This is a genomic window from Streptomyces sp. NPDC047017 (assembly GCF_040644175.1).
GTDB lineage: Bacteria > Actinomycetota > Actinomycetes > Streptomycetales > Streptomycetaceae > Streptomyces.
In genome coordinates this window covers 170,330-228,000 of record NZ_JBEYVW010000012.1, presented here as the reverse complement: position 1 = coordinate 228,000, position 57,671 = coordinate 170,330, and the positions used below count along the sequence as shown (strand labels likewise).

Genomic DNA, 57,671 nt, shown 5'->3' with positions numbered 1-57,671 from the left:
GGCATGGGCGAGCCGTGGCGGGACACCGATGCCTGGTCGCTGGTGCCCGAGCTGTCCGAGGCGACCGGCACCGACGTCGAGGAGCTGCTGCTGAAGGCCGGCGACGAGACGCTGCGCCGCACCGACCTGGCGCAGATCAGCGTCTTCGCGGTCTCCCTCATGGCCTACGAGGAGGCCCTACGGCTCGGCGTGGCCGGCCGGGACGCCGTGTGCGCCGGACACAGCCTGGGCGAGTACACCGCCCTGGTCGCCGCGGGCGCGCTGGCCTACCGCGACGCCGCCCGCCTCGTCGCCGCCCGGGGACGCGCGATGCGCGGTGCGGCGGCCGAACGGCGGGGCGGCATGGCGGTCCTGCTCGGCGCCGAGGAGGAGGCCGTCGTACGGGCCACCGAGACGGCCCGGGCGGCGGGCGACAGGGTGTGGGTCGCCAATCTCAACTGTCCCGGCCAGGTGGTGGTCTCCGGCACCGAGGCGGGTCTCGACCACGCGGCCCGGCTGGTCGCGGCCCCCGGAGTGAAGCGGATCGCCATCCGGGTGGGCGGGGCCTTCCACAGCCCGCTGATGGCCCCGGCCGCCGACCGGCTCGAACGGGCGCTGGCCGACGTGGAGTTCAGCACCGTCCGGGGCGGCGTCGTGGCGAACGTGGACGCCGCGGTCCACCGCGCGGCCGCCGACTGGCCGGGGCTCCTCGTCCGGCAACTGGTGAGCCCGGTCCGGTGGGAACACGGCGTACGGACACTGCTCGGCCCGCTGCGCCGCAGGCGCCTGGTCGAGATCGGCCCCGGCAGGACCCTGGCCGGACTGGCCCGCCGGATCAGCAAGGACACGGAGGTGGTCGCCTTCGACGCGCCGGACGCCGCGCGCACCGCGCGCCACTGACCACCGCATCGCACGCCCATCAGCCATCCGGCACCCCCAACCACCCGATGACACAAGCAGTCACACGACAGGAGAACGACATGTCCGACACCGCCGCCCCCGCACTCGACAAGGAAGACCTGCGCCGCACGGTCGCCGACGTCCTCGACGTCGACGAGAGCGAGCTGACCGACCAGGCGCAGTTCGTCGACGAACTCGGCGTCGACTCCCTGATGGCCCTGGAGGTCATGGTGGTCCTGGAGAAGAAGTACGCGGTCAAGCTCGGCGAGTCCGAACTCAAGGAGGTCACCTGCCTGCAGAGGGCCTACGACCTGCTGGCCGGCAAGCTGCGGGACGCCTGATGCCGGCAGCACTGGCGACCCCCGTCCAGAACCTGCCCGAGGCGGTGCCGGCCGGGAACGGCCCGGTGACCGCCCGGGTGGCGGTCGGCGCCCAGGAGCGGGTCTTCCCCGGCCACTACCCGGGCTTCCCGATCTTCCCCGGTGTCTGCGTGGTGGAGCACGTGCACCTGAGCGCGCTGGCCGCGCCGCCCGAGCCCGGCCTGCGGCTGAGCCTGGCGGCCATCGAGTCGACGCGCTTCCTCAGCCCGGTCTTCCCCGGCGACGAGCTGGAGGTCGAGCTGGCCTGGGAGCGCAGGGACGGGCAGTGGCGCTGCAAGGGCGTCGCCCGTACCGCCCGGGGCCGGGCCGCCGCGGTCCGGCTGCGTTTTTCCGAACGGAGCGGCCGGTGATCGGCATCAGCGGGATCAAGCGGGTCCTGCCGCACCGCTACCCCATGCTGCTCGTCGACCGCGTCGACGAACTCGTCCCCGGCGAGCGTCTCGTCGCGGTCAAGGCCGTCACCGTCAATGAGCCCTGGTACCAGGACCTGGCGGCCGGAGCCGACGACGAGCAGCACGCCTACCCGTCCGTGCTGCTCGTCGAGTCCTGGTGCCAGGCCGCCGGTGTGCTCGCCGCCTGGGACCAGCCCAACCCGGACGTGCTCGCCGGACAGGTGATGCTCTTCGGCTCCATCGCGGACGTGGTGTTCCGGCGGCCGGTGCTCCCCGGCGACGTGCTCGAACACCGGGTCCGCCTGGTCCGGGCGCTCAGCGACACGGTGATCTTCGAGGGCGAGGCCCTGGTGGCCGGCGAGCCGGTGCTGGAGGTCGGCCGGGTGGTCATGGCCCTGCGCCCGGCCGGGGAACTCACCGGCGCCGCACCCGGGGTGGCCGCCGCCCGTGCGACCACGTGACTACGTAAGGACACAGCAGATGTCAGCGACAACAGGCAGGGTGGCACTGGTCACCGGGGGTTCCAGGGGCATCGGCCGCGCCACGGTGCTGCGCCTCGCGCGGGACGGACACGACGTGGCCTTCTGCTACCGGGCCCGGCCGGACGCCGCGCGGGAGCTGGAGAAGGAGGTGTCGCAGATCGGCGTGCGCGTGCACGCCTGCCAGGCCGACGTGGCCTCGGCGGACTCGGTGCGCGATCTCGTCGCCACGGTGGAGGACCGGCTCGGCGGTATCGACATCGTGGTGACCTCGGCCGGCATCGTCCGTGACCAGCCCCTGCTGCTCATGAGCGACGACGACTGGCACCAGGTGCTGGACACCAACCTGGACGGCACCTACCACGTGTGCCGTTCGGTGATCTTCGAGATGATGAAGCGCAAGTCCGGCTGCATCGTGAACATCTCCTCCATCGCCGGTGTGCACGGCAACCCGACGCAGAGCAACTACTCGGCGTCCAAGGCCGGCATCATCGGCTTCACCAAGGCCCTGGCCAAGGAGGTCGGCCAGTACGGGATCCGCGCCAATGTGGTCGCCCCGGGATTCATCGAGACCGACATGACGGCGGCGCTCCCCGACAAGCTGAGGGAGGCGGCCGTGAAGAACGTGCCGCTGCGCCGGCTCGGCCGGCCGGAGGAGGTCGCGGATCTGGTCTCGTTCCTGGTCGGCGCGGAGTACGTCACCGGGTCCGTGTTCCAGGTGGACGGAGGGCTCGTTGTCTGAGGTGCGCGGACCGGGGCGGCGCGGACGGGCCGCCGCGCCGCCCCGGTTCTACTTCTCGCTGCGCAGCCCGTACTCCTGGCTCGCCTACCGCGACCTGCTCGACCGGCATCCCGGCCTCGCCGACCGGATCGAGTGGCGTCCGTTCTTCGAACCGGACGAACACAGCGCGAAGGCCCTGTCCGAGGCAGGCGGCGGCTTCAGCTATGTGGCCATGTCACGGGCGAAGCACCTGTACATCCTTCAGGACGTACGCCGCCTCACGCGCGAGCGGGGCCTGGAGATGACCTGGCCGGTGGACCGCGACCCCGTCTGGGAAGTGCCGCATCTGGCCTTCCTGGCGGCGCTCGACGAGGGCCGGGGCAGGGAGTTCGTCGACGCCGCCTACCGGGCCCGCTGGCAGCAGGGCCGGAACATCTGCGACCGTGCCGTCGTGGGCGGCCTGGCCCGTGAACTGGGTCTGGACGCCGAGCGCCTGGCCGGGGCGCCGGACGACCCGGGCCTCAGAGCCAGGGGCGTCCAGGCGCTGCTCGCGCTGGACCGGGACGGTGTCTTCGGGGTGCCGTTCTTCGTCGACGGCTACGACAAGTACTGGGGCACCGACCGGCTGGACGCCTTCGCTGCGGCGGTGGCGGACCGGGCGCGCCGGGCGGGTACCCCGGAACCGCCGGCCGGGAAGCCCGCCCGCGCGGGGGACACCCCGCCCCCGGGAGGTGACGGCGGACATGCCGGGGGCTGTGGATGACTCCCGTGCGCCGGACGGCGGACAGGCATAATGAGGCCCGGCGGCGGCAAGGCCGTGAGGGGAGAGGACGTCACATGGACCGCACTCCGCCCGACTCCGTACCGGACGGTCCCGTACCGGAGCCCTCCGTCCTGACCAGGGCGCTCGCCACGCTGGCCCTTCCGGTGGCGCCCTTGTACGCCACCGTCCTGTCGTATCTCGTCTACCACCCGCCGCGGCGCCCGCACCACCGCACTCCCGAAGAGTTCGGGCTGCCCAGCGAGGAGCTGGCGGTACCGCTGGACGGCGGGCCCGCCGGCCGGGGACGGAGCCTGCACGTCTGGCTCTGCCCCGGCCGTCGGGACCGGGTGGTCGTGATCGGACACGGCATCGGCCTGAGCAAGTCGGCGAGCCTGGCCCAGGCGCGGTTCCTGCACGAAGCCGGGTACACGGTGGCGCTCTTCGACCACCGCAACCACGGCCGGAGCGCCACGGACCGCGCTTTCTGGGGGCTCAGCGCCCGGCACACCGACGACGTGGCGGCGGTGGTCGGGCACCTGCGCCGGGCGGCCGGGTACGCCGGGGCGAAGGTCGCGGTGTTCGGGTTCTCGTTCTCCACCTTCCCGTCGCTGTATCTGCTGCGGCGGGCGGAGTGCGGGGTGGACGCGATCGTCTGCGACAGCGGCCCGGCGCTCGATCTGCCCCCGCTGTTCCGCAACTTCGTCCTGGTGAAGGGCGTCCCGGTACCGGCCCTGCTGCGGACCGAGCCGTCCCTCGGGCTGCTGAGCCGCGTCTTCGGAGCGGTCGGCACGGCGATGCTGCGGGCCCAGTGGCCGCCACCGGCCGACGGCGCGTATCTGCGCACCCCCGTGCTGATGCTGGCCGGTGACAGCGACAGCGTCATCCCCCTGGACGGGGTGCGGGCCCTCGCCGGGCGCTATCCCCGGGCGGAGGTGCGGGTGCTGCCGGGCACCGGGCACCTCCAGGGCATGAAGACCGCGCCCGAGGAGTACCGCGCCGCCGTCCTGGCCTTCCTGGAACGGGCACTGGGGTGACGGCGCGGTGATCGAGCCGAGGATCTGGGGCGTCCGCCCCGACGAGCGGGCCGTCGGCTACCCCTGCGACGGCCTGCTGCCGGGGCCGGCGCAGGAGTGGTTCCGGGCCGTGTCCGTACGCGCGGACCGCGGCACCGTCTTCCGCTGGCTGTGCCAGCTGAAGGTCGCCCCCTACAGCTACGACGGCCTCGACAACTTCGGCCGGCGCAGCCCCAGGACGCTGACCCCCGGCGCGGAGGTGCTGGAGCGCGGCCAGCGCGTCATGACGATCTTCGCGCTGACGGACTTCGAGCCGGACCGCCATCTCACGATGGTCCTGGACCGGCCGTGGGCCCGCCGGGCCTTCGGGGACTTCGCGATCAGCTACACGGTGCGCGACGACGGCCCGGGCGTCACCCGCCTGGTGGTCAAGATGCGGGTGGGGCGGCGCGGCGGCCCGTTCGGCTCGCTGCACGGCCGGGCGATGGCCTGGGGCGATCTGCTGATGATGCGGCGGCAGCTGAACACCCTGCGCCGCCTCGCGGAGCGAGCTGGCAGGTAACTGCCAGGCTCCCGGGCCCCATTGACCCCCGCTCGGCGGCCCCGGAACGATTGACCGCACGCGGCGACGACCGCGGCGGGCCGCGCACGGGGGCTGGGGAAGTCTCCGCCCGGGGCGGTCGGCCCGTGCCAGCCGAGCGGAGAGGTCGAAGTCACGTGGTCCAGCAGCTCGCCGGGCACAGGCCGGAGCGGGAAACGGCATCCCCCGCCGGGGCGACCGGCTCCCGCAGATGGCCGGCGCTGGCGGTGCTCGTCCTCGCCCAGCTCGCGGTCTGGCTCGACAACACCATTCTGAACGTCGCCCTCAACACCCTGGCTTCGCCGGACGAGGGCCTGGCGGCCAGCACCAACCAGCTCCAGTGGAGCATCAGTTCCTACACCCTGATCTTCGCGGTGATGCTGTTCACCGGCGGGGTGCTGGGCGACCGCTACGGTCACCGCAGGCTGCTGGTCACCGGGTTGCTGGTGTTCGGCGCGGCCTCGCTCTGGGCGGCCCTGTCGAGCAGCGCGCCGGAGCTGATCATCGCCCGCGGCGCGATGGGTGTCGGCAGCGCGCTGATCATGCCGGCCACCCTGTCGTTGATCTCGGCGGTCTTCGACGAGCGCGAGCGCGCCACGGCCATCGCGATCTGGTCCGGGGGCAGCGGGCTGGCCATCGCGGCCGGTCCGCTGGTCGGCGGTGCGCTCCTTGAACGCTTCTGGTGGGGCTCGGTGTTCCTGGTCAACGTGCCCATCGTGGTCGTCGCCCTGGCCGGCGCGATGGTCCTGCTGCCCGCCGCGCGGACGCGGACCAGGACCGGACTCGACCCGCTGGGCGTCCTCCTGTCCACGGCCGGTCTCGGGGCTGTGGTCTACGGCGTCATCGAGGGCGGCCACCGCGGCGACTGGACCAGCACGGTGGTGCTCGGCCCCCTGCTCGGCGGGCTGCTCGTGCTGGCCGTCTTCGTCGCGGTGGAACTGCGCGTCGCCACCCCGAGCTTCGACCTGCGGCTGTTCGCCAGCAGCCGGTTCACGGGGGCGAGCGTCTCGGTGATGCTCACCTTCTTCAGCCTCAGCGGATCGATGTTCTACACCTCCTTCTATCTGCAGGGAGTGCGCGGCCAGACGCCGTTCGAGGCGGGCCTGAACCTGCTCCCGGTGGCCGTCGGCGTGCTGCTCGGCGCTCCGGTGTCGGCCCGGCTGGTCCGCGCCCTGGGGGTCGGGCCGGTCGTCTCGTTCGCCATGCTGACCGCCGCGGCCACGTTCTGGGCGTACGTCCGGCTGGACCTGGACACCGCGATGGTGTGGTTCTGGCTGCTGATGCTGGTGCAGGGCCTCGCCCTGGGGGCCGCCGTGGCGCCCACCACGGAAGCGATCATGGCCGTGCTGCCCAAGGAGCACACGGGGGCGGGCTCGGCGGTCAACAACTCCATGCGCCAGATCGGCGGTGTGCTCGGCGTCGCCGTCCTGGGTTCGCTGCTGACCAGCGCCTACGGTTCCGACGTGGAGCCCAGCCTGGCGGGCCTGCCCGGACCGGTGGCCGAGACGGCACGCCAGTCCGCGGAGGCGACGCGCGCGGTCGCCGCCCAGGCTCACCTGCCGCGGCTGGTGGACGCCGCGGACCGGAGCTTCCTGCACGCCATGCACCTGACCTCGGTGGTCGGCGCGTGCGTCGCCGTGCTCGGCGCCGTCGTCGTCCTGGTCGCCTTCCGCCGGCCGGCGTCCGACACCCTGTAGCCCGGGAGCCCGCTCACACCACCAGGCGCAGCGAGGTCGGCGCGATGCCCAGGCGTACGCTCTGGCCCCAGGTCAGTTCCAGGGCGTCGGTCTCCATTCCGTCGCCGAAGACGACGATGCGGTCGGACTCGACGGTCAGCCGCAGTGCCTGGCCCCGTTCCAGTGCGCCGCCGGCCTTCGATGTGCCGGTGGTGGGTGAGGGCCATGCCTCGCGTACGAACCACAGGAGGCGTGGGTCGCCCGGGGCGGGGAGCGGCAGGGTGCTGCGGCGCTCCTGCCACAGGGAACGGAGCCAGCCGGTGGTGCCCGTGCCGGTGCCGACCAGGACACCGGAGGACGCCTGGGCTTCGTCCGGGCCCGGGTCGGCGTCGGTGTTCAGGCGGTAGCGGACCGTCTGGTGGCCGGACGGGCCCAGGTAGATCTCGTTGAGCGCGAGCAGGCGCTGGGCGTCGTCGGCCACCGCCTCGACCATGGTCAGCTCGTCCGCCCGGCCGCCGGCGGCGGTCGCCGTGCGCAGCAGGGCGGCCGTGTCCGCGCAGCGGTGGCGGACCAGGACCCCCGGGTTGCGTCCCGGGTCGGTGTCGATGCCCACCACCGGCTGCCCGGAGAGGTACTTCGCGGTGTTGGCGACCAGGCCGTCCTGGCCCGCCACGACCACCACGTCCTCCGGGGCGAACAGGAAGCGGTCCAGGTCCGCCCGCTCCACCCGGCAGCTGCGCCAGGTGAGCGGCACCGCCGACGCCACGTCCCGCAGCGCCTGCCGGGTGCGCTCGTGGCGGCGGACCACCTCGTCGATCGCGCGGCCCCGGCTGGAGAGGAAGAACGCGGCCTGTCCGTGCGTCCCGTGCCGGGCGAGCAGTTCCTCGTACTCGGTCCTGCGGTGCACGAGCACCGCCCGCGGGGCCAGGCTCACGCGCCGGTCCCGCCTTCGGCACGGCCGAGCCGGGTGAGGAGCCCGGTGAGGACGTCGGGGGTGAGCGTGACGCTCTCGATCCGTGGCAGGTTCTCTGCCAGCCGGGTCGCCGCCAGGGCGTGCAGCGTGGCCGGGTCGACCTCGCCGTGCACCCGCAGCCAGGCGGCCTGCGCCTCGGCGCGCGCCGCGCCGGTCTCGCGCGTCGCCTCGGCGTCCGCGTGCGCCAGCCGGACCTTGCGGGCCGCCTCGGCCTCGGACCGTACGCCGTCGGCCGCCGCCTTCTCCTCCGCCTCGCGGCGCGTGTTGGTGCCGCGCTGCTCGACCAACTGCTCTTCGCGGCGGGCCAGTTCGATCTGGCTGGCCAGTTCGTTCTCGGCGATGGCGCGTTCGCGCTCGACGGCGACGGCCCGCCGTTCGTAGGTGGCCCGGTCCGCCTCCTGCTGGATCTGCTCGCGGGCCGGGGTGCGCAGGGCGCGCTCCACCTCGGCCTCGGGGCGGATCGCGACGACGCGCACGGCCACCACGTCGATGCCCGTGGCGGGGAGGCGGGGTTCGGCGGCGAGGCCGGTGGCGACCCGTTCCCGTACGGCGGCGACGCCGTCCACGAGGGCGGCGGCCAGCGGGGTCCGGGCCAGTACGTCCAGGGCGTGCTGCTGCGCGGTCTCGGTGAGGAGGGTGGCGATCTGCTCCAGGGGGGTGCCGCGCCAGTTCCCGCTGTCCGGGTCCACGGAGAAGTCGAGCCGGTTCGCGGCCTCGGCCGGGTCGCTGATCCGGTAGGTGACGGTGGCTTGCACGCTGACATCCTGGAAGTCGGCCGTACGGGCGTGGAACGCCATGGCCAGTTCCCGGTCGTCGACCGGGACTTCGGAGAGCGCCGCCGACAGCGACCGGTACCAGAAGCTGAGCCCGCGTCCGTCGTGGGCGAGGCGGCCGCGCTTGTGGTGGCGGATGTGGGCGGTGGGCGCGGAGCGCAGATGGCGCCAGCCGAAGCGCCGGGTGATGTCGGCCATGTGGGACCCCCTTGATCTCGTCAGTACGACGATAACGGGGATGCGGTCATATCGTCAACAGGACGAGAAGAGAGGGACTCTCACATAAAATCCTCATAGCCGGGCGTGTCGAGGGAAGGCGCCGGGAGCACGGGCCGACGCGTGCACCCCGGCGCCTCGGAGGCGATGACGACCGGTCAGCCGATGTCAGGTGTTGTCAGGCGGTCAGGCCCAGCAGCCGTTCACCGTGGCGGCGAGGCCGTCCATGGCGTCCTTGATGCCCGCCGGGTCGGCCGTGGAGTTGTTCTCGATGAACGAGAAGACCCGCCACTCGCCGTCCGCGGTCTTCGTCACGCCGCTGAGCGCGACGGCACCGGTGAGCGTGCCGGTCTTGGCGTGCACCTTGCCGACGGCGCACTTGGAGTGGGCGTCGTCGAAGCGGCCCCACTCCGGGCCGAGGCTGGAACCGGCCTCGCCGGCGACCGGCAGGCCGTCCACGATCGAGCTGAGGGCGGGGGTGCGCGTGATCGCTTCGAGGAGCTGCGCGAGGGTGGCGGCCGGGATGCGGTCGGCGCGGGACAGGCCGCTGCCGTCGTGCAGCACGAAGTTGTCCGAAGACACCCCGTAGGCGCTCAGCACCTGGCGGACGAGCTGCACGCCGCCCTCGAAGGTGGCCGGCACGCCCCGTTCCACGGCGGTCATCCGCAGCAGCGTCTCGGCGATGTTGTTGTCGCTGGTCTTGAGCATCTTCTTGACGATGTCCGACAGCGGCCCGGAGGTGTGCTGCGCCACCGGTACGGCGGACCGGCTCGCCGTGGCGTGGCCGACCTGGCCGTCGACGGTGATGCCGGCCGCGGTGAGCTGCTTGGCGAAGACCTGGCCCGCGTCGAGGGCGGTGTCCTGTACGGCGGCACCGTCGACGACGAGGGAACGGACCGGCGCCACCTCGGTCGGGTAGTAGCCCTGGTTCCAGCCGTCGGCCAGGCTCGGCGCGGCGAACAGGCTGTCGTCGACACGGACCTTGACGTCGGCGCGGCCGGCCGCCTTCAGCCCGGCGACCGCGGCCTTCGTCATCTCGGCCAGGCCGGCGCTGGTGAGGGTGCGGTCGCCGCCGCCGACGAGGGTGAGGGTGCCGTCGCCGTAGACGACCTTGGTGGTGAACCGGTGGTCCGGGCCGAGCAGGGTCAGGGCGGTGGTCGCCGTGGCGAGCTTGGCGTTGGAGGCCGGCATGAGCGCGGTGGCGCCGTTGTGGTCCCACAGGGTGGTGTCGGTGTCGCCGTCGAGGACGACTCCGCTGACGTCGGGGCCGAGACGCTTGTCGGCGATGCGCTCGTTGAGGTTCTTGACGAGCTGGGCGTCGGCGGCGGTGAGGGTGCCGGGTCGGCCGGTGCCGGCGCCGTGGGCCGTACTGCCGGCGGTGACGGTGCTGCCGGTGGTGCCGGTGGTGCCGTCGGCGGCGAAGGCGGAGGTACCGGCCAGCGTGGCGGAGGCCACGGGTACGGCCATCGCGAGGACGAGGGAACGCCGCGCGCCTACGCGGCTCACTCGCGCCTTGCGGTGCCGGCGGCTTCCGCCCGGGACGAAGGAGTTCGTGGGGGTTTCGTCTGGCGTACCAGTCATAGAACGTCCAAGGATCGGGAGCGAGGATCGAGGATCGGTGGGTGATTCTGTGCGTCGTGGTGCTGTGGATCGTGCTTCTGTGCGTGCTTCTGTGCGCGTTTCTGGGGAACGGCGCGCACGTTACCAGCCGTCACCTGCCGCTCAGGGGGACGGAGATGACGGTTGTGCGCGAGGTGCGACGGCGTGTGGCCGAGATGAGAAGAACATGATCGTCTTGTGTGTGGACGCGGACCGCGGCCACAACGCGAGAGGGGCCCGGCTGATGCCGGGCCCCTCTCTTGCGTAGCGGGGACAGGATTTGAACCTGCGACCTCTGGGTTATGAGCCCAGCGAGCTACCGAGCTGCTCCACCCCGCGTCGGTGGTGCCACTCTACACACTCCAGAGGCCGGCGAAGGACGTCAGCCGCGCACGATGTTCTCGGCCTGGGGGCCCTTCTGGCCCTGCGTGATGTCGAAGGTGACCGTCTCGCCCTCGACCAGCTCGCGGTACCCGTTGCCGGAGATGTTGGAGTAGTGAGCGAAGACGTCCGGTCCGCCGCCGTCCTGCGCGATGAACCCGAAGCCCTTCTCGGAGTTGAACCACTTCACGGTGCCGCTGGCCATACTGCGTGTCCTTCGATATCGCCGGGGTTGCCGGCCGGGATGAGTAGCGGGGCCCGCCCCTGGGGGAAGGCGCCCGCGGTACGTTCTACCCCACCTACGGCTCCGTCATACGATCATTCGGCCATGAGTCGGGCGCGGTGTCGTCCGCGCCGGTGGGGCGGGCCCGGGAAGAGGGCGTGCGGCGGTCGCCGCCGAGCGGTCGTCGCGCGCGTGAGGAATGGGCGCGTCCCGCTCACGTGTCGGGGACTGGCCGGGGACTACTCGAAGGCTGCGAGATTGTTCGTGAGCCATTGCCGGAAAGTGCGGGGGCGTTCGCCGGTGAGGGTTTCCACCGTGGGCAGGATTTCCTGTTCGGCGGGCTTCGGGTATCCGTGCATGGTGATGTAGTAGTCGAGCAGGTCCGGGCCCATGGACCGGCTCAGGTGCGTGCGCGCCTCGTCTTCGGAGGATTCCTCGAAATCGATCGCGCGGCCGGTGGCCTCGGCGATGATGGCGACTTTCTCTCGCGGGCTGGGCGAATCGACCCCGGAGATTTTGAGGCTTTCTCCTTCGTGGCCGTCCTCGGTCAGTCCGGCCTTGGCGACGGCCGCGATGTCATGGGGGTCGATCACCGGGACCCGCACATCGCCGAACGGGTGGACGACCTTCCCGTCCTTCAGCATGGGCCGCCAATTCAGGACGTTGGTGGCGAACTGGCCGGGGTGGACGCTGACGGTACGCGGGTTGAGGGCGCGGAAGGCGTCGACGATGCCGCCGAGGTGATCGGCGTACGCGAGGTCGCCGCGGCGGGTGAAGGTGCAGAGCGAGGACAGCAGGGCGATACGCGGGGTCGCCTTCTCGGAGACGATCCGCGAGACCTTTTCGGCGGTCCTCGCGCTGTCGAGGAAGACGGAGTTGACGAAGACTCCGTCGACGTCGGCCAATGCTTTCCTGAACACCGAGGCGTCCGCGGGGTCGCCGACGAAGGATTCCACTCCCGGGACCGTTCCGCTCGGCGGGCGGCGGCTCATGGCGCGCACCTCGTGACCCGCGGCGGCCAATTGCGCTGTCAGTTCGTACCCGACTCCGCCGGAAGCGCCGGTCACCAGAATCTTCATGGTTGTTTCCGTTTCGATGTCGGAAGTTTCGCTGCTGCCGGAGGCATTGCCGCCTCGGGCGCGGCTCACCATACCCGCGGGTCATTCAATTCCCCGGCTATGAGATGGATCACAAGAGCAGCGGCCGCCGCCCTCGTCGCCGCCGAAGGTGAACTCGGTGCGGGGCCGGCCCACTCCGGGTCACTCTCCGATGAAGCTCACTGTCTCCGCCAGGTCCGCCCGGCCGGTACGCAGCCGCGGTACGCCCTCCTTCTCGTACCCCACCGAGACACCGCAGAGCAGCACGAGTCCGCCGTCGGCACCGACCGCCCGGCTGACCGTCTCGCGGTACATGGTCCACATCACCTGGGGGCAGCTGTGCAGCCCTTCCGCCCGCAGCAGCAGCATGACCGTCTGCAGGTACATTCCCGCGTCCGCCCACTGCCCGGGGCCCATCGCGCGGTCGAGGTAGCAGAAGAGGACGACCGGCGCCCCGAACGCCTCCGAGTTCAAGGCCGCGATCTTCCTGGGCCGGTCCGGGTCGTCGCGCTCGATCCGCAGCGCCCTGTACCGCTGGGCGGCGGCGGCGGAGAAGCGGTCCAGGTAGGGCGAGGCCAGTTCGGCCGGATACATCGGCTACTCCCGCTCGTCACCCGGGTCTCCCGCCCGTGCCCTGGCCGTCGCGCGCCGCTTCAGTTCGGCCAAGGGCTCGCCGGACACGACGAACACATGCCACGGCTGGAGGTTCCCGCTGGACGGAGTGCGGGTCGCGGCAGCCAGCACGCGTTCGAGTGTTTCCCTGGGCACCGGTTCGTCGCTGAACGCCCGCACGGCCCTGCGGCTGTCCACGGCCTCGTACACATCCACGACTTCGCGTCCTCTCACTCGCCGCGCTCAGCGGCCCACGGACCGGCAGCTTCCGGGGGACCGCGACGTTCCTTGTCCGGTGCCGCTGGGGGATCATGGGGCCGGACGGCACGTGCTTGTCCTGTCCCCTGCTCGCCCCTGCTGTCCCCGTCTGTCCCCGCTTGTCCTGTCTCTTGACTTGCTCTCTTGTCTTGTCTCCTGTCTTGTCTCTTGCTGATCCGAGTGAGGTAGCTTCTTGCGTTCGCGACATCGTAGATCCAGGCCGCGGTTGCGGCTCGGGCTGGCGGGCGGGCTCGCCGCCTGCGGGCTCGTGGTGGGAGGGGGCGCACCGGCGGCCCTGGCAGCGGACGGCGCCGGCGCGTCGGCCGGTACCGCGCCGGGCGCCGGCCCCTCGCACGCGCTGCAGGCCGAATTCCGCTCGGCCGCCGCCGAGTTCCAGGTGCCGAGCAGTGTGCTGATGGCCGTCTCGTACCAGATGACGTTGTGGGAGTCGCATCAGGGCCGGCCCTCGGTCACCGGCAACTACAACGTGATGGGCCTGACCTCGGTCAGTGCCGCCGATCTGAAGCCGGCGCCGGGCGGCGGCGCGCCGGAGGGCGACGGGTACGGCGAGGGCGGCGGCCCCCGCAGCCACCCCTCCGCCGCGACCAACAGCGGGGCCGCCGGGGCCCACGGGGCCGCCAGGAACGGCGCGAGCGCCTCGTCGACCGCGATCACCCCGGCGATGCGCACCCTCGACACGGCCGCGTCCGCGATCCACTCCTCGCCGGCGTCGCTGCGCTCCTCCATGCGGCAGAGTGTGCGCGGTGCCGCCGCGCTGCTCGCCTCCTACGAGCGCGAGTCGGCCGGTTCGCTGCCCGCCGATCCCGGGCAGTGGTACCCGGCCGTGTCGCGGTACAGCCAGTCCGCCAGTTCCCAGGTCGCCGGGCAGTTCGCCGACCGGGTCCTCGCGACCGTCCGCGCCGGCGCCCACCGGGTCACCCTGGACGGCCAGGAGGTGACGCTGCCCGCCGACCCCTCGCTGTCGGTGCGCCGGGCGGTCACGGTGAGCCCCGGCCTGCCGGCCGCGTCAGGCGGGCCGTCCGCCGGGGCCCGTTCCCCCAGGACGCCCGACCCGGCGCCGGAATGCCCGTCCACGCTGACGTGCACGTTCACTCCCGCCGCGTACGCGCTCAACAGCAGCACCGACCAGAGCGACTACGGCAACTACGCCCTGGCGAACCGTCCGGCGGACGGCGACGCCATCGACACCCTCGTCATCCACGACACCGAGAGCACGGCGTCGTCCGCGATCAACCAGTTCCAGCGGCCGTCGGCGTACACCAGCGCCCACTACGTGATCGGCGCCGACGGCTCGGTCACGCAGATGGTGCGCACGAAGGACATCGCCTGGCACGCCGGCAACAAGTACACCAACGACCACTCGCTCGGCATCGAGCACGAGGGCTACGCGCTGACGTACGGCAGCTGGTACAGCGAGCAGGAGTACCAGTCCTCGGCGGCGCTGGTGAAGTATCTCGCCCAGCGGTTCGGCATCCCGCTCGACCGTGAGCACATCGTCGGCCACGACGACATCCCCGGTCCCCTCGACGCGTACTACAAGGGCATGCACTGGGACCCGGGTCCGTGGTGGAACTGGAGCCACTACCTGTCGCTGCTGGGTGCCTCGCCCGACGGCGACGGCATGCCCGTGGTCGGCGGCGAGGTCACCATCAACGCGCCGTGGAGCACTGGTTACGAGCCGGCTCTCACCGGGTGCGGTGCGGCCACGGGTGCCTGTCCGGCCAGTCCGGCCAACTTCGTCTATCTGCGCACCGCTCCGTCGGCCACGGCCGCGCTGCTCACCGATCCGATGTTCACGGCGGACGGCACGGTCACCGGGACCACCCGGGGACCGGACTGGACGGACAAGGCCGTGGTCGGCCAGACCTTCGTGGTCGCCGCGGTGCAGGGCGACTGGACGGCCATCTGGTACGACGGCCAGAAGGCGTGGTTCTACAACCCCGGCGGCGCCTACACCATGGCGAACGCCGGCATCGCGCGGCAGTTGGTCACTCCCGCGGGAACGGCCCCGGTCGCGGTGTACGGCCGCGCCTACCCGGAGACCGCCGCCTACCCGGCCGCGCTGGGCTCCGTGGCCTCCGACCCGAACCAGCAGCTGACTCCGCTCAGCCGTGAGTTCGTCCAGCCGGGGCAGTCCTACACCGCGTTGCCCGCGGTGAGCGGTGACTTCTACTACGCCGAGAACCTGAACTGCTCGGCCACTCCGGACTGCCTGTTCGTCAAGGGCAGCACGTCGTACTACCCGATCCGCTTCAACCACCGCCTCGCCTATGTCAAGGCGAGCGATGTCAGCGTGACCCGGCCGGCCGTTCCGCCCACCGGCACGCTCAAGCCGCTCACGCCGACGCGGGTCATGGACACCCGTGACGGCACCGGCGTGGCCAAGGGCAAGGTCGGGGCCGGCGGCACGGTCAGCCTCCAGGTCACCGGAAAGGCCGGGGTGCCCGCCAGCGGGGTCACCGCCGTGGTCATGAACGTGACCGCCACCAACCCGACCGCCAACAGCTTCGTCACCGTCTACCCCGACAGCACCACCCGCACCAGCGCCTCCAACCTCAACTTCACCGCCGGGCAGAACTTCCCCAACCTCGTCATCGTCCCCGTCGTCAACGGCAAGGTCGACTTCTACAACCGCGCCGGAACCGTCGACCTCATCGCCGACATCAGCGGGTACTACACGAGTGACGGCAGCGGTTCCAGGCTGAGCAGTCTCACGCCGACGCGGGTCATGGACACCCGTGACGGCACCGGCGTGGCCAAGGGCAAGGTCGGGGCCGGCGGCACGGTCAGCCTCCAGGTCACCGGAAAGGCCGGGGTACCGGCCAGCGGGGTCACCGCCGTGGTCATGAACGTGACCGCCACCAACCCGACCGCCAACAGCTTCGTCACCGTCTACCCCGACAGCACCACCCGCACCAGCGCCTCCAACCTCAACTTCACCGCCGGGCAGAACTTCCCCAACCTCGTCATCGTCCCCGTCGTCAACGGCAAGGTCGACTTCTACAACCGCGCCGGAACCGTCGACCTCATCGCCGACATCAGCGGGTACTACAGCGCCGGCGGCTCCGTCGAGCGCAACGCGGGGCCGGTGCGGATCATGGACACCCGTGACGGCACCGGCGTACGGAAGGCCAAGGTCGGACCGGGCGGCACGGTCGCGCTGACCGTGGGCGGCCGCGACGGTGTGCCGGTGGACGCCACGGCCGTGGTGATGAACGTGACCGCCACGAACCCGACGACCGGCGGTTTCGTCACCGTCTACCCCGACGGCACCACCCGCACCAGCGCCTCCAACCTCAACTTCACGGCAGGAGAGACCACGCCCAACCTCGTCATCGTGCCCGTCGTCAACGGCAAGGTCGATTTCTACAACCGGGCCGGGACCGTCGATCTGATCGCGGATCTGGCCGGTTACTACACCGGCTGAACCCTGGACGGGATGCCGCCGCCGCGCACGGAGCGCGGCGGCGGCCTTTTCATGCCCGCCGCCCCGCTGCCGGGCCCCGGGGCCGGTCAGCGCGGGTGGGTCCAGGCCGGTGTCCAGGTCCCGGGGACATCGTGGGCGGCCGTCGTGGTGGCGAGGTGGGTGCGCAGGGTGGTCAGGGCCGGGTGGGGGTTGTCCCGGTGGGACAGGAGCGCGTGCGGGTAGACGGGGGTCGGGCCGGTGACCGGGATGCGGCGCAGGCCGTGGCCGGCGGGCCAGATCAGGCGGGTGTGCTCGCCCATGAAGGTGGCCAGGGCCGGGGTGTCGGCGATGGTGTCCAGGAGCGCGTCGGAGCCGAAGTTGGGGCCGGTCGCCTCGATGGTGAGGCCGAACTCGGCGACGAGGTCGTCGTAGTAGGCGGACCACTCGGTGCCGGGGGCCAGGCCGGGCATCCAGATCCGGTGACCGGTGAGCTGGGCGACGGTCAGCGACCGGGCGTCCGCGAGCGCGTGGTCGGGGCCGGTGAGGAGCTGGAGCGGTTCGTCGACGGCCCGGACGGCGTCGATGTCCTCGGGGAGGGGCCGGCCGGGCGCGGCCACCGCCCGGAAGGAGGCGTCGATCGAGCCGGAGCGCAGCGCGGCGACGGCGGTCTCGATGTCGAAGAGCATCACCACGTCGAGGTCGATGCCGGGGTGCGCGCGGTGGAAGCCGCGCATCAGGCCCGAGGCCGCGCCGCGCGAGTTGATCACGTCGACACGCAGCGGACGGCGGCCGGCGCGCACCGAGGTGACCGCGCGCTCGGCGACGCGCAACAGCTCGCGCGCGTGGGGCAGGAACGCCTGTCCGTCGATGGTGAGGTCGGCGCCGCGCGGCGTACGGGTGAACAGCCGGACGCCGAGGTCGCGTTCGAGGGCGGCGACACGCTTGGAGACGGCCTGCTGGGTGATCGACAGGTCGGTGGCGGCCTTCTGGAACTGGCCCGCTCCGGCCACGGTGACGAAGGTGCGTACGGCTTCGAGGTCCACGCCGATCCACCCTAGGGGACAACCAATGGTTGTGCCGGATCGGCCGGGTGGTTGTTTGACCTGGGGCCGGGCTGCCGGTTGGCTCTCACCGGTCAACGTCGGTTTGTTCGTGTGGATCATCGAGGGGCGCGCTGGGCATGGTGGGCAGGAGACGACTGGGCCGGCGGTTCGGCTGGCTGTGGGCGGCGTACGCGGTGAGCGCCTACGGGTCCGGGCTGGGGTTCGGGGCGCTCCCGCTGATCGCCGTGCTGGCCCTGCACGCCGGTCCCGCCGAGGTGTCCGCGCTGTCCGCGGTGGGGCCGGCGGTGGGCGCGCTGATCGCGGTGCCGCTCGCGCCGTGGGTGGAGTTCCGGCGCAAGCGCCCGGTCATGATCGCGATGGATCTGACCCGGTTCGCGGTCATGGCGACGGTCCCGCTCGCCTATGCCTTCGGGTGGCTCGGTTTCGTCCAGCTGCTCGGGGTGTCGGCCGTGGCGGCCGCGGCCAAGATCGCCTTCAACGCGGCCGGCGGCGCCTATCTCAAGGCGCTCGTGCGGCCGGACGACCTGCTGGTGGCCAACGCGCGCTTCGAGTCGACCAACTGGAGTTCCATCGCGGTCGGGCCCCCGCTGGGCGGGGCGGCGATCGGCCTGTTCGGGCCGGTCACCACCGTGGTGGCGGACGCGCTCAGCTATCTGCTGTCCGCGCTGGGCATCATCGCGATCCGCGGCCGGGAGGAGGCGCCGCGGGCGTCGGGGAAGAGCCCGGTCGGGGCGGGCGCGCTGCTCGGCGGCTGGCGGCACATCATGGGCCATCCCGGGCTGCGGGCGCTCTATCTCAACCAAGTGCTCGTCGCCGGCCTGATCATGGCCACCGAACCGGTGCTGGCCGTGCTCCTGCTGCGCCAGCTCGGGTTCCCGCCCTGGCAGTACGGCCTCGCCTTCGCCGCGCCCTGTCTGGGCGGGCTCGTCGGCTCCCGGCTGGCCCGCCGGGTCGTGGCCCGGTACGGCCGGGCCAGGGTCTTCCGGACGGTCGGCACCCTGCGCGCGGTCTGGCTGATCGGCCTGGCCTTCGTGCGTCCCGGTGTCGTCGGTCTCGTCACCGTGATGGCCGTCGAGCTGGCGATCATCGTCAACATGAGCCTGTACACGCCGGTGCTCGCCACCTACCGGCTCGAACACACCCCCGGGCAGCTGGTCGCCCGCACCCTGACGGCCTGGTCGGTCGGCCAGCAGGCGGCCATCGCCGTCCTCACCGCGCTCGGCGGCCTCCTCGCCGGCGTCACCGGGCCCCGCACCACCCTCGCGGTTGCGGGACTGCTCATCCTGGCCACCCCGCTCCTGCTCCCCCGGCCCGACCATGTCACGGCACCCGAGCCGGAACCGGAACCGGAGCAGGAGTCGGCGGGCAGCCACGCTTGACGCACCTGATCCACCCGACCTATCTGACGGCCCGTCAATTGCGTTGCAGCGTACACGTATTACTGCCTACATCACTGCCCGCGCGATAGGGTTGCGGCATCGCACGCAGGTACACGTGTCACAGCCGTGCGCGTGCAGCACTCGCGTGAACGGGCCGGATCACCGGCGGCGGCCGCAGTGGGCCGCGGCCTTCGGACGGGGGGATTCCATGACGTCCAGCAGTTTCGCACCGCAGGCCGGGGACGGGGAGCAAGGCACCGGGGTGCCGCGGCGCGCGCTGTTGCGCGGTGGTGCCGTGGGGCTCGGGGCGCTCCTGCCGGTGGCCGGTGCGGTGGACAGCGCCACCGCCGCCACCGCCGCCGACACCTCCGGCACCTCCGCGACAGCGGGGGCGGGGTCGGCCGGTGCGGTGGCGGAAGGTAGCGGCGCCGCCGCCGAGACGCGGGTCGTCGCCCGGGAGGGCGCCAACCTCGCCGTCGCCCTCTCGCCCGACGGGCGGACGCTCGCCCTCGACGCGCTCAACGCGATCTGGCTGCTGCCCGCGGCCGGCGGCGCCGCGCGCCGGCTGACCGCGGACGACCAGGACGCGACGCAGCCGCACTGGGCGCCCGACGGCCGGAGCCTGGTGTTCCAGTCGTTCCGCGAGGGGACGTACGACCTGTGGCGGATCGGCGCCGACGGGACGGGGCTGCGGCGGCTGACCGAGGGGCCGGCGTACGACCAGGAGCCCAAGTTCTCGCCGGACGGGCGGCTCGTCGCCTTCTCCTCCGACCGCGGGCACGCCGGGCGTATCTGGGTCCTGGAGACCGGCAGCGGCCGGACCCGCGCGCTGACGCGGGGCGACCGCGACCTCGCCATGCCCACCTGGTCCCCGGACGGGCGGCGGGTGGCGTACGTCGCCGACGGCACGGCCATCGAGTCGGTCGACGTCGGCTCGGGGGCGACGAAGACCCTGCTCACCGGCGCCGCCGGCGCGGTCCTGTACGCGCCCGCGTTCGCCCCGGACGGGCAGCGCCTGGCCTATGTGCAGGTGACCGGGCCGCGCGCGGCCCTCATGCTGGACGGGCGGGAACTGACCGACGACGAGGACGTGTTCCCGCTGGCGCCCGTCTGGCTGTCCGCCGGCGAACTGCTGTACACCGCCGACGGGCGCATCCGCCGCCGCACCCTGCGCGGCGAGCGGACCGACGTCCCGTTCAGCGCGACCGTGAGCGTGCCCCGGGCGGACCGGCATCCGCGCCGCGCGCCCGACCTCACCTCCCGGGGCCCGCAGCGGCTCCTCGGCCTCGCCGACCCCGCGCTCTCGCCGGACGGGCGCACTGTCGTCGTGCGCGCGCTCAACGCCCTGTGGCTGCTGACCGAGGGCGCGCGGCCGCGCAAGGCCGTGGCCGACGGCTACTGGAACGCCTCCCCCGACTGGTCGCCCGACGGGCGCTCCTTCGTCTACGTCAGCGACCGGGCCGGCACGGCCAACCTCTGGCGCCACGACGTCGCCAGAGGTACGGACGAACGGCTCACCGACCTGCCCGACGCCCAGCTCTCGCCGCGCTGGTCGCCCGACGGCACCCGGATCGCGTACCAGGACGAGAGCGGCGCCACCTGGGTGCTGACGGTCGCGGACGGCTCGGTCACCAAGGTCGTCGACGAGCTGTACCAGCCGGGCCCGCCGGCCTGGTCCCCCGACGGGCGGCTGATCGCGCTGGCCGCCGTCGCCCCGTACTCCCGGCGCGCGGAGGGCAACGGGCACAACCAGATCCTCACCGTCGACCTGGACACCCACGAGGTGCGCTACCAGGCCGTCGCGCCGGAGCGGTCGCTGTCCACCCGCAGCGGCGACGGCCCCCTGTGGACACCGGACGGCAGGCATCTCGTGGTCGGCGTCGAGAGCCAGGTGTGGCGGGTGCCGGTGGACGCCGGCGGCCGGATCACCGGCGGGCCGGAGCTGCTGACCGAGGACACCGCGGACTCGCTGTCCATCGGCGCCCGCAGCGCGACCCTGCTCTACCTGAGCGAGGGGCGGCTGCGCGCCGTGGGCCTCGACGGGAAGGGCGCGCGCACCCTGCCCACCCGGCTGACCTGGAGCCACAGGCCCGCCCCTGCGGGACGGACCGTGGTGCGGGCCGGGGCCGTGTGGGACGGCGGCGGCGACCGGCTGCGCCACGAGGTGGACGTGGTCGTGGAGAACGGCCGGATCACCGAGGTGGCGCGCCGCGGTGCCGTCCGCGGCGGCAAGGTCGTGGACGCCTCGGGACTCACCGTCATGCCGGGCCTGATCGACACGCACAACCACTGGCACTGGCGCGGCCCCCAGTGGGGCGACCGGCAGGGCAGGGCCTGGCTGGCGTACGGCGTGACCACCAGCCGTACGCCGGGCGATCCCGCGTACCAGATGGTGGAGAACCGGGAGGCGCTGGCGGCGGGCGCCCGGGTGGGGCCGCGGTACTTCGGCTCCGGGGACGGCTTCGAGGGCACCCGGGGCCGGCACCGGGTGATGCGCCCGGTGTTCTCGCGTGCCCAGCTCGACCGTGACCTGCGGCGCGCCCTGGCGCTGCGCTACGACCTGCTGAAGTCCTACATCCGGCTGCCGCTCGACCTCCAGCAGGAGCTGGTGGAGCGCGGGCACGCGGCCGGGGTGCCGGTCACCTCGCACTACCTGTACCCGGCCGCCCGCGTGGGGCTGGACGGGATGGAGCACACCGGCGGCGGCAACCGGCTCGGCTACTCGCGCACGCTGAGCTTCGCCGCGGGCCGCACCTTCCAGGACTCCGTGGACCTGCTCGCCGCGACCGGCATGTGGATCTCCACGACCACGCTGTTCGCCACCGAGCTGCTGGCCGGGGACCGGTCCCTGGTCGAGGACGAGCGCACCCGGGTGCTGTTCCCCGACTGGGAGTACGCGCGGCTGCGGCAGAAGGCGGACAGCGCCGCCTCCGGTCCGGACGCGGAGCTGAACCACGCCTGGACGGTGGGCGACTGCGACATGCTGCTGCGTGTGCACCGGGCCGGCGGGCTGGTCGTGGCGGGCACGGACGCGGCGCTGGACGACATCGCCATCAGCCTCCACCAGAACCTGCGCGCGCTGACCAAGTACGGGTTCGCGCCGTGGGAGGCGCTGACCACCGCGACCGGCAACGCCGCCCGCTGCCTGGGGCTCGGCGACACGCTGGGCGCCGTCGCGCCCGGGTACCTGGCCGACCTGGCGTTCGTGGCGGGCGATCCGCTGCGCGATGTCTCCGCCGCGGCGGCGGTGCGCCAGGTGATGGTGGACGGCAGGCTGCACACCGTGCCGGAGCTGCTGGAGCCGTTCCGCCGCCCGGCGGCGGCCGGTGCGCGGCCCGCCCGCCCCAACCGGGTGCGGGCGGCGGCGCCCTCCGCGCTGCGGGACACGGCCGCCTACTGGCACGGCGCCGAGTGGCGGCACCGGGGGTGCTGCCGCTAGGGACCGGCGGACCGGGACGGGCGGCGGGCGGGCGGAATCCCGTCCCCCGCCCCCGTCCACCGCCCGTCCGGGCGCGCAGGTCAGTTGACCTGGCGGTCGCGGTCCGACCAGAAGCGGTCGCGCAGTTCCCGGCGGAGGATCTTGCCGCTGGGGTTGCGGGGCAGCCGGTCGACGAACTCGTAGCCGCCCGGGGACTTGAAGTCGGCCAGGCGGCCCTGGAGGAACATCTTCAGCTCCCGGGGCTTGGCCGCCGTCCCGGGCTTCAGCACGACGAAGGCGCGGACCGCCTCGCCCCAGCTGTCGTCCGGGACCCCGATCACCGCGGCCTCGGCCACCGCGGGATGGGTGCACAGGGCGTTCTCCACCTCGGCCGGGTAGACGTTCTCGCCGGCCACGATGATGGTGTCCTTGATGCGGTCGCAGACGTAGACGTAGCCGTCCTCGTCCAGGTAGCCGGCGTCGCCGGTGCGCAGCCAGCCGTCGACCAGGGTCTGGTCGGTGGCCTCCTTCAGGCCCCAGTACTCGATCATCGCGGCCGGGGTGCGCAGGCGTATCTCCCCGACGGCGCCCGCGGGCAGCGGCGTGCCGGTGTCGTCGGTCACCGCCACGCGCACACCCGGGTAGGGCCGGCCGGCCGCGCGCAGCAGGGGGCTGCCGGGCACGTGGTCGGCGGGCGGCAGGCACAGGGCGGTGTTGCCGCTCTCGGTGAGCCCGTACAGCTGCGCCAGGTCGCAGCGCAGGGTCTCGATGCACCGCAGCAGCAGGGTCTCGGAGATCGGTGAGCCGCCGTAGGTGACCTTCCGCAGGGAGCGGAAGTCGTCGGGTCCGACGCCGGGTTCGGCCAGCATCATCTGGAGCATCGCGGGCACCGCGAGGGTGGTGGTGACCCCCAGTTCGCGGATCAGCCGTACGGCGTCGTGGGCGGCGAACATCCGCATCACGACGCTCTTCGCCCCGGCGTTGAGGGCCTGCATGGCCCACCAGATGCCGGCCACGTGGAAACCGGGGATGCTGATGAGGCTGACGTCCCCGGGCTCCCAGTCGATCCAGTCCAGCTCGTGCTCGGCGAGCAGGCCGGCGACGGCGAAGAAGCTGCGGTGGGCGAGGACGACGCCCTTGGGCAGCCCGGTGGTGCCGCTGGTGTAGAGCTGCACCACCGGGTCGTCGGGGCCCGCCCCGGCCGGCAGGTCGTCCTCGGCGTGGGGCGCCCGCCAGGCGGTGAAGGCGGCGCCGCGTGCCTGCTCGTCGTCCAGTTCCACGACGGCGGGGCGGGAGGGGAGTCCGGCGCCGGTGCGGCGTGCCGCGTCGGCGTACTCCCGCTCGGCGAAGATGAGTTCGGCGCCCGAGTCGCCGAGGATGTGGTCGACCTCGCCGGGGCCGAGGCGCCAGTTGACCGGGACGAGGACGGCGCCGGTCTTGGCGCAGGCGAAGAAGATCTCGTAGTAGTGCTCCGACTCCTTGCCGAGGTAGGCGACGCGGGTGCCCGGGCCGGCGCCGGCGGCGGCCAGGGCACGCGCGCTGCGGTTGCTGTCGCGGTGCAGCCGCTCGTAGCTGACCTCCCGGCCCTCGCACACCAGCGCGGTCTGCCGCGGCCGGTGTGCCGCGTGGAAGGCCACGGTGTCGGCGGCGGTCCGGAGATTGGGGTAGTGCATGCGGGCGGTCCCCTCCATGGGCGGTCAGGTCCAGTCGTGGTGGTCGGGCCAGTGGCGGCGGCCGGTGAGGGCCGGTCCGGGCAGCCTCAGCAGCGGGGGCCGGGCGGTGTCGTCGGGCCACAGCGCGGCGAGGTCGGGTGTGTCGCCCGCGGTGTACCGGCCGGCGAGCCGGGCCAGGGCGCGGGCGCGCTCGCCCCCGTCGCTGCCCCCGCTGCCGTCGCCGTCGGCCGGGCGGCCGGTCCCGGCGGTCCCGGTGGCCCCGTCCGCGGCGCGGGCCAGTGCGCGCAGCAGCGCGGCCCGGTCGTGCACCACGGCGGCGTACCGGACGGCCAGGTGGTCCCGGCCCTCGGCGAGCGTGCGGCAGACCCCGCCGGGGCTCCAGTCGGCGCTGTCCGTGAGCCTGCGGTGCAGCCGCCGGGCGGTGGCGGCCAGCGCGGCGGCGTGGTGGCCGGACAGGAGCAGCGGCCAGGGCCCGGCCGGGTCGCCCTCGGCGGCGGGCCGGTCGGGCGCGCTCTCCAGGACGACGTGCGCGTTGGTCCCGCAGAACCCGAAGCCGCTCACCCCGGCCCGCCGGGGGCCCGGCCCCGGCCAGGGCAGGGCGCGGGAGGCCAGCCGCAGCGAGGTGCCGTCCCAGGGGATGCCGGGGTCGCGGTCGTCCTCGCCGGGCTGCGGGGGCAGTTCGGCGCGGTCGAGAGCGAGCGCCGTCTTCATCAGTCCGGGGCCGCCGGAGGCGGTCTCCAGGTAGCCGATGTTGGCCTTGACGGAGCCGATGTGCAGCGGCGGCGCGTCCGGGGACAGGCGCCCGTACGCCTCGGCGATCGACTCGGCCTCGATCTGGCCGCCCAGCCGGGACCCGTTCGCCTGCGCCTCGACGTACCGCACCTCCTCCGGTGCCAGGTCGGCGTCGCGCAGCGCGCGTGCGATGACGGCCTTCTGCCCGCGGGCGGAGGCCACGGACATGCTCGGCCGGTCGCCCTGCGCGTGCACCGCGCTGCCGCGTACCAGCGCGTACGGCCGGCGGCCGGCGCGTACGGCGTCGGCGTGGCGCTCCAGGACGACCACGCCGCAGCCCTCGCCGCGCACATGCCCGTCGGCGCGGCGGGTGAAGGGGCGGCTGCGGCCGCTGGGCGAGAGCATCCCGGCCCGGTCGAGGATGCCGGTGCTGAACGGCGACAGCAGCAGGTTGCAGGTGCCGACGAGGGCGATGTCGCACTCGCGTCGCCGCAGCGCCTGCACGGCCAGGTGCACGGCGGTCAGCATCGACGAGGAGGCCGTGTCGACGGTGACCGCCGGTCCGGCCACGCCCAGCGCCAGGGCGATCCGGCCGGACAGGGCGCTGGGCGCGCTGCCGGTGCTCATGTGCGCGGACAGCGCCCCGGCGGGCAGGCCGCCGCGCAGCCACGCGTAGGGGTACTCCACGGGCCCGGCGCCGGCGAAGACGCCGACGGCGCCGCCGCGCAGCCGCTGCCTGCTCAGTCCCGCGTCGGCCAGGGCCTGCACGGTGACTTCGAGCAGCAGCCGCTGCTGCGGGTCCATGTGGACCGCCTCCTGCTCGGGGATGCCGAAGTAGTCGGCGTCGAACAGGTCCACGCCGTTCAGGTAGGCGCCCTGGCGCAGCCGGCCGGCCAGCGGGGCGAGGTCGGCCGCGTCGAGGTTCCAGCGGGGCCGGCCGAGGCTGTCGGCCGGCACGCCGGCGGACGCGGTGTCCAGGACGTGTCCCTCGCGCACCGCGGTCCACAGGGCGGCGGGGTCGTCGATGCCGCCGGGCAGCCGGCAGCCCATGCCGGTCACGGCGATCTTCTGGGTCTGCTCGTGGTGCCGGCGGGCCAGCATCACCATGAGCTGTTTCCTGGACAGTGCTTCCAGTTGGTCGATGTAGCTCGTCACGTCGTCCGTCCCGTTCCGTCCCGCCTAGAGCATGCTCTCGCGCAGTGCGGCGAGTTCCTCGTCGGCCTCGTCCTCGGTCATGTCCCGTACGTCGCCGGGTCCGTCGTCGGCGGGGCCGTCCGCGGGGGGTTCCTCCGGGACGAGGCGGCTGTCGAGGAAGGCGGCCAGGGGGCGTACGGCCGGGTGGTCGAAGAGGGTGGAGGCGGGCAGCGGGATGCGCAGCAGGGCCTCCAGCGCGTTCTTCAGTTCCACCGAGGCCAGCGAGTCCAGGCCGAGGCTGACGAACGGTGTGTCGGGGTCGACGTCGTCGGGGGTGTCGTAGCGCAGCACCTCGGCGACCTTGCCGCGCAGCAGTGCGCGCAGCGCGGCCTCGCGTTCGGCCTTGGGCCGGGTGAGCACCTCGTCGAGATCGGCCTCGGGCCGCCGGGCCGGTGCCCGGTCGGAGACGAGGTCGCGGAAGAGGGCGTTGGCGAACGGCTGGGCGGCGGTGTAGGCGTCCCAGTCGAACTCGCCGGCGATCGTCTGGGCGTGCGGGCCGGCCAGCGCGGTGAACAGGGCGCGCAGCGCGGCCCGGGGCCGGACGAACTTCAGTCCGCGGTCCTCGATGCCCTTGATCTGCTGGGCGGTCAGCGAGGCCGCCATGCCGATCTCCGCCCAGGGGCCCCAGTTGACGCTGAGGCCGGGCAGGTCGGCGGCGGACCGCCACTGCATGAGGACGTCGAGGAAGGCGTTGCCTGCGGCGTAGTTGGCCTGCCCGGCCGCGCCGAGCACGGAGGCGATGGAGGAGTAGCCGACGAAGAACCGCACCGAGGGCAGGTCGGCGACCGCCCGGTGCAGCAGCCACGTGCCGTACACCTTGGCGCTCAGGACGCTCTCCACGCGCTCCCAGGTCTGCCCGGTCAGCGGGGCGTCGGCGAGGACGCCCGCGGCGTGCACCACGCCGCCCAGCGGGGCGTCGCCGGCTGTGAGGGTGCCGATGATCCGCGCCACGTCGGCGGGGTCGGCGATGTCGCCCCGCAGCACGGTGGTCTCGACGTCCTCGCCGAGCGCGGCGGCCAGTTCGGCCCGCTGGGCGGGCGTGGGCAGGCCGCGGCTGACCAGGGCCAGGTGCCGGGCGCCGCGCCGTGCCAGTTCGCGGGCGGTGGCCCGGCCCAGGGCGCCGAGGCCGCCGGTGATCAGGTAGGTCTCGCGGTCGCTGAGGCGGACGGGCGCGGCGGGCCGCTCGTGCTCCTCGCGGAAGGTGAGGACGACCTTGCCGAGGTTGGCGCCCCGGCTGAGCACCCCGAAGGCCTCCTCGGTCTCGTCGAGCCGGTAGCCGACGGCCGGCAGGGCGCGCAGCCGGCCCGCCTCGATGTGGCCGGCCACCGTCGTCAGGATGTCGTGGTTGAGCCGGTCGAGTTCGCCGGGCGGCAGTTCGCTGAGGTCGAAGGTGTGGTAGTCGACGTCGGGCCGCTCCTCGCGCATCCGCTCGCTCGACCAGACGCCGATCTTGCCGAGTTCGACGAACCGGCCGCCGTCGGCGAGGGTCCGCAGCCCGGCGGGGACGTACTCCTTGTTGAGGCTGTTGAGGACGATGTCGACGCCCTCGCCGCCGGTGGCGGCGAGCACCTCGTCGGCGAAGTCGAGGGTGCGCGAGTTCATGACGCGGGTGATCCCCTGGGAACGCAGCAGCTCCCACTTGCGGGGGCTCGCGGTGGCGTACACCTCGGCGCCGGCGAGCTGGGCGAGCTGTACGGCGGCCTGCCCGACACCGCCCGCGGCGGCGTGGATCAGCACCCTGTCCCCGGCGCGGATCTTCGCGAGGTGGTGCAGGGCGTGGTACGCGGTGACGTAGGCGGCGGGCAGTCCGGCCGCCTCGGTGAAGCCGAGGCTGGCCGGTTTGCGCACCACCACGGCGGACGGCACGGTGACCCGGCGGCGCATGCAGCCGATGCGGCTGAGCACGACCTCGTCGCCGGGCCGGAAACGGGCGTCGGGGCCGGCCGCGACGACCGTGCCCGCGGCCTCGAAGCCGAGCGGCAGCGGTTCGTGCGGCAGCCCGTTGTCCAGGGCGTACTGGCGCAGCATGCCGAGGGCGTTGAGGACGTCCTTGAAGTTGAGGCCCGCGGCGTGGACCTGGACGGTGACCTCGTCACCGGCCGGTTCGCGGTCCTCGACCGGCAGCGGGCGGACCGCGGAGAACTGGCCGTACTCGGTGACGGTCAGCTCGAAGTTGCCGTCGTCGGCGGCCTCGTCGGCCGCGGCGGGCACCACGCGCTTCACGTGCCGGGTCCCGGCGCGGTAGGCGACCTGGAAGTCGCCGCCGGCGCCGTCCCCGGCCAGCAGTTCGTCGGCGAGGGGCCGCAGGTCGGGTCCTTCGAGGTCGATCAGGGCGGTGCGCAGCGCCGGGTACTCGTTGAGCAGGACGGCGCCGAAGCCCCACAGGGACGCGGGTGCCAGGGCGTCGTCCGCCGGGGTGCCGGGGCCGTCGCCGGGCAGCCACTGCGCCCGTTCGGTGACGAGGTGGACGCGCAGGTCGCGGCCGGCGCCGAGGCGTTCGGCGGCGCCGGTGAGGGTGAGCAGGTCGCGGTAGTTGCGCGCGGTCTCGGCCCGCAGCCGTGCCGCGCCGTGGGCGGCGGGCTCGGGGGTCCAGAACCAGCACAGGCCGGTGATGTCCGGGTGCTCGTCCAGCAGGCGCAGGGCGGTGGCGGAGTCCGGGGCGTGCAGCAGGGTCGTTCCCGCCTCGGCCAGCAGGTCCCGGACCGCGGTGAGCGCGGCCGGGTCGTGGTGGACGGCGAGCACCCGGCGGGCGCCGGGCGCGGCCTTGGCCGAGGGCAGCGAGCGCTTGGCCCAGCGGGGGCGCAGCAGCATCCGGGCGGCCGGGTCGGCGGGGGTGGCGGCGACCCGCTTGAGGCGTACGCCCTCGACGGCGAAGACGGGCCGCTCGCCCTCCAGGGCCGCGATGTCGGCGGTGAGTTCACCGGCCGTACGGTCGAGGGTGACGCCGATGAGGACGCGCAGGTCGCCCTTGGGCCGTTTGAGGAGTTCCACCCGGCCGAAGCCGACGGGCAGGTAGGTGCCGTCGAGGTCGACGGCGGCGCCGAGGGTCTGCATGGCGCAGTCCAGCAGGGAGGCGCGCAGCTGCTCCGGGGCGGGGGTGTCCAGGCCGCGCAGTGCACCGATGGCGAAGCCGTCCGGGTAGCGGTCGACGCAGCGGACGCGGCGGAATTCGGGGCCGTAGGGCAGGCCGAGGTCGGCGTAGCCCTCGTACAGGTCCTCCTCGCGGTGGCGGGCCTGCGGGGTGCCGGGCCGCAGGGCCGCGGTGCGCAGCCGGGCGATCACGGGCTCCAGGGCGGCCGCGCGGGAGGTGTCGGGTGCCGCGTCCAGGGTGGCGGTGGCGTGGACGCGTTCGATGACGCCGTCGCGGGCCTCGACGCGGCTGACGATCTCGACCGCGGCCGGGCCGTCGGCCGGGGACGCGCCGGGCTCGGGCCGCAGCCGGGTGCGGACCTCGACGGGCTCGTCGTCCTTGAGGAAGAGCGGTTCGAGGATGCGCACGTCCCGTACGGTCCGCGCGGTCTCGCCGTGCACGGCGTCCTGGAGGGCGAACAGCATCTCGACGTACCCGGCGCCGGGGAAGACGACCTGGTCCATGACCTTGTGGTCGGCGAGGTAGGCGGGCGCGCCCGGGTCCAGGCGCGTGCTGAACTCGCGCTCGCCGGCGGGCCGCCCGGCCGCGCCGGGCACTTCCCGGCCGAGGAGCGGGTGGACGAGGCCGCCGGGCGCGGCGGCCGGGACGGCGCGCGGGCGGCGGGTGCCGGGCAGGCGGTAGCGTTTCTTGCCGAAGACGTAGCCGGGCAGCTCCACCAGGGGCCCGGGGCGGTCCTCGTGGTAGCCGGTCCAGGAGACGGGCAGCCCGGCCTCGTAGGCGCGGGCGAGGGCGGTACGGACGGTGGTCGCGTCGGTGTCGGTGCGCGCGGTGCTGGTCAGCCACAGGTGGGCGGCGGCGTCGTCGGTGCGCCGGCCCATGCCGGTGAGCGCGTCGGCCGGGCCGACCTCGATGAACACGTGCCGTCCGCGGGCCTGGACGCCGGCCATGCCGGCGGCGAAGTCGACGGGTTCGGCGATGTGCCGCACCCAGTAGTCCGCCGTGCCGACCTCGTCGAGGGTGGCGGTGCGGCCGGTGACGCCGGAGACGAAGCTCAGGCGGGGCTCGTGGAAGGCGATGCCGTCGACGGCCTCCCGGAAGGCGTCGAAGACCTCGGCCATGAGCGGGGAGTGGAAGGCGTGCGAGACCGGCAGGTCCTTGGTGCGCACGCCCCGCCCGGCCAGTTTCGCGGTGATCTCGGCCAGCGAGTCCCGGCCGCCGGAGACCACGCACTGCTGCGGGGCGTTGAACGCGCCGAAGCTGACGTCGGCGTACCCCTCCAGCAGGGGGGCCACCTCCTCGGCGGCGGCCATCACGGCGGTCATGCCGCCGGGCGCGGCGACGGACTGCATCAGGCGGCCGCGGACGGCGACCAGGCGGACGGCGTCCTCCAGGCTGAACAGGCCCGCGAGCGCGGCCGCGGCGATCTCGCCCACGCTGTGGCCCAGCAGCACGGTGGGCCGTACGCCCCAGGACATCCACAGCCGGGCCGTGGCGTACTCCAGGCTGAACAGCGCGGGCTGGGTGAACTCGGTGCGGTCGATCGCCTCCGCGCTGTCCGGTGCCTCGCCGAACATGATGTCCTTGACGGAGCGGCCGAGCGGTGCGGCGAAGAGGCGGTCGCAGGCGTCGAGGTGGCGGCGGAAGACCGGGTAGCGCTCGTACAGGTCGCGGCCCATGCCGGGGTACTGCGCGCCCTGGCCGGTGAACAGGAACGCCACTGAGGCGTCCCGGAACCCGGCCGGCGCCTGCGGTGCGGTGCCCGCGTGCTCCAGGTGGCGGGCGAGCAGGGCGTCCACGTCCGCGCGGGAGGAGACCGGGGCGGCGAGGCGGGCGCCGAGGTGGGTGCGGCCGAGGTTGGCGGTGCGGCACAGGCCGGTGACGTCCACGCCCGGGTGGTCGGCGAGGAAGTCGCGGTAGCGCGCGGCCTGTGCCGCGAGCGCGGCCGGGTCCTTGGCGGACAGCGTGAACAGGTCGGCGCCGCCGGCGGGCGCGGCGGGCCGTTCGGGGGCGGGCGGCGCCTGCTCGATGACGACCGAGGCGATGGTGCCCGCGAAGCCGAAGGAGTTGACCAGGGCCCGGCGCGGGCCGTCGGCCTCCCAGGCGCGCGGCCCGCCGGTGGGCACGGTCACCCGGTAGCGGTCCCACGGGATGTGCCGGGAGGGCGTGTGCAGGTTGATGTGCGGGTAGATCGTCTCCTCCCGCAGCTGGCAGACGACCTTGGCGACGCCGCCGATGCCCGCCGCGGCCTCCATGTGCCCGATGTTGGTCTTCACCGATCCGACGACCAGGGGCGCGCCGTCGCCGCGGGAGTCGGCGAACACGCTGTTGATGGACCCCATCTCGATGGGGTCGCCCAGGGAGGTGCCGGTGCCGTGCGCCTCGACGTACTGGATGTCGCCCGGTTCCAGGGAGGCGCTCTCCAGGGCGGCCCGCATCAGCGCGGCCTGCGCGGTGCCGTTGGGGACGGTGAGGCCGCCGCTCTCGCCGTCCTGGCGGACCGCGGAGCCGCGCACCAGCGCGAGGACGGTGTCGCCGTCGCGCCGGGCGTCGGTGAGGCGCTTGAGGACGAGCATGCCGGTGCCCTCGCTGCGCGCGTAGCCGTCGGCCGCGTCGTCGAAGGTCTTGCACCGGCCGTCCGGGGAGAGCATGTTGGCGCGCGAGTACACGACGTGGTTGCGCGGGTGGTGGTTGACGTTGACGCCGCCGGCCAGGGCGACCTCGCACTCGCGGCGGCGCAGCCCCTGCACGGCCAGGTGCAGGGCGACCAGCGACGACGAGCAGGCGGTGTCCACGCTCAGGCAGGGGCCGCGCCAGCCCAGGAAGTACGACAGGCGGCCGGCCGCCGCGCTGTGCGCCGTGCCGGCGGCGACATGGGCGTCCAGTTCCGCGGTGTCCAGCGCCTCGACGTCGATCGCGAAGTCCATCTGGCCGACACCGAGGTACACGCCGCCGTTGCCGCCGCGCAGCGTCTCCGGGTCGAGGTTGGCCGATTCCAGGGCGCGCCAGGCGGACTCCAGCGCCCAGCGGTGCTGCGGGTCGATGAACTCGGCTTCCTTGGGCGAGATGTTGAAGAACTTGGGGTCGAACTCGTCGAATCCGGAGACGAATCCCCCGCCGGCCGCGAGGGGGCGTTTCCCGGCCGCTTCCTCGGCGGACTGCAGCGCGGCCTGGTCCCAGCGGTCCTCGGGCACCGGCCCGGTTCCCGCACGTCCCTCGCGCAGGAAGGCGGAGAACGCCTCGATGGTCTCGTTGTCGCCGGGGAAACGCAGGCCCATGCCGACGACGGCTATGGGTTCGTACTTCTCCAGGAGCAGTTGTCGGACCAGGGTGTCGGTGCGGGTCTCGGTCACCGGTACAGCTCCTTGAGCACGTCGTCGACCAGGTCTTTCACGGAGGGTTCCGCCTGGTGGGGGGCTGTCGCGGCGGCCGGGGCGGCCTCCTGCGCGGGGGCGAGGAGGTCGGGCAGGACCTCGGTGGCCAGGAAGGCGACGAGGTGCCCGACCGTGGGGTGGTTGAAGAGCTGGGCGGAGTCCAGCGGCCGGCCGATCGCCTTCTCCAGGCGCTGCCGGGTGTCGGTGGCGCCCAGCGAGGTCAGGCCGAGTTCGAAATAGCTCTGGTCGTGCGGCAGTACGTCCGTCTCGTCCATCATGAGTTCGCGCTTGAACTCGGCCTCGACGAGCGATGCGAGCCGCGCCCGGCGCTCGGACGGCGGGGTTTCGCTCAGTTCCTGCAGCCATGGTGCGGGCGATGTCATGCTGCTCCTCGAAGCCGACGGATGAGGGGATTTCGATGACGGGGACGGACACGGCCGGGGCGGGCGGGGCGGAACTCCTGGCGCGGCAGCGGGCCGAGGAGCTGTACGCCACGGACGGAACGTGCGCGATGCTGGGCATCGAACTGAAGGACGCCGGGCCGGGCCGGGCCACGGTGTGGATGCGCCTGTCCGAGACCATGGTCAACGGTCATGGCACGGCCCATGGCGGCGTCCTGTTCCTGCTGGCGGACGCCGCCTTCGCGTTCGCGTGCAACACGCACGGCCCGGTGACCGTGGCGCAGGGCGCGCAGATCACCTTCCTGCGCCCGGCCGAGCCCGGCGACGAGCTGGTCGCGGAGGCGGTCGAGCGCAGCCGGTTCGGCCGCGGCGGCCTGTACGACGTCACCGTGCGCCGCTCGGACGGGACGGTGCTGGCGGAGTTCCGCGGCCAGAGCCACATGCTGGCCCGGCCGCCGCTGCCCAAGGACTGACCAGGTCACTTCGGCGACCAGGCCGGGTCACGGCCGAGGACCGCGAGCAGGCGGTCCTCGGCGCCCCGGTGCCCGCTCAGGTCGAGCGACGGCCGGAAGGAGGCGCCGGGGCGCTCGCGGGCGGGCCCGACCGGCACCTCGGTGCGGGCCACGTCCGCCGCCGCCTCGACGAGGTCGGCGTCGTAGGCCGCCGGTACGCCGAGGGAGGCGGCCACGTCCCAGCCGTGCACGACGTAGTCGAGGAAGTGGAAGCTGAGGGCGCGGGTGGCCGGGAAGCGCAGCTTCGGGTGGATCTCGGGCAGCCAGAACTCCCGTTCCGGCACGCCGTCGGCGGCGAAGGCGGTGAGCACCTCGTCGACCGCCTCGGCGTAGGCGCGCCCGGGGTCGGCCAGCGGCTTCTCCTGCCACACGGAGGTGTCGGACACCTCGCCCCGGGCCGCCGCGGCGAACCCGAGGTGCTGTGCCGTCATGTGGTCCAGGAGCCGGCGCAGGGTCCAGCCCTCGCAGGGGGTGTCGAGGTCCCACTGGTCGTCGCGGACCTGTGCGACGATCTCGGCGCTGCGCCGCACGGCGCGGCGGTCGAGTGCGCGGTAGTCCTGCTCGGTGCTCATGGTCATGCCTCCTTGGCCGCGTTCTCGCGCCACCGGCGGCGACCCGACTCGGGCAGGGTGGTGATCGGGTCGTAGAACGGGTAGCGGCGCGTGAGCGCTTCCGGGTCGTCCAGCTCGATCCCGGTGCGGTAGTTCTTGGTCCAGTGCGAGATGCCCAACTCACGGTCATAGTCTGTCAGTTGATGGACCCAGCGTTTGCCGACATAGGGCACGTCGCAGACGATCCGCGGGGTGGCGTAGCCCGGCAGGTAGCCCATGACGCGGTGCTGCAGCTCCTGCGCCTCCCACACCGCGACCCGCCAGTGCTCGGCGTTCGGGATCATGTCGCACATGTAGAAGTAGTAGGGCAGGATGTTCGCCTCGCCCTGCAGGATCATGCACAGATCGAGCAGCGCCCCGGGCGTGTCGTTGACGCCGCGCATGATGACGCCCTGGTTGCGGATGTCGCGCACGCCGGTGTCCAGGGCCGCCCGGGCCGCCTCGGCCACCAGCGGGGTGACCGACTGCGCGTGGTTGACGTGGGTGTGCACCGCGATGTTGACGGACCGCCGGGCGGCGGTGCGGGCCACCCGCTCCAGGCCCTCCAGCACCTGCGGCTGTAGCCAGTGCTGGGGCAGCCCGGCCAGCGCCTTGGTGGCGAGCCGGATGTCACGCACGCTCTCCAGGTCCAGCAGCCGCATCAGGAACGACTCCAGGCGCGGCCAGGGCACGTTGGCCACGTCGCCGCCGGAGACGACGACGTCGCGCACCCCCGGGGTGCGCTTGAGGTAGTCGATCATCTGGTCCTGGCGGTCGGCCGGCTTCAGGGTGAGCCTGAGCTTGTCGACCTGGGGCGTGGAGCCGCCCACCAGGTCCATGCGGGTGCAGTGCCCGCAGTACTGGGGGCAGGTGGAGACCAGCTCGGCGAGCACCTTGGTCGGGTAGCGGTGGGTGAGGCCCTCGACCACCCACATCTCGGCCTCGTGCAGCGAGTCCCGCTCGGCGAAGGGGTGGCTGGGCCACTCCGGGTCGCGGTCGCCGGCCACCGGCAGCATGTAGCGGCGGACGGGGTCGGCGAGGAAGGTCTCGGTGAACGCCACCGGCTCGGCCGGCGCGTGCGGTGCCATGGTGTTGAGCATCTGCGGCGTCAGCAGCATGGACATCGTCGCGTAGCGCCGGCGGTCCTCCTCCAGGTCCTCGAAGAAGCGGTCGGTGAGCAGCGGCCCGGTCACCGACCTCAGCTGCCGTGGGGTCTTCACGCAGTGGGCGCGCTGCCACTGGACGTCGCGCCACTGCGCCGGGGTGACGTCGCGCCAGCCCGGCAGGCGCCGCCAGTCGGGCTCCACCGGGACGACGCGCTCGTACTCGTAGGGCTGCTGGACTGCCAGCGTGCCCGGCTGCGTATCCGTCAGGGCGTCCATGTCATTCCTCAGCGTTCGACGTGGCCCGGGTGCGGTGCCGGTGGAGCACGCGCTCCACCAACTCCTCGGCCGCACCCAGGTAGTTGGCGGGATCGAGCAGTTCGGGGAGCTTGGTGCCGCCGGTGAGGCGGGATTCGAGGCCGGGCGTCTTGGCCAGGACCTCGTCGAAGGGGCGGCGGCCGGTGACGGCCTCGCGGGCGACCTCGGCCAGCAGCCGTTTGGCGGCGGCCTTGCCCAGGGGCTCGGCGAGCACGGCGTTCAGCCGCTCGGAGACCACGGCGCCGCCGGTCAGGCGCAGGTTGTCCCGCATGCGGTCGGGGTGGATCTCCAGGCCCCCGGCGAGGTCCGCCGCGGTGCCGGCGGCGCCCTCGGCCAGCCGCAGCAGCTCGCGCAGCGGCTGCCACTCCGACTGCCAGCCGCCGGCGGAGCGTTCGTCCTCGGCGAGCAGGCTCTGCGCGAGGACCAGGGAGTACGCGGGTGCCTGCCGGGCGGCGGACACGATCAGGGTGGCGAGCACCGGGTTGCGTTTCTGCGGCATCGCGGAGGACGCGCCGCTGCCCTCGGGCCCCGGCTCGGCCACCTCGTCGACCTCGGTACGGGCCATGCCGAGGACGTCCACGGCGAACTTGCCGAGCCCGCCGGTGACGGCGGTCGCGGCCCAGCCGAGGTCGGCGAGCGGGGTGCGGGCGGTGTGCCAGGGCGCTTCGGGGGCCCGCAGGCCGAGTTCCGCGGCGAAGGCGGCGGTCAGGGCGGCCGCGTGGCCCGCGGTGCCGATCCCGGCCAGGCGCGCGTACTCCTGGTAGGCGGCCAGTGTCCCGGCGGCCCCGCCGAGCTGGACCGGCAGCCGCGCCCGTACCCGGCGGACCCGGTCGCTCGCGTCCAGCACCAGGGTGAGCCAGCCGGCCGCCTTGAGCCCGAAGGTGACGGGGACGGCGTGCTGGGTGAGGGTGCGGCCCGCCATGGGGGTGGCCGCGTGCCGGGCGGCGAGCGCGGCCAGGGCGTCCGCCGTACGGCCCAGGCCGGCGTCGACGCGGTCCAGGGACCGGGCGGCGAGCAGCATGGCGGCGCTGTCCAGGATGTCCTGGCTGGTGCCGCCGCGGTGCACGAACTCCGCCGCGTCCCGGTCCTGCGCGGCGACGGCGTCCATGAGGGTGCGTACGAGGTCCACCACCGGGTTGGCCGAGCCCCGGGCGCGGCGGGCGAGCCGGGCGACGTCCACGGGCCGGGAGCGCACGGCGGCCTCGATCGGTTCGAGCGCCCACCGCGGCACCACCCCGAGCCGCGCCTGGGCACGGGCGAGGGCCACTTCCACGTCGAGCATGGCGGCGACCCATGCCTCGTCGGACAGCGCTTCCTCACCACCGGCCCGGACCGGGGAGAGGAGGCCGGTGTCGGGGGTGGGAGTGTCGGAGGCGTCGGAGGCGTCGGAGGCAGGAGTGCCCGTGCCGGGCGTGCCCGCGCCGAGCGCGTCCGTACCGGATGTGCCCGTGCCGGCGGACCCGTCGGGCCCGCCGGACCCGTTCGCGGACCCGTTCGCGGGCCCGGTGAGGTCGGTGAGGTCGGTGGGGGCGGGGTCGTGCGGGGTGGTGTGGTTCGCGGGGGGCATCGTCAGTCTCCTTCCGCGGTCGCGAACAGCTCGGTGCGGCGGGGCGTGGTGGTGCCGGCGGCCAGGCAGGCCCGTGCGATGGCGTCCGCGTCGCCGAGGATCACCGAGTCGGAGCCGGGCCTGATCCCGGCGGCGGTCGCCCAGTGCACCGCCTCGGTGGGGATGCCGAAGGCGAAGCGGCAGGGGTGCACCGCGCCGGACGCCTCCACCAGCCGGTACGGCTTGCGGGTCACCGCGAGGCCGCCGGTGAGGTGGCCCGGGCGCGCCGGGTTGGCGATCGTGTAGGCGCGGGCGGCGCCCCGCTCCATGAGGTCGCGCAGCAGGGGGTCGCCCGTCCGGCGCACGTCGACCTGCGGCAGCCGGGCCTCGATCAGCGCCGACACCTGCCGCTCGGAGCCCGGAACGACCGGCGAGCGGGCGACGAACGCCTTCTTCCCGGCCGCGGCCTCCACCGTCATGCCCGGTCCGACCACGTGCAGCACGCCGGCCTCGACGAGGGCGGCCATCTCCTCGATCCGGGCGAGCGGCGGCCCGATGGAGACGTACGCGTTCAGCGGCGTGTACCAGGCCTCCAGCTCGTCGCGGTAGGAGTCGCCGGTGATCCCGGCGTGGTCGACGGCGAGCCGTACCTCGTTGCGCAGGTCGCGCAGCACGTCCAGGGCGGCCTTGAGGGGGCCGCGCACATTGCCCCGGCGGGCCTCCTCGATGTCCTGGCGAAGCTGGGCGAGGAGCCAGTCCCGGAAGTCGTCGGCGCCGGTGAACTCCCGGTCGCCGTAGGGGCGGGCGACGCGCTCCCAGTCCCAGCGCCGGTCGTCGGCGACGCCGAAGTGCCGCAGCACCCGCTCGGCCCGGGCCGCGGGTCCGGGCGTGTCCTCGCCGCCGGGGCGGCCCGGGTCCACGGCGGCGGCCGCGCGAAACGCGTCGAGGAAGACGTCGGCGGCGTACCGGTCGCGGTCCTGGGCGATCAGGGCGTGGTAGTAGACCGCCCGTACCTCCAGGTCGACCAGCGGCCACACGTCCCGGGTGAACTCGACCGGCTCGCCCGTGTCGCGGCGCGCCCGCAGCGCCTGGACGGCCCGCTCGGTCAGGAACAGCGGGTGGTGGCGGCCGGTGGCGCCCTTCTGGTTCTCGCCGCGGGCGTGGTACGGCACACCGCGCCGGGAGCCGGCGACCAGGACGGGTTCGTTCCCCGACGGCCGGTAGCGCAGGGCTCCCCGCTCGCGGACGAAGCTGCCGCCGCGTCCGGTGGTGAGCAGGGCCATGTAGTCGAAGAAGTTCAGGCCCATGCCCCGCAGGGCCACCGCCTGCCCGGGCGCGATCTCCTCCAGGGGGGCGTCGGCCGGGTTGGCGGGCGGCAGGTAGCCGAGGCCGTGCTCCGCGGCGAACGCCCGCAACCGGCGTTCCCCCGCGGTCGGCGGCATGTCGACGTGGCCGAGGGCGAGCACGACCGCGTCCAGGCCGGTGAGCCGGGTGCCGTTGTCCAGCGTGACGGCCTGGGTCCCGCCGTCCTCGTCCCGTACGGCGACGGCGTGCGCGCCGTGCGACTCGATCGCGACGTGCTCGGGCACGGTACGCACCAGGCGGTCGAACACCCAGCCCAGGTAGTGCCCGTACAGGGCGCGGGTGGGGTAGGAGTCGGGGCCGAGCCTCCTGGCCTCCTCGTACAGGTGCGGCGGGTACGGCACGAACGGCTCCAGCCGTTCGAGCAGCTTGGCCCACTCGTACAGGCTGGGGCCGGGCGAGACCGGCCCGTCGCAGCTGACGCTCTCGTCGGTGAACATCGTGACCTGCGAGGCGACCGTGTTCATCAGCAGCACCGGGGGCTGGCTGACGCGCCAGACGCGGCTGCCGAGCCGCAGGTAGGGGTCGACCAGGTGCAGCACGACCCGCTGTCCGGTGGCGGTGGCGTTGGCACAGACACGCTCGGCCACGGACAGCCCTCGGGGGCCGGCCCCGATCACGCACAGGGTCGTGGCATCGCTCTCGACCATGAGGGAGTTCATTCCTTCGTTCGGGTGACCGGTGGGACGTGACCGGTGGGAGGCGACCGGCGGGACGGATCGGGGCCGGGCCGCGGTGCCCGGCGGGTGCGGGCCCGCCGGGCGGACGACGGCAGCGGCAGCAGCGGCGTCGGCGTCGGCGTCGGGCCCGCTAGGCGGACGCGTGGCCGGGGGCGGTGAGGAGGGTGGCCCAGCGGGTGCGCAGTTCGCGCTTGAGGACCTTGCCGGTGACCCCGGTGGGGAAGCCGGCGGGCTCGCTCGCCACGATCACCGCGGCGAGCTGTGCCAGCCCGGCCGCGGCGAGCGCCTTGCCGGCCTGCTCGCGCAGCGCGTCGGCGGCGGGCTCGGCGATCCCGGGCTGCGGGCGCACCACCGCGATCGGAAGCTGTCCGTCGCCGTCCGCCGCGGGCACCCCGACGACGGCGCAGTCCAGCACGGTGTCGGCGCAGTCGGCGAGCAGCACCTCCTCCAGCGGCAGGCTGTAGACCGGTCCGTCGGCGGTGTCGATGACGTCCACGGTCCGGTCGAGGTGGTAGAAGTCGCCGTCCTCGTCCTTGCGGGCGACGTCCCCGGTGAGCCAGTAGCCGTCGAGTTCGAAGCTGCGGGTGAGGTCCGGGTCGTTCCAGTAGCCGGGGGTGCGCGAGGGCGTCTTCACGGCCAGCAGGCCGACCTCCCCGACGGGCACCTCGCGGCCCTCGGTGTCCAGCACGGCGGCGGCGGTGACGACCTCGGTGGGCTTGCCGACGCAGCGGTCGTCGCGCTCCGACTCCGGGGTGGTGACCTGCCCGAACAGGGCCATGCCCATCTCGGAGGAGCCCAGCCCGTCGATGAACTGCGAACCGGGCAGCGGCTGCTGCGAGTCATGGCCGCGGGGCAGCAGCCACGGCTTGACCAGGCCCGCGGGGCGCTCGCCGAGCGTCACCAGGCGCCGGATGTGGCCGTAGTGGGCGCCGTCCCCGGTGTTGAACCAGCTGTGCACCTTGGCGGCGCCCTCGACCGGCAGGTCCCCCGTGGCCAGTTCGACGAAGGTGCGCGGGAAGGAGGCGACCATGGTGGGCCGGAACGCCTCCATGACCGGTTCCACGGCGGACCGGCGCCAGTCGCCCATGACCACGGTGGGCAGTCCGAGGAGGGTGGCGGTGAGGAAGTAGCTGAGGCCGCCGGCGTGCGTGTGCGGCATGAGGGACATCAGCCGGTCCTCGGGGCCGGCCGGGAACCGCTCCATCCGCGGCTCCTTGCCGGCCCAGAACTGCCGGTGGGCGAGCATCGTCGACTTCGGCGTGCCGGTCGTGCCCGAGGAGTGGATGAGCGCGACCACCTCGTCCGGGGCGTGCCGGTGGGGGTAGCCGTCCGGCAGCGCGGCGTCCTGCGGGTCGTACGCGCGGATCTCGGCGGACGGTACGACGAACCGCGGCCGGCGGCGGTTGCCGTCGGCGCGGTAGGCGGCGACGAGCCGGGTCGGGTCGTCCGCCACCAGCCCGACGGCGCCCACGTGGTCGATGTAGCGGATCGCGGTGCGCTCCGGCATGGCGTCGTTGATCATGGCCGGGATCGCCCCGAGCGCGGTCAGCGCCAGGAAGTGCAGCAGCGGTTGCAGCCCCTCGGCGACGAACACCGCGACGGGCTCGCCCGGCTGGACGCCGTTGGCCAGGTACCAGTGGGCGTAGCGGTCGCGCAGCGCGGCGAGGTCGGTGAGGCTGTGGCCGCGCAGGACGACCTCGCCCCGGTGGTCGGTGGTGTGGCTGTAGGCGTACGGGACGCGGTTGTTGGGGTTGGCCTCCAGGGCCTTCTGCAGGAAGTTGCCGGCGCCAAGTTCGGGGTCGGTCATGAACTGCCGGCGTATCGCGAGGGGGGCGAGGGGGCTGAGGTCGGTCACCGTGTACTCCCGGGGGTCGAGTGGGTGTCGGCCACCTCGGCGGCAGCCCTGTGGCCGGAGCGGACGGCGCCTTCCATCAGCCCGAAGAACTCGGTGCTGGTCTCGGTGCCGGCCCAGTGGACGCGGCCGTGCGGGCGCGTCAGGTGGGGCCCTTGGGCGAGCCAGTCGCCGGGGCCGAACAGGGCGGCGTAGCAGCCGCGGCTGTAGGGCTCGTCCAGCCAGTTGGTGACGTGGAAGCCGATGGGCTCGGGCAGTGCGGGGAAGAGCCGGGCGGCCTGGGCGACGGCGGCGGCGCGCTGCTCGGCGTAGGGCAGCGTCGCGTAGCGCTTGGCCTCCTCGCCGGTGACGAAGCCGGTGAGGACGCCCGCCGAGCCGGCCGGCGAGTCGTCGACGGTGGACAGCAGCGGCCCCTCGGAGCTGACCGACCAGCCGGACAGTCCCGCCTCGCGCCACAGCGGGGAGGGGTGGACGAGGTGGACCTTGACCGCGCAGCCGGGGGCGGTGCGCTCGCTGGAGCGGGGCGCGGGCAGGCCGGGGCGGAAGTCGATCCGGTCCGCGAGCACCGGCGGCACGGCGACCACGACGGCGTCGGCGCGGTACGCGCCGCCCGCGCTGGAGACGGTCACCACGTCGTCGTCCTGGTCCACGGCCAGCACCGGTTCGGCCAGGCGGACACGGTCGCCGAGCCGGGCGGCCAGCGCCTCGCACAGCCGGTGGGCGCCGCCGTCGATCCGTGACTCCTGGGCGCCGCCGGCGAAGGCGTTGAGGTAGCGCAGACCGCCGCCGGAGCGCAGGTAGAACGCCATGTGCAGGACGGAGACGTCGGCGGGGTCGGCGGCCATCATCTCGCCGAGGAAGAGCGGGAAGAACAGCCGGGCGTCGGCGTGCCGGAGGTTCTCCGCGGCCCACTCGGCGGCGGTCGTGGTGTCCAGGCGCTCGGCGTCCGGGGTGAGCCAGGGCGCGTCCACGCGCACGGCCCGGGTCACCTCGTCGAGCAGGTCGAACAGCTCGCCCAGGGCGACCGCGTTCAGCGGCGGGAAGCGGCCCGGCACGGAGCGTGCGGCCGGGACGCCTGCGTCGCCGGTAGCGCCGGAGTCGCCGGTGCCGCCGGAGTTGCCGGTGCGGCCGGTGGACAGGGCGAACCGGCTGTCGCCCTCCATGGTGGTCGGCACGGCCTTCAGGTCCGTCTCGGCCATCAGGGCCAGCAGGGCGGTGTGCCGCTCGCCGAGGTAGGCGGCGCCGGCGTCGGCCCACTGGCCGTCCGCCACCTCGATGCCGTGCATCCGGCCGCCGACCCGGTCGCGCGCCTCCAGGACCTGTACGTCGGCTCCGCGCGCGGCCAGGGCGGTGGCGGCGGTGAGGCCGGACAGGCCGGCGCCTATGACGAGGACCTTCACCGGGCCACGTCCGCGATCTTCTTGGCGAGCGCGCCGGGGGTGGGCGCGGCCAGCAGGTCCTCGAACGTCAGCTCCACGCCCTGGGTCCTGGCGACGGCGCTGAGGATGCGGGTGCCCAGCAGCGAGTCGCCGCCCAGCAGGAAGAAGTCGGAGTCGGCGGAGATCTCGTCCGTCTCCAGTACGCGTTTGTAGATCTCGACGATGTCTTCGGTGCTCATCAACTGTCCTCGTGTCGGGGCTGTCGGGTGCTGTCGGGCGGTGGTGTTGTCGGGGCAGGCGTGGGTGTGCCGTCGGACGTGGGTGTGCCGTTCGGGCGCGGGTGCCGTTCGGGCGCGGGTGCCGTTCGGGCGCGGGTGGTGGCCGGGCGTGGGTGGTGGCCGGGCGTGGGTGGTGGCCGGGCGTGGGTGGTGGCCGGGCGTGGGTGGTGGCCGGTGTGCTGTGCGGCGAGGATGCGCGGGGCCATGCGACGGGCGCGAGGGCGGGGGCGTACGCGGTCGGGGTCGACCGGCGTCCGGTCGGGTCCGGTCCCGTCCAGTCGGATGCGGTCGGGTCCGGTCGCTCAGGCGGTGCCGGGGGCCGTGCCGCCGGGGCCTTCGGGGCGGGGCCCGGCGGCCGCCCGCGGGTCGTGCCGGCGGTGGGTCGCGGCGCGGTCGACCTTGCCGCTGGCGGTGAGGGCGAGTTCCGGGACGACGGTCACCCGGTGCGGGACGAGATGGGCGGGCACGGTCTCCCGCAGATACGCCAGGACCTCCCGGGGCAGGGTGTCGGCGGCGGTGGCGGTGGCCTGCTGGGGCACGAGGTAGGCGGTCATGGTGGTGCGGCCCCCGGCCCGGGAGCCCACCACGGCCGCGGCGCCGACCAGGGGGTGCCCGGTCAGATGGGCCTCGACCTCCGCGGGGTCGACACGGATGCCCCGTACCTTGATCTCGGCGTCGAGCCGGCCCCGGTGCTCCAGGAGACCGTCCGCGCGCCGGCCGACCCGGTCCCCGGTGCGGAACCAGCGCTCCGCTCCGTCCGGGCCCTGCCGGGTGACGAAGCGCTCCGCGGTGGCGTCCGGCAGATCGCGGTAGCCGAGGGCCAGCGCGGGCCCGGAGATCAGCAGTTCGCCGTCGTCGCCCACGGCGTCGCGCACATGCGGCAGGGCGGTGCCGATGGGCACCCGCTCGCCCTCGCCCCACCAGGCGCCCTCGCCCGGGGCCCGCGGGCCGTGCAGGTCGACGGCGTGGGTGATCAGCGTGGTCTCGGTGCAGCCGTAGGTGTTGACGAGCCGTACGCGCCCGGTGCCGAGGGCGCGCCAGTCGGCGAGCCGGGCGGGGCTGACCGCCTCCCCGCCGATGACGACGGTACGGACGCAGTCGGGCAGGGGCGTGGCGTCCTCGGCCAGATGCAGCACGAGTTCGTGCCAGAAGGCGGTGGGCAGGTCGAGCACGGTGACGCCCTGCGCGGCGACGGCCTTGAGCAGCCGGGGGAAGGAGCCGGTGTACGCCTCGCGGTGGAACACGAGCGTCGCGCCGCCGGTGAGGGCGGGCAGGATCTCCTCGAAACAGGTGTCCCAGTTCAGGGACGCGAACTGCAGCACCCGGTCGCAGGGCCGGAGCCCGAAGAGGTCGCGCAGCGAGGCGACCGCGGCGTCGAGGGCGCGCCGAGGGGTGAGGACCGGCTTGGGCGCACCGGTGGAACCCGAGGTGAACAGGGTGTACGCCGGCAGCTCGGGGTCAGGGTGGACGCCGGACATGGCGAGCGTGCCGGGCGTGGCGGGCGTGGCGGTCTCGGTGGGCGTGCCGGTCTCGGCGGGCGGTAAGTCCTCGGGCGCCGGGTCCCGTTCGGCCTCGAGTAAGCGCTCGACACCCTCGGTTCCCTCCGGCACCGTCGCGCCGGGCCTGGCCGCGATCACCGTCCGGCAGCCGGCCGCCTCCAGCAGTGCCCGCCCGCGGGCGGCGGGGAAGGCCGGGTCGACGGGGCAGTAGGTGCCGCCCGCCGCGAGCACGCCGAGCAGGGCGGTCACGGTCGCCGGGGAGCGGTCCGTGAGGACTGCGACGGCCCCCGGCGACGGCCCGAGCCGGGCCGCCGTGGCGTGGACCCGGCGCAGCAGTTCGCCGTAGCTCAGTTCACGGCCGTCGTGGCAGATCGCGGTTTTCTCAGGATCGGTACGGGACACCCTCTGCAGGATGTCCATGAGGTGCGCCATCAGTTTCGCTTTCCATTCGACGCCGCTGCGGGATATTCCACATGCTGGAAAAATTCGAGAATGGTGCGCTCATTTCGGTGCGGGCTCGACGCTAGCACCGTCACGCCCCGGAAAGCCATCAGAAATGCGGCCGTGATGCGCGTCACATTGCATTGCGGCAGGCATGACGGCACACCCGGAGTGGAATAATCCGGTCCGCTGTCCGGCCGCTCGCCGACGCTCCGGGGCAGGGTTGCCCGGGTTCGACGGGTGGGATATTACAGGGAAGAATCCACGGAGGAGGCTGACAAGTATGGCGGAGCCGTTCCAGGTACGGGTCGTGGTGCGCGGGTACGAGCTGGACACCCAAGGGCACCTCAATCAGGCCATCTACCTGCAATATTGCGAGCACGCACGCTGGGAGAGCCTGCGCGCGGCGGGCATTTCGCAGGACAAGCTGATTGCCACCGGTATCGGTCCGGCCGTGCTGGAGAACACCATGCGCTTCCGGAGCGAATTGCGCGGTGGAGACGAAGTCGACGTGACCTGCAAGTGGGTGTGGGGTGAAGGAAAGATATTCCACGTCGAACAGCAGATCCGCCGGACCGACGGCGTACTGGCAGCCGAGTTGTCGAGCGTCGCCGGGCTCATCGACCTGAGCCGGAGAAAATTGATCGAGAACCCGGCCGAGCACTTCCACAAGCTGGCCGACCACCCCGAGTTCATGGGGTTCTGAGCGCCACGGAAAAGCGCGGCGCGAACGCCCGCCGGAGATTCCGGCCGCTTACCGCGGCGGATCCTCGCGGGCGTTCTCCGTTTTCCTGCCGGCCACCGCGTCCATGGTTCTCTCCCCCGTCGTCCCGGCTCGGTCCCGCGTCTCAGTCGCGGCGGGGCCTCGGGCCGGCCTGGGACAGTGCCAGCACCGCCCGTCCGATGTCGGTCCCCTTGCGCCCGAGCAGTTCGGCGTACCGGCGCAGCATCTCGTTCTCCAGGTTCAGCTCGGACTGGGGCAGCCCCGCTGTCCGGCGCTGGGCCTGGTAGTGCCGGGCCAGCTCGGCCCGGCGCAGCACCAATGTGATGATCTGCCCGTCGAGGTGGTCAAGGAGCACGCGCAGGTCGTCCGCGTCGCGTGCCGGTTCCACCGTCGTCGCACGGGCCGGCACCGCCGCCCGCGGGCGGTGCGCGCCGCGGGGCGCGGGCTGGCGCCTGGACTCCACGGGTGCGCTCACGGCAGATCACGTCGTTCGGCGAAGGCGGAGGCGGACGCGGACGCGGACGCGGATACGGATACGGACGCGGACGCGGACGCGGCGATGAGAACGGTCACGGAGGCGGCGGCGGAGACGTGGCCGCCGTACGGATTCCCGGGTGCGCGGACGTGGGTCGGCATGGTGAGGTTCTCTCCAGTGGGTCGGGTGGGTCGGGCTCGGTGGTCACAGCGATCTGTTCGACGAGCACGCCGGCCGGACGGCGGCCGGCTCCGTACACCGCGATCCGGCCCGCGGCGGAGCAGCGGGCGACATCGCCGCCCGCCTTGACGAAGCGTCACGTACCTTGCGTGCGCTGGGCGCGCCCCCGGTGATGTCCGGGCGGCGGCCGGCGGGCAACCGGGCCGCGCCCCGGGCTCCCCCGGCCCGGCGCGCGGCCGCGGCGGCCGCGCCGCCCCCTCGGCGGCGGTCGCCGCGCGTCCGGTGGCGGTGACCGCCTCCCCCGAGACGGTCACCTCCCCCAGCGCGGTCGCCTCCCCCGGGGCGATCGCCACCGCCGGACAGGCGGTTCCCCCGTACGTCGCCCCCTCGACGGCGCACCCCCGGGCGCCCGGCCGGCACTGCCGGTCCCCGGCGCCCCGCGTGTCACCGGACCGTTCGTACCGGTCCGGCACCCCCCGCGGCGCCGCGCGCCTCGCTCGACGGTCTGTCAGTCCGGGCGGTGCCGCCCGTTCCGGCAGCCCTGCCCGGACGACGGCGGTCGTACGGACACGACCGCCGTCGCATGGCGCTTCGCACACCAGAGGCCCCCCGTTTCGGCCCGTCAGTGAACAGCGTGATCCCCGTGGATGACGCGGGAGGCCGTTCCCCTTCCCCCGTGGCCGCACGCCCTGTCCCGTTCACTCGTCGAGGACGTGCGAACGCGAGCCAAACACAGTGACGAGGTCAACTCAATACCTTTAGCTGCCGCTAAATCGATTGACCGGAAGGGGTCTTGTGGCCATCATTGTCCCTGATCATTGCTTGTTCGTGGCCTCTGAGGTGGCCTCGCCCGCAAGGGCCGCACCGCACCAGCTCAGGCCGGCAGGAATCGGGGGAAAGCGGTGTTCTGTCGTGGCGTCAACGCCGCACGGCTCAGAGCGCGTACCCGTACCACGGGTGTTCGCGCAGCTCAAGTACCCTGCTCACGCCCCCCGCACACGCTTCCGCACTCCCGGCCCGTCGTCCTGACCGCGCCGCGAGGCATGAAATCAGTATGAAATCCGTGTGAAATCCGCTTGAGCGTCGTGTGATTCACGCGCGCCCACCACCTCCGGGCGCGCCGTTCCTCTCTCTCCCTATTCCGCACCGCGGACTGCGTTTGCCCGAATTCCATGCACAGAGGGGTGTTCCGCCCCCGCCATCCAGGAGAAATCGAGTGTCAGAACGCCAGCAGCAAGACGTCGTGGTCGTCGGCAACGGGGCCGTCGGAGCGTCCATCGCCTTCGAACTGTGCCGCCGGGGATTCGGCGTCACCCGCGTGGGGCGGTCCGACCGCCCGTACGCCGCCTCCCGGGCCGCCGGAGCCATGCTCGGCTGCTTCGGCGAGGTGACCACCTCCCTGCTGGAGAGCGACCACGGGCGCGCCAAGCTCGACATGGACCACCAGGCGCGCCGCTACTGGGAGCAGTGGGACGGGGACCTGAGCGACAGCTCCGGGGACGACGCCTCGCTGTTCACCGCGAAGGGCACCTTCGTCCTGCTGAACACCATGGGGTCGGCGCCGGTCGACTCGGGCAACATGCACGCCATCGAGTCCGCCCTCGGGGAGTACGAGGAGCCGTACGAGGCGATCGACCCGGAAGAGCTGGACTGGCTGGCGCCCAACGACCTCTCGCGCTCCCTGAAGGGCCTGTGGATCCCCGGTGAGCACGCCGTCGACTCGCACCGGCTGCTGGCCAAGCTCGACCAGGCCCTGGTGCGGCGCGGCGGCCAGGTCGTCGACGGCCAGGTGCGGCGGCTGGTCCTCACCGGCGGCCGGGTCACCGGCGTGGAGCTGGAGTCCGGGGACGTGCTGAGCGCGGGGCACGTGATCGTCGCGGCCGGCGCCCAGTCCCTGACGCTGCTGGACGGGCTGGAGGACGACGTCCGCCGGCGCATCCCGCCGATGGTGAGCGGCTACGGCGTCTCCGCGCTGGTGGAGACCGAGGACCGCGCCCTGCCGTCCTCCGTGATCCGCACCCCGAACCGGGCCTTCGCCTGCGGCCTGCACTGCGTGCCGCGCGCCGACGGCGTGCTGTACCTGGGCGCCACGAACATCATCTCCCGTGAGCCGAGGCGGTTCGCGGCGGTGGGAGACCTGCAGTTCCTGCTGGGCTGCGCGGTGGACCAGCTGCACACCAACCTCGCCGAGGCGTCGCTGCTGTCGGTGCAGGTCGGCAACCGGCCGGTGCCCGCCGACGGGTTCCCGCTGGTGGGTTCCGCCGGCGTCGAGGGCCTGTGGCTCGCCACCGGCACCTACCGCGACGGCCTGCACCAGTCGCCGCTGCTCGCCCGGCACATGGCCTCCCTGCTGGAAGGCAAGGGCGGCGAGTACGACTTCCTGTCCTCCTTCACGCCGGTGCGCGCGCCGCTCGCCACCGGCACCCGCGAGCAGATCGTGCGCACCACGGTGGACCACATGATGGCCACCGGCTACGAGCACAAGTGGAACGTCGTCTCCGAGTGGCCGCCGCGCATCGAGCGCCATCTGCGCCGGTACTACACGGCCACGGTCGAGGAGCTGCACCCGCGCTTCACTCCGCCGGCCGAGCTGGTCGCGGCGATGACCGACGAGATCCACGACGCCCTCACCGGCTACTACCGGGCGTGGTCATGACGGGGGACGAGCGGACCGGGACCGTGCTCGGCCAGGCCCGCGAGCGCCTGGCCGCGGCCGGCGTGTGGGACGTGGAGGGCGATCTGTCCGCCCTCGCCGACCGCTTCCTCGTCCGGGCCGATCCCGAGGCGGCGCGCGCGGAGTTCGAGGCGGCGCTCGCCGAGCGCTGCGCGCGCGTCCCGCTGGGCCACATCACCGGGTCCGTCGTCTTCGACGGCCTGGTGTTCGCGGTCGGCAGCGGTGTCTTCGTGCCGCGCTCGCAGAGCACGGCCCTGATCGAGTGGGCGGCCGGGAAGGACGTCCTGCCGCCGGGCGGCCGGGCTCTCGACCTGTGTTCCGGTGTCGGCGCCCTCGGGATCGCCCTGGCCGCGCGCCGCCCGGACACCTCGGTCACCTGCGTGGAGCGCGACGACACGGCCGTGCAGTACCTGCGCCGCAACGCGGCACGGCACGCCGGGGCGGCCCCGGGCGTCACGGTCGAGGTGAAGGACCTGCTGGTGCCGGGGTGCCTGGACGAACTCGCGGGCGGTGTCGATCTGGTGCTGGCCAACCCGCCGTACGTCCCGCCGGGCGTCAGGCTGCTGCCGGAGTGGTCCGTGCACCACCCGAAGGCCGCCGTGTACAGCGGCGAGGACGGCCTCGACCTGATCCGGGCCGTCGTCGGCCACGCCGGCGCGGTGCTGCGGCCCGGCGGCCGCCTCGCGCTGGAGCACGACGAGGCCCAGCCGGCCCTCGTCCGTGAACTCCTCGCCGCCGGGGGCTTCTCGGAGGCGACCACCCTCTCCGACTCGGCCGGCGATCCCCGCATCACCGTCGCCCGCGTCACCCGACAGGAGACCTCATGACGCCGCCACCCTCATCGGGCAGCAACTGGATGGCCATCAGGCGGGACCGCACGTCCGCCACCCTGGACCGCGCCTTCGCCGAGGAACTCACCGGCCACACGGTGACCGCGCGCGACGGCAAGCGGGTCACGCTGCGGGACGGCTCGACGGTCACGGAGTTCGTCTCCTGCTCCTACCTCGGCCTGGAGTCGCACCCGGCCCTCGCCGAGGCCGCGATCGAGGCCACCCGTGTCTTCGGTGTCCACCTGTCGTCCTCGCGCAACCGCATGCGCCCGCACTACCTGCCCGAACTGGAAGAACTCCTCGGGCAGATCTACCCGGGGACCGCTCCCTGCGTCTTCACCTCCACCAGCAATGTGCACCTGGGCGTGCTGCCGCTGCTCGGCTCCGGGTCGCTGCCGAGCCATCCGGTCCCGCACGAGCCGCACTTCCTGGTCGACCAGACCGCGCACGCCTCCCTCCAGGTCCTGCGGGGCATCTTCGAGCAGTTCGGGCCGGTGAGCCGGTTCCGCTCCGCCGAGCCCGACTCGGTGCGCGAGGCGCTGGAGCGGGCGCGGCAGCAGCGGCGTACCCCGGTCATGCTCGTCGACGGCGTGGGCTCCATGAACGGCCTGGTGCCGGTCGCGGAACTGGCCGAGCTGACGGCGCGGGCGGGCGGTTACCTCTACGTCGACGACGCCCACGGCATCTCCATCGAGGGCGCGTCCGGCGCGGGGTACGCCCTGCACGCCTTCGGCGGCCGGCTGCCGCGGAACGTGATCCTCGCCGGATCGCTCTCCAAGGGCTTCGGCGGCTCCGGCGGCTTCCTGCTCGCGGCCACCCAGCAGGACGTGGCCGTGGTCCGCAAGCTGGCCAACCCGCTGGTCTTCGGGCACTCCGTCATGGTGCCGATGATGGCCGCCAACGTCGCCGCCGCGCGCGTCCACCTCTCCCCGGAGATCGCGGACCTCCAGGAGCGCCTGTGGGCCAACGCGGCCCACCTGGACGACCTCACCGGCGGCAAGCTCGCCAACGCCCAGGTCCGCTCCCCCATCCGCGGCGCCGTCTTCGACTCGGAGGACGCCGGGCTGGAGGCGACCAGGCTGCTCAAGCGGCGCGGCGTGATCATGCTGCCCGCGTTCTACCCGACGGTCCCCGAGGGCACCGCGCTGCTCCGGTTCGCGCTCTCCGCGCTGCACGCGCCCGAGGACATCGCCCTGCTCGCCACCACGCTGGAGGAGGTCGGAGGGTACGGCTCCGGCACCCGGGGGACGTCCCAGGCGGCGGCCCGTGGCTGAGGACACCGCGCTCGCCCCGCCGCCGCCGAGCGCGAAACTGGGCCCCGAGCTGCGGCCGGTGGCGGCCTCCTATGTCGCCACCTATGTGGGCGACGGACTGTTCTACGTGACCGCGGCCCTGTACTTCACGCAGGTCGTCGGGTTGAGCCCGGTCGTCTACGGCGCCGCCCTGACCGTGGCCTGGCTGGTGGCCATGGGGCTCAGCGTCCCGGTCGGCCACCTCGCCGACCGCTTCGACCCGCGGACGGTCACGGCGGTGCTGCTCGTACTGACCGGACTGGCCACCTGCGTCTACCTCTTCACCCATCAGGTGCTGGTGTTCTTCGCCGCCGCCTGTGTGTTCACCACCTGCACCGAGGGCACCCACTCGGCGCGCTCGGCCCTGATCGGCCGCACCTTCCCGGCGGATCAGGTGACCCGGGTCCGCGCGATCCTCATCTCCGCCTCCAACGCCGGACTCGCCCTCGGCGCGGCGCTCGGCGCGCTGACCATCGCCTCGGGCACGGCGGGCGCGTACCGCCTGGGCTTCGCCCTGGACGCGGTGACGTTCTTCCTCTCGGCCGCGCTGCTGCTGAAGGTGCCCTCGCCGAAGGCGCCGCAGCAGGCCGAGGAGGCGGCCGCGGAGCCGGCCGGCGGGTCGCTGCTCGGCGTGTTCCGCGACCGGGGCTACGTCCTGCTGGGCGTCCTCAACATGCTGATGACCCTGCACATCCCGCTGACCGACGTGGCGCTGCCGCTGTGGGTGGTGCGGCAGACCCACGCCCCGGCGTGGAGCATCGCCGTCCTGTTCGTCGTCAACACCACACTGGTCGTGCTGTTCCAGTACCGGCTGGCCAAGGGCGTGGCGAGCGTCGACGACGGGGTGCGCGGCATCCGGCTGGCCGGGGTGCTGCTGTTCGCCGGGATGGCCCTGTACTCGGTGTCGGGGATGCCGAGTTCGCCGTGGGCGGCGACCGCGCTGCTCGTCGCGGCGGCCGCGGTGCTCACCTTCGGTGAGATGCGGCAGACGGCCACGATGATGGAGATCAGTTTCCGGCTGGTGCCGGGCGAACGGTACGGGCAGTACCAGGGGTTCTTCGGCATGGGGTCCACCCTGTCCGAGGCGGTGGGCCCGCTGGTGCTCACCTGGCTGGTCCTCTACCAGCGCACCTGGGGCTGGCTGCTGCTCGGTGTCGTCTTCCTCGCCGCCGGGCTCGCCGTACGCCATGCCGTCGACCTGGCCCGCCGGGCACCGCTCATGAGGGAGAACGCCCTGTGACGGCTGACCGTCCGGTGCTGCTCGTGCTGAGCGCGAGCCACCGGGTCATCGAGAAGGCCGTCGGCCTCGGCCTGGACGTGGTGCACCTCGAAGCGCCCTCGCTCGCCGAGCCCGAGCTGGAGCCGCTGTGCCTGCGCACGGTCCGCACGGACCTGCTGGACGTCCCGGCCGTCGTCGAGCTGGCGGCCGCGCTGGACCGCGAGTTCGACTTCGCGGGGGTGCTCAGCAACCACGAACCCGCCTGCCCGGCCGCCGAGGCGGCGGCCCTGCACCTCGGGCTGACCGCCGCCGGCAAGGGCGTCACCGCACTGCTGCGGGACAAGGCGCGCACCCGTGAGGCCCTGGACGCGGCCGGGGCCGGCACCTGCTGGTCACGCCTGCGCTCGCCCGCCGACATCCACGCGGTGGCCCGCACCGCGGGCTACCCGGTGATCGTCAAGCCGGCGGACGGCTCGGCGAGTCTGGGCGTGCTCAAGGTGAACGGCCCGGACGAGGCCGACGCGGCCTGGGAGCAGGCCCGCCGCACCCTGCGCAACGAGCACCGCTACCACGACGTCCTCCCGGTGACCGACTATCTGGTGGAGCCGTTCGTCGAGGGCGAGGAGTACAGCGTCGAGACCTTCTCCCGCGAGGGCCGCCACGAGGTCTGCGCCGTCGTGCGGAAGGTCACCGGCACCGCGTTCGTCGAGACCGGGCACATCGTCCCGGCCGGCCTCGACGCGGAACTGGCCGACGCGGTCGCCGCCACCGTACGGCTGCTGCTGGACGGGGTGGGGCTGCGCGAGGGACCGGCGCACACCGAGGTCATCGTCCGCGACGGCGAGGTGCACCTGCTGGAGTCGCACGCCCGCACCGGCGGGGACGGCATCCCGGCACTGGTCCGGCTGGTCACCGGCCGGGACCTCGAACTCGACATGATCGCCCACTGCGCGGGCCTGCCCCTGCCCCGCCCCGGGCAGCCGGTGGCCCCGGCCGCCGCCAAGGCCTACCTCGTGGCACGGGCGGCGGGCCGGGTGCGCGCCGTGACCGGTCTGGAGACGGCCGCCGCGGCGGCGGGCGTCCGCACGGCGGAGCTGTGGGTGGCACCCGGCGACCCGGTGCGGCCCGCCACCGCGAGCTGGGACCGGCTCGGCGAGTTCGTCGCCGTCGGCGCGACCGCCCGGGACGCCTGGGCCGCCGCGGACGGCGCCGTCCGCGCCCTCACCCTTGATCTGGAGGCGGAGTGAGACTCCTCGACGACCTCGCGGTCGACCGGCAGACCCTGCTGGACGCGCAGGCGGAGAACCTGGACCTGATGCGCCGGGCCGTCCTGGCGTCCGGAACGTGCACGGCGTTCCGGCCCCGGGCCGAACTGCTGACCCCCGACGGGCTGGCCCGGATCGCGCCGACCACCCGCGAGCAGCTCGCCGACTGGGGGGCCCGCCCCGCGGCGCCGCACCGGATCACCTCGGGCGACACCCGGCTGATCCTGCGGTCCAGCGGCTCGTCCGGCCGGGTGCGCACGCTGCGCCACGACCGGCTCTTCAACGAGCGGGTGGAACGGCTCGGCGCGCGCGGCCTGAGCCTGGAGGGCCTCGGTGACAACCCGGCCGTCGTCAACGCCATGGCTCCGGGCGACCTGTTCGGCGGGTACGGCTTCGTCGACGCGGTCCTCGCCCGCCACGGCGCCGCGGTGCTGCCGGCCGGGACCGTCCTGCCGGCGGCCCATCTCGCGGAGCTGATCGAGGACGTGGACGTACGGGCCCTGGTGAGCCTGCCCGTCCACATCGAACGGCTGCTGGCCGTCGTCCCCGAGGCCATGGCCCGGCTGGCGGCCGTCTACTACCTCGGTGACCGGATGGACGCCGCCCTGACCCGGCGGCTCACCGCGCACGGCACCCGCGTCAGGTCGTTCGCCTACAGCACCACCGAGACCGGTCCCATCGGCTACCAGTGCGACCGGCTCACCGGCGCCGAACACCATGTGCACGAGGACCTCGTCGTCGCCGAGGTCCTCGACGACGAGCACCGGCCGCTCCCGGACGGCACGTCGGGCGCGCTGGCGGTGACCGTGCTCGCGACCACGGGCACGGCCCTGGTCCGCTATCTGGTCGGCGACCACGCGGTGCTGCGCCCCTCCGACTGCCCGTGCGGGTCGCCCGCCCGCATCCTGCGCGTCGGGGACCGCGACGGCGCCTCGGCCAACATCGACGGGACGGTCGTCACCAAGGCCATGTTCGACGAGGCGCTGCGCCCGGCCGGGCTGCCGCAGGACGGCGTCTACCAGATCGGCGTCACGGTGCGCGACGGCCGCTTCCGGCTGGCGCTCAGGGGCGCGGCGCTGTCCCAGGTCGGCGACGAGGCCTGTACGGCCGCCCTGGCCAAGCACCAGACGCTGTGCATCCTCACCGACTCCTCACGGTTCGCCGGGCTGAGCGTGGAAGCAGGCGAACCGCCCCGTGCCACCACCCGGGGGAAGGTCCAGTTCTTCTGGCACGAAAGGAACACCGATGACTGACCAGGTGAAGGCCGGGGTGACCGACCCGGCCGACGTGCTCGCTCCGCACCGCGACCGGCTCGACGCGATGGACGAGCAGATCCTCGGTCTGCTGACGGCCCGCATGCGGGTGTGCCTGGACATCGCACGGCTCAAGGCGCGGCACGGCATCCCCATGATGCAGCCCGAGCGCGTGGGGCTCGTCGTGGCACGGGCCCGCGCGCACGCCGCGGCGCACGGCCTGCCGGAGGAGTTCCTGGCGGACGTCTTCCAGCGCGTCATCGACGAGACCTGCGCCCGGGAGGACGCGCTGATAGCCGAGCTGACCCGCGAGGAGTCCCGGTGAAGACCCTGCTCGTCGACAACTTCGACTCCTTCACCCTGAACATCGCGCAGTACCTCTACGAGGTCTCCGGCACGCTGCCCGTGGTCGTGCCCAACACCACGCCGTACGAGGAGCTTCCACTGGGCGAGGTGGACGCCGTGGTGCTGTCCCCCGGGCCGGGCCGGCCCTCGCGGCGCGCGGACTTCGGCGTGTGCCGCGACATCATCGCCGCCTGCGAGGTCCCGGTCCTCGGGGTGTGCCTGGGGCACCAGGGCCTGGCCGAGTTCTTCGGGGCGCGCACGGTGCACGCGCCCGAGCCCGTGCACGGCAGGGTGGACACCGTCCGGCACACCGGCACCGGGCTGTTCGCCGGCCTGCCCCAGGACCTGCCGGTGGTGCGCTACCACTCGCTGATCGCCACCGACCTGCCCGACTGCCTGGAGCGCACCGCGTGGAACGGCGAGGGCCTGGTGATGGCGGTGGCCCACCGCGAGAAGCCGCTGTGGGGTGTGCAGTTCCACCCCGAGTCGATCGAGACGCGGGGCGGCAGGGAACTGCTCATCAACTTCCTCGCCCTGGCGGCCGGCCGGCGCACCGGGCCGCGGGCGGCCGGGCAGGTCGCCGCCGGGCAGGACGCGCCCGCAGCGGTGGAGGCGTTCCGGCGGGTGGGCGGACCGGCGCGGCTGCGGCTGGACATCGGCGAGCTGACGGTGCCGCGCACCCCGGCCGAGGAGTTCACCGCCCGCTACGCCGGCCGGCCGCACAGCTTCTGGCTGGACGCGGAGGGCAGCGACCGGCCGGGCTCCCGGTACTCCCTGATGGGCGCCTGGGACGGCGAGGGCAGCGTCGTGCTCTCCTACGACCTGGCCGGCCGCCTGCTGACCCTGACCGGCGAGGGCCGGTCCGAGCAGGTCACCGGTGATGTCTTCGAGCTGCTGGAGCAGATCACGCGGTCGGTGGACGTACAGGTCCCCGAGGACTGCCCGCTGCCCTTCCAGGGCGGTCTCGTCGGCTACTTCGGGTATGAGCTGAAGGCCCTGACCATCGGCAACGCGGCCCATCCGGCGCCCGAGCCGGACGCCTGGTTCCTGCACACCCGCGCCTTCCTGGTCTTCGACCACCGGGAGAACCGGGCCTTCGAGTACCGGCTGACGCCCGCCGTCGACCCGTCCGGCGCGTACGGCACGCTCGCCGGAGCCACGGCCGCCGGAGCCACGGCCGCCGAGGTTCCGGCGGCCGCACCGGCGACGGCGGCGGCCGGTGACCCGGCCGACCGGGCCGGGGCGCGGCGGGGCTACCGGCCCGGTCCCGTCGCGGAGGAGAAGCTGAACCTCCGCGACGGCCGGGACGCCTACCTGTCGCTGATCAAGCAGACCCAGCAGTACATCCTCGACGGCGAGACGTACGAGGTCTGCCTGACCAACAAGGCGCGCGTGCCGGAGGTCGGGGACGGGCTGGCGGCCTACCACGGGATGCGGGCCGTCAGCCCGGTCCCCTACGGCGCCTATCTGCGCTGCGGCGGCATCGAGGTGCTCAGCTCCTCCCCCGAGACGTTCCTGCGGGTGGACGGGAACCGGATGGTGGAGTCGCGGCCCATCAAGGGCACCCGCCCGCGCGGCGGCACCCCGGAGCAGGACGCGGCGCTCAGGCGCGATCTGCTCGCCTCGCCCAAGGACCGCGCCGAGAACCTGATGATCGTCGATCTGGTGCGGCACGACCTCAACGCCGTCTGCGAGCCGGGCAGCGTCCATGTCCCCGAGGCGTTCGTGGTGGAGAGCTACTCCTCCGTCCACCAGCTGGTCTCCACGATCCGGGGACGGCTGCCGTGGAACCGCTCGGCGCTGGCCGCCGTACGGGCCTGCTTCCCCGGCGGTTCGATGACCGGTGCGCCCAAGAAGCGTACGATGCAGATCATCGACGAGCTGGAGGGCGAGGGCCGTGGCATCTACTCCGGAGCCCTCGGCTGGCTGTCGTTCTCCGGCTCCCTCGACCTCAGCATCGTCATCCGCACGGCCGTCGTACGTGACGGCGCGGCCACGTTCGGGGTGGGCGGGGCGATCACCGCGCTGTCCGATCCCGACGAGGAGTTCCAGGAGATCCTGGTGAAGGCCAGCGTGCCGCACCACGGACTGCGCGGCGGCGCAGGGGAGGCACCGTGACGGCGGCCCGCTCCCTCGTGGTCCTGGGCGCCGCAGGGCTGGTGGGCGGCTGGGTGCTGCGCAGCCTGGCCGGCGCCGGCGACCGGGTGACGACCGTCGACCTGGCCGGCCGGGTGGACCTCGTCGCGGACGTGACCGAGCCGGGCGAGGAGGTGCGCGCGGCCGTGGCCGCCGCCGACACCGTGGTGCTGGCCCTCCCGGAGCAGACCGCCGCGCACTGCCTGGACTGGATCGCGCGGACCGCCGCCGCGCGGACGGTGATCGTCACCACCTGCTCGGTGCAGGGCCCGGTGTTCGACCGGGCCCGGGAGCTGGGGGCCGGTCAGCTCGTGCTCGGGGTGAACCCGATGTTCTCGCCCACGCTGGACTCGGCGGGCCGCCCGGTGGTGGTCGTGGCGCGGCAGCCGGACGGGCCCGAGGTGGAGCTGGTCCGGGCGCGGCTGGCGGACGGCGGCATGACGGTGTCCGTCATGGGCCCCGAGGAGCACGACACCGCGATGTCCCTGCTGCAGACGCTGCCGCACGCCGCGGTGCTCGCCTTCGCCACCGCGCTGCCCGAGCAGCGGGTCGACGTGGCGGCGCTGATGCGGATCGCGCCGCCGCCCGCCCGGATGCTGATCGCGCTGGCCTGCCGCATCCTGACCGCGCCGCCCGAGGTGTACTGGGACATCCAGGGGGCGAACCCGCAGAGCGCGCCCCGCCGCGCCGAGCTGCTGCGGTCGCTGGGCCGCCTGGACACCCTGGTCGCCGACGGCGACGAGGCCGGTTTCCGGGCCGCGCTGGCCGCCGCGGCCGACTGGCTCGGCCCGTACACCGCGACCGGCGCGCAGGAGTGCCACCGGCTCTTCGACCAGCTGCGGACCGCGCCGGCGGACGACCGGCCGGGGGGCGGCGCCCCGGCCGGCCCGCCCGGCGTCAGCGCTTGAGGTCGGCGGCCAGCGCCGCGTAGATGTACTCGCTGCCCCAGCGGT

The 57,671-nt window shown here is 73.7% G+C and carries 43 protein-coding genes, 1 tRNA gene and 1 pseudogene (2 of these 45 running past the window's edge); 23 read left to right on the top strand and 22 right to left on the bottom strand.

From position 1 onward, the window contains the following. From ABZ858_RS21405 to ABZ858_RS21365, 9 genes are all read left to right on the top strand, one after another. Positions 1–879, top strand: the 3' portion of a protein-coding gene (locus ABZ858_RS21405) for an ACP S-malonyltransferase (protein ID WP_361380692.1). 90 nt of this gene lie to the left of the window's left edge; only the last 879 of its 969 coding nucleotides appear in the window; the start codon falls outside the window, past its left edge; its stop codon occupies positions 877–879. A gap of 80 nt (positions 880–959) precedes the next feature. Beyond that, on the top strand, positions 960–1,220 hold the full coding sequence (locus ABZ858_RS21400) for an acyl carrier protein (RefSeq protein ID WP_361380689.1): 261 nt from the start codon (positions 960–962) through the stop codon (positions 1,218–1,220). After that, complete coding sequence (locus ABZ858_RS21395; protein WP_361380686.1) at positions 1,220–1,609, top strand: hypothetical protein; 390 nt, start codon at positions 1,220–1,222, stop codon at positions 1,607–1,609. The genes ABZ858_RS21400 and ABZ858_RS21395 overlap by 1 nt, the downstream gene beginning before the upstream one ends. Further along, a complete protein-coding gene (locus ABZ858_RS21390) occupies positions 1,606–2,112 on the top strand; it encodes a beta-hydroxyacyl-ACP dehydratase (protein ID WP_361380683.1) in 507 nt (168 codons plus the stop codon). Before ABZ858_RS21395 ends, ABZ858_RS21390 begins: the two co-directional genes overlap by 4 nt. Before the next feature lie 19 nt (positions 2,113–2,131). Then, positions 2,132–2,872 (top strand): 3-oxoacyl-[acyl-carrier-protein] reductase, encoded by a 741-nt coding sequence (gene fabG, locus ABZ858_RS21385; protein WP_361380680.1) that lies wholly within the window; start codon positions 2,132–2,134, stop codon positions 2,870–2,872. Next, positions 2,865–3,614 carry a DsbA family protein gene (locus ABZ858_RS21380; RefSeq protein WP_361380677.1) on the top strand — a complete coding sequence of 250 codons (750 nt, stop codon included), beginning with the start codon at positions 2,865–2,867 and terminating at the stop codon, positions 3,612–3,614. The genes fabG and ABZ858_RS21380 overlap by 8 nt, the downstream gene beginning before the upstream one ends. A 74-nt stretch (positions 3,615–3,688) precedes the next feature. Next, positions 3,689–4,648: an alpha/beta fold hydrolase gene (locus ABZ858_RS21375; protein ID WP_361380674.1), complete on the top strand. Its 960-nt coding sequence runs from the start codon at positions 3,689–3,691 to the stop codon at positions 4,646–4,648. A gap of 7 nt (positions 4,649–4,655) precedes the next feature. Further along, positions 4,656–5,189 (top strand): hypothetical protein, encoded by a 534-nt coding sequence (locus tag ABZ858_RS21370; RefSeq protein ID WP_361380671.1) that lies wholly within the window; start codon positions 4,656–4,658, stop codon positions 5,187–5,189. Between the two features lie 155 nt (positions 5,190–5,344). After that, positions 5,345–6,904 carry a DHA2 family efflux MFS transporter permease subunit gene (locus ABZ858_RS21365; RefSeq protein ID WP_361380668.1) on the top strand — a complete coding sequence of 520 codons (1,560 nt, stop codon included), beginning with the start codon at positions 5,345–5,347 and terminating at the stop codon, positions 6,902–6,904. A gap of 13 nt (positions 6,905–6,917) precedes the next feature. Here the strand turns inward: ABZ858_RS21365 and ABZ858_RS21360 are convergent, their stop codons facing one another. The 7 genes and pseudogenes from ABZ858_RS21360 to ABZ858_RS21330 form a co-directional block, all read right to left on the bottom strand. Further along, entirely contained in the window at positions 6,918–7,817 is a 900-nt protein-coding gene (locus ABZ858_RS21360; protein WP_361380665.1) for a hypothetical protein, read from the bottom strand. After that, positions 7,814–8,827: an SPFH domain-containing protein gene (locus ABZ858_RS21355; protein WP_361380662.1), complete on the bottom strand. Its 1,014-nt coding sequence runs from the start codon at positions 8,825–8,827 to the stop codon at positions 7,814–7,816. Before ABZ858_RS21355 ends, ABZ858_RS21360 begins: the two co-directional genes overlap by 4 nt. Before the next feature lie 204 nt (positions 8,828–9,031). Beyond that, complete coding sequence (gene dacB / locus ABZ858_RS21350; RefSeq protein ID WP_361380659.1) at positions 9,032–10,426, bottom strand: D-alanyl-D-alanine carboxypeptidase/D-alanyl-D-alanine-endopeptidase; 1,395 nt, start codon at positions 10,424–10,426, stop codon at positions 9,032–9,034. Between the two features lie 283 nt (positions 10,427–10,709). Then, positions 10,710–10,783 (bottom strand) — tRNA-Met (locus ABZ858_RS21345). A gap of 43 nt (positions 10,784–10,826) precedes the next feature. After that, a complete protein-coding gene (locus ABZ858_RS21340; protein ID WP_359556889.1) occupies positions 10,827–11,030 on the bottom strand; it encodes a cold-shock protein in 204 nt (67 codons plus the stop codon). 257 nt (positions 11,031–11,287) lie between these two features. Next, entirely contained in the window at positions 11,288–12,199 is a 912-nt protein-coding gene (locus ABZ858_RS21335; RefSeq protein WP_361380656.1) for an NAD(P)H-binding protein, read from the bottom strand. 108 nt (positions 12,200–12,307) lie between these two features. Then, positions 12,308–12,973: pseudogene (locus ABZ858_RS21330) on the bottom strand (nitroreductase). A 268-nt stretch (positions 12,974–13,241) separates the two neighbouring features. Here ABZ858_RS21330 and ABZ858_RS21325 point away from each other — a divergent pair. Then, on the top strand, positions 13,242–16,463 hold the full coding sequence (locus tag ABZ858_RS21325; protein ID WP_361380653.1) for an N-acetylmuramoyl-L-alanine amidase: 3,222 nt from the start codon (positions 13,242–13,244) through the stop codon (positions 16,461–16,463). 86 nt (positions 16,464–16,549) lie between these two features. Here the strand turns inward: ABZ858_RS21325 and ABZ858_RS21320 are convergent, their stop codons facing one another. Next, positions 16,550–17,485 carry a LysR family transcriptional regulator gene (locus ABZ858_RS21320; protein WP_361380649.1) on the bottom strand — a complete coding sequence of 312 codons (936 nt, stop codon included), beginning with the start codon at positions 17,483–17,485 and terminating at the stop codon, positions 16,550–16,552. Between the two features lie 137 nt (positions 17,486–17,622). Between ABZ858_RS21320 and ABZ858_RS21315 the strand changes: the two genes are divergently transcribed. Next, complete coding sequence (locus tag ABZ858_RS21315; RefSeq protein WP_361380646.1) at positions 17,623–18,885, top strand: MFS transporter; 1,263 nt, start codon at positions 17,623–17,625, stop codon at positions 18,883–18,885. 208 nt (positions 18,886–19,093) lie between these two features. Then, complete coding sequence (locus ABZ858_RS21310) at positions 19,094–22,324, top strand: amidohydrolase family protein (RefSeq protein ID WP_361380643.1); 3,231 nt, start codon at positions 19,094–19,096, stop codon at positions 22,322–22,324. Between the two features lie 80 nt (positions 22,325–22,404). Here the strand turns inward: ABZ858_RS21310 and ABZ858_RS21305 are convergent, their stop codons facing one another. Genes ABZ858_RS21305 through ABZ858_RS21290 form a run of 4 tightly spaced genes read right to left on the bottom strand, consistent with a single transcriptional unit; the run spans position 22,405 to position 32,747 of the window. After that, positions 22,405–23,976 carry a long-chain-fatty-acid--CoA ligase gene (locus ABZ858_RS21305; protein WP_361380640.1) on the bottom strand — a complete coding sequence of 524 codons (1,572 nt, stop codon included), beginning with the start codon at positions 23,974–23,976 and terminating at the stop codon, positions 22,405–22,407. A gap of 24 nt (positions 23,977–24,000) precedes the next feature. Beyond that, entirely contained in the window at positions 24,001–25,863 is a 1,863-nt protein-coding gene (locus ABZ858_RS21300) for a polyketide synthase (RefSeq protein ID WP_361380638.1), read from the bottom strand. 24 nt (positions 25,864–25,887) lie between these two features. Continuing rightward, complete coding sequence (locus tag ABZ858_RS21295; protein WP_361380635.1) at positions 25,888–32,343, bottom strand: type I polyketide synthase; 6,456 nt, start codon at positions 32,341–32,343, stop codon at positions 25,888–25,890. Next, positions 32,340–32,747, bottom strand: coding sequence for an acyl carrier protein (locus tag ABZ858_RS21290; RefSeq protein ID WP_361380632.1), 408 nt, complete (start codon positions 32,745–32,747; stop codon positions 32,340–32,342). Before ABZ858_RS21290 ends, ABZ858_RS21295 begins: the two co-directional genes overlap by 4 nt. 128 nt (positions 32,748–32,875) lie before the next feature. Between ABZ858_RS21290 and paaI the strand changes: the two genes are divergently transcribed. After that, the gene (paaI, locus tag ABZ858_RS21285; RefSeq protein WP_361380842.1) at positions 32,876–33,238 is read left to right on the top strand and encodes a hydroxyphenylacetyl-CoA thioesterase PaaI; all 363 of its coding nucleotides are present in this window, start codon (positions 32,876–32,878) and stop codon (positions 33,236–33,238) included. A gap of 5 nt (positions 33,239–33,243) precedes the next feature. Here the strand turns inward: paaI and ABZ858_RS21280 are convergent, their stop codons facing one another. From ABZ858_RS21280 to ABZ858_RS21245, 8 genes are all read right to left on the bottom strand, one after another. Then, positions 33,244–33,849: a TIGR03086 family metal-binding protein gene (locus ABZ858_RS21280; protein ID WP_361380629.1), complete on the bottom strand. Its 606-nt coding sequence runs from the start codon at positions 33,847–33,849 to the stop codon at positions 33,244–33,246. 2 nt (positions 33,850–33,851) lie between these two features. Beyond that, on the bottom strand, positions 33,852–35,249 hold the full coding sequence (locus ABZ858_RS21275; protein WP_361380625.1) for a lysine 2,3-aminomutase: 1,398 nt from the start codon (positions 35,247–35,249) through the stop codon (positions 33,852–33,854). A 1-nt stretch (position 35,250) separates the two neighbouring features. Then, positions 35,251–36,855, bottom strand: coding sequence for an adenylosuccinate lyase family protein (locus tag ABZ858_RS21270; protein WP_361380623.1), 1,605 nt, complete (start codon positions 36,853–36,855; stop codon positions 35,251–35,253). A gap of 2 nt (positions 36,856–36,857) precedes the next feature. Beyond that, the gene (locus tag ABZ858_RS21265; RefSeq protein WP_361380620.1) at positions 36,858–38,846 is read right to left on the bottom strand and encodes an FAD/NAD(P)-binding protein; all 1,989 of its coding nucleotides are present in this window, start codon (positions 38,844–38,846) and stop codon (positions 36,858–36,860) included. Between the two features lie 160 nt (positions 38,847–39,006). Beyond that, positions 39,007–40,731 (bottom strand): class I adenylate-forming enzyme family protein, encoded by a 1,725-nt coding sequence (locus ABZ858_RS21260; RefSeq protein WP_361380617.1) that lies wholly within the window; start codon positions 40,729–40,731, stop codon positions 39,007–39,009. Then, positions 40,728–42,128 (bottom strand): FAD-dependent oxidoreductase, encoded by a 1,401-nt coding sequence (locus ABZ858_RS21255; RefSeq protein ID WP_361380614.1) that lies wholly within the window; start codon positions 42,126–42,128, stop codon positions 40,728–40,730. Before ABZ858_RS21255 ends, ABZ858_RS21260 begins: the two co-directional genes overlap by 4 nt. After that, on the bottom strand, positions 42,125–42,346 hold the full coding sequence (locus ABZ858_RS21250; protein ID WP_361380611.1) for a phosphopantetheine-binding protein: 222 nt from the start codon (positions 42,344–42,346) through the stop codon (positions 42,125–42,127). The genes ABZ858_RS21255 and ABZ858_RS21250 overlap by 4 nt, the downstream gene beginning before the upstream one ends. Positions 42,347–42,687: 341 nt before the next feature. Continuing rightward, positions 42,688–44,316: an amino acid adenylation domain-containing protein gene (locus ABZ858_RS21245; RefSeq protein ID WP_361380608.1), complete on the bottom strand. Its 1,629-nt coding sequence runs from the start codon at positions 44,314–44,316 to the stop codon at positions 42,688–42,690. A gap of 292 nt (positions 44,317–44,608) precedes the next feature. Between ABZ858_RS21245 and ABZ858_RS21240 the strand changes: the two genes are divergently transcribed. Further along, entirely contained in the window at positions 44,609–45,031 is a 423-nt protein-coding gene (locus ABZ858_RS21240; protein ID WP_361380605.1) for an acyl-CoA thioesterase, read from the top strand. 142 nt (positions 45,032–45,173) lie between these two features. On the opposite strand, the gene ABZ858_RS21235 is transcribed toward ABZ858_RS21240, so the two are convergent. Beyond that, a complete protein-coding gene (locus tag ABZ858_RS21235; protein WP_361380602.1) occupies positions 45,174–45,524 on the bottom strand; it encodes a hypothetical protein in 351 nt (116 codons plus the stop codon). A 1,396-nt stretch (positions 45,525–46,920) separates the two neighbouring features. Here ABZ858_RS21235 and ABZ858_RS21230 point away from each other — a divergent pair. From ABZ858_RS21230 to ABZ858_RS21190, 9 genes are read left to right on the top strand one after another with little or no spacing between them, the layout of a single operon-like run. Then, positions 46,921–48,360 carry an FAD-dependent oxidoreductase gene (locus ABZ858_RS21230; RefSeq protein ID WP_361380599.1) on the top strand — a complete coding sequence of 480 codons (1,440 nt, stop codon included), beginning with the start codon at positions 46,921–46,923 and terminating at the stop codon, positions 48,358–48,360. Continuing rightward, on the top strand, positions 48,357–49,205 hold the full coding sequence (locus ABZ858_RS21225) for a HemK/PrmC family methyltransferase (RefSeq protein WP_361380596.1): 849 nt from the start codon (positions 48,357–48,359) through the stop codon (positions 49,203–49,205). Before ABZ858_RS21230 ends, ABZ858_RS21225 begins: the two co-directional genes overlap by 4 nt. Continuing rightward, on the top strand, positions 49,202–50,482 hold the full coding sequence (locus ABZ858_RS21220) for an aminotransferase class I/II-fold pyridoxal phosphate-dependent enzyme (RefSeq protein WP_361380593.1): 1,281 nt from the start codon (positions 49,202–49,204) through the stop codon (positions 50,480–50,482). Before ABZ858_RS21225 ends, ABZ858_RS21220 begins: the two co-directional genes overlap by 4 nt. Beyond that, positions 50,475–51,740, top strand: coding sequence for an MFS transporter (locus ABZ858_RS21215; RefSeq protein ID WP_361380590.1), 1,266 nt, complete (start codon positions 50,475–50,477; stop codon positions 51,738–51,740). Before ABZ858_RS21220 ends, ABZ858_RS21215 begins: the two co-directional genes overlap by 8 nt. Beyond that, positions 51,737–52,966: an ATP-grasp domain-containing protein gene (locus tag ABZ858_RS21210; protein WP_361380587.1), complete on the top strand. Its 1,230-nt coding sequence runs from the start codon at positions 51,737–51,739 to the stop codon at positions 52,964–52,966. The genes ABZ858_RS21215 and ABZ858_RS21210 overlap by 4 nt, the downstream gene beginning before the upstream one ends. Further along, positions 52,963–54,237 (top strand): AMP-binding protein, encoded by a 1,275-nt coding sequence (locus ABZ858_RS21205; protein WP_361380584.1) that lies wholly within the window; start codon positions 52,963–52,965, stop codon positions 54,235–54,237. The genes ABZ858_RS21210 and ABZ858_RS21205 overlap by 4 nt, the downstream gene beginning before the upstream one ends. Continuing rightward, positions 54,230–54,562 carry a chorismate mutase gene (locus ABZ858_RS21200; protein WP_361380581.1) on the top strand — a complete coding sequence of 111 codons (333 nt, stop codon included), beginning with the start codon at positions 54,230–54,232 and terminating at the stop codon, positions 54,560–54,562. The genes ABZ858_RS21205 and ABZ858_RS21200 overlap by 8 nt, the downstream gene beginning before the upstream one ends. Then, positions 54,559–56,700, top strand: a complete 2,142-nt coding sequence (gene pabB, locus ABZ858_RS21195; RefSeq protein WP_361380578.1) for an aminodeoxychorismate synthase component I — start codon at positions 54,559–54,561, stop codon at positions 56,698–56,700. The genes ABZ858_RS21200 and pabB overlap by 4 nt, the downstream gene beginning before the upstream one ends. Beyond that, positions 56,697–57,626, top strand: a complete 930-nt coding sequence (locus ABZ858_RS21190) for a prephenate dehydrogenase dimerization domain-containing protein (protein ID WP_361380575.1) — start codon at positions 56,697–56,699, stop codon at positions 57,624–57,626. The genes pabB and ABZ858_RS21190 overlap by 4 nt, the downstream gene beginning before the upstream one ends. Here ABZ858_RS21190 and ABZ858_RS21185 read toward each other — a convergent pair. Beyond that, positions 57,616–57,671, bottom strand: the final stretch of a protein-coding gene (locus ABZ858_RS21185) for a GNAT family protein (RefSeq protein WP_361380572.1). It continues 502 nt past the right edge of the window; 56 of the gene's 558 nt are visible here — the last part of the coding sequence; the start codon falls outside the window, past its right edge — the gene reads right to left on this strand; the stop codon is at positions 57,616–57,618. The two genes, ABZ858_RS21190 and ABZ858_RS21185, sit on opposite strands and share 11 nt — an antisense overlap.

Excerpts from the sequence above, each read along its gene's own strand:
- ABZ858_RS21400 (WP_361380689.1), top strand. The coding sequence starts at position 960 with ATGTCCGACACCGCCGCCCCCGCACTCGACAAGGAAGACCTGCGCCGC.
- ABZ858_RS21395 (WP_361380686.1), top strand. The coding sequence starts at position 1,220 with ATGCCGGCAGCACTGGCGACCCCCGTCCAGAACCTGCCCGAGGCGGTG.
- fabG (WP_361380680.1), top strand. The coding sequence starts at position 2,132 with ATGTCAGCGACAACAGGCAGGGTGGCACTGGTCACCGGGGGTTCCAGG.
- ABZ858_RS21375 (WP_361380674.1), top strand. The coding sequence starts at position 3,689 with ATGGACCGCACTCCGCCCGACTCCGTACCGGACGGTCCCGTACCGGAG.
- ABZ858_RS21355 (WP_361380662.1), bottom strand. The coding sequence starts at position 8,827 with ATGGCCGACATCACCCGGCGCTTCGGCTGGCGCCATCTGCGCTCCGCG.
- dacB (WP_361380659.1), bottom strand. The coding sequence starts at position 10,426 with ATGACTGGTACGCCAGACGAAACCCCCACGAACTCCTTCGTCCCGGGC.
- ABZ858_RS21340 (WP_359556889.1), bottom strand. The coding sequence starts at position 11,030 with ATGGCCAGCGGCACCGTGAAGTGGTTCAACTCCGAGAAGGGCTTCGGG.
- ABZ858_RS21335 (WP_361380656.1), bottom strand. The coding sequence starts at position 12,199 with ATGGTGAGCCGCGCCCGAGGCGGCAATGCCTCCGGCAGCAGCGAAACT.
- ABZ858_RS21315 (WP_361380646.1), top strand. The coding sequence starts at position 17,623 with ATGGTGGGCAGGAGACGACTGGGCCGGCGGTTCGGCTGGCTGTGGGCG.
- ABZ858_RS21310 (WP_361380643.1), top strand. The coding sequence starts at position 19,094 with ATGACGTCCAGCAGTTTCGCACCGCAGGCCGGGGACGGGGAGCAAGGC.
- ABZ858_RS21305 (WP_361380640.1), bottom strand. The coding sequence starts at position 23,976 with ATGCACTACCCCAATCTCCGGACCGCCGCCGACACCGTGGCCTTCCAC.
- ABZ858_RS21290 (WP_361380632.1), bottom strand. The coding sequence starts at position 32,747 with ATGACATCGCCCGCACCATGGCTGCAGGAACTGAGCGAAACCCCGCCG.
- paaI (WP_361380842.1), top strand. The coding sequence starts at position 32,876 with ATGCTGGGCATCGAACTGAAGGACGCCGGGCCGGGCCGGGCCACGGTG.
- ABZ858_RS21280 (WP_361380629.1), bottom strand. The coding sequence starts at position 33,849 with ATGAGCACCGAGCAGGACTACCGCGCACTCGACCGCCGCGCCGTGCGG.
- ABZ858_RS21275 (WP_361380625.1), bottom strand. The coding sequence starts at position 35,249 with ATGGACGCCCTGACGGATACGCAGCCGGGCACGCTGGCAGTCCAGCAG.
- ABZ858_RS21270 (WP_361380623.1), bottom strand. The coding sequence starts at position 36,855 with ATGCCCCCCGCGAACCACACCACCCCGCACGACCCCGCCCCCACCGAC.
- ABZ858_RS21265 (WP_361380620.1), bottom strand. The coding sequence starts at position 38,846 with ATGGTCGAGAGCGATGCCACGACCCTGTGCGTGATCGGGGCCGGCCCC.
- ABZ858_RS21250 (WP_361380611.1), bottom strand. The coding sequence starts at position 42,346 with ATGAGCACCGAAGACATCGTCGAGATCTACAAACGCGTACTGGAGACG.
- ABZ858_RS21245 (WP_361380608.1), bottom strand. The coding sequence starts at position 44,316 with ATGGCGCACCTCATGGACATCCTGCAGAGGGTGTCCCGTACCGATCCT.
- ABZ858_RS21240 (WP_361380605.1), top strand. The coding sequence starts at position 44,609 with ATGGCGGAGCCGTTCCAGGTACGGGTCGTGGTGCGCGGGTACGAGCTG.
- ABZ858_RS21225 (WP_361380596.1), top strand. The coding sequence starts at position 48,357 with ATGACGGGGGACGAGCGGACCGGGACCGTGCTCGGCCAGGCCCGCGAG.
- ABZ858_RS21220 (WP_361380593.1), top strand. The coding sequence starts at position 49,202 with ATGACGCCGCCACCCTCATCGGGCAGCAACTGGATGGCCATCAGGCGG.
- ABZ858_RS21200 (WP_361380581.1), top strand. The coding sequence starts at position 54,230 with ATGACTGACCAGGTGAAGGCCGGGGTGACCGACCCGGCCGACGTGCTC.